The following is a 57,671-nucleotide window of genomic DNA, read 5'->3' as shown; positions in this document are numbered from 1 at the left end:
ACTGTGATACCCATTTGATTTAGTTTTTGCGAAGTGTCACTATCAAAAGTTGTTTCACCATTGGTAAGGATAGTGAGCTCAGGTGTCCAGTTTCTGATTAATGTGCCAAATTCAAGTGTTGCAGAGCCATTTATCCAGATTCCTGTTTTCTCATTTCTAACTTCGTAACCATGGCAATAGGGACAGTGGATCACGCTGATGCCCCAGCACTCACGTACTCCCAGAACTTCGGGAAGAAGATCCCTTACGCCGGTTGCAAACAATATCTTTCTGGTTTCAAATTGCTGCCCATCGTTGGTTTCAACGATGAACTCGCCATTACTTCCACTCACAGCTATTGCAGTTCCGTTGAATAGCTGCACTGTAGGGTAGGCCAAAACCTGTTCTCTCGCGATTGATGCCAATTCTGCCGGAGTATTTCCATCTCTTGTTAAGAAGTTATGTGAATGTGGCGTTTGCGCATTACAGGGTTTACCAGCATCTATGATCAATACATTTCTGATAGCGCGTCCCAGTGACATCCCTGCTGCCAGGCCTGCATAGCTTCCACCGACTATCACTACATCCCATTTTTTATTTTCTATCATTTTCATTTGGTTTACTATATGTCTCAAAAGTGAGACATGGGTGGTCAAAAAAATTTACAAGCCTATTCCCTTACTGAATGAATACCATGCCAACTGATGAAGCTTTTGTTTATCGTCACCGCCATTCATGTTTGTGGTGGCTTCCACAATGCTGTAGAAAAAAGAATCGATCCAGCACATGCTTAATTCTTTGTTAATCAAACCCTTTTCGCGCAATGATACCATGTGAATCCGCCAAAGCGATGTGGTCTGATCGTATTCCTTGCAAGTTTTCGAGTGAGTCTTGTGCTCATGCCCGTATTGATGATGGAGTTTTCTAAGAAATGCGCTTTTTACACCGCATTCCAATCCGGCATTGAACATGTTTTCTAATCTTTCTATCGGCTCCTCACTCAATTGGTAAGCCGATTCGTTTGCAATACGACAAGCTTTTTGCATTTCCGCTTCACATTCGATCATTAGCTCCTTTCTGTCCCGGAAATAACGATGCAGGGTTCGTCTGGTCGTGCCGGCCCGTTCTGCCACTTTTTCTAGCGCGGCAGAGAAATCTTCATTGAAGACAATAATCGCAGCTTCAACAAGAGCATGTCTGGTATCCTGTATCATTTGACAAATGTAGGAATGTCTCAAATCTGAGACAAGTATATTTAAAAATAAATCGCAGCGAGATAAGACTCACTGCGATTTTCAAATGTCAGTAAGCTAAATTTACTCAAATCCCGTTCAATTCTGCTTCAGTAAATGCCTTCTGACGTCCTGTTAGTTTTTTTCTCACCCTGGCAACCTCATCTGTCGAAACCTGATCTGAGTTATTTCTCCATGATTTGCGGATGTAACTCAACAACTGAGCGATATCTTCACTTTGCATATCGGGATCATATCCGATTCCCGGCATATCCCCACTAATCTCTGGCGCCTGGTACACATGACCGTTCACTTTAACAGGGCCGGTTAGGCCAAACAAAACAATTGAAATTAATTTTTCACGACTTCCTGTTACCCATTCTGATTGATTTAAAGGAGGACCAAGTGATTTTACTCCATTACCGTCTATACCATGGCAAGTCTGGCAAATGGAAGTGAAAAGTGCTTCACCTTTAGGAAATTGTTTTTTCAAAATCTCCGGATTGCGGTTAGCCGCGGCACTCTTGGCATTCGCAATCGCTTTTTGGAGTTGCTTTGCCACCATCGGATCTTTGGTTTTGAATGAGCTCGTCAGACTCGTTAGGAATGGCTCTTCTTCATCCTGAAGATTGCTCACAATAGCATCCGCTACATATCTGTTGTCAGGGTAAGCTAATGCTAATTTTTTTAAAAGATTTGTTGAAGCAGCGCTGTCGAATGGCTTGATGGACGGAGCAAGGAACGCGACATATGGCGCCGCCAAGGTATCACCCGATGCAATTAACAGATCAAGTGCATTGGAAAACCTCGCATAATTATCTTTGGAGATCACTGCTGGAACAGCTGTTAACCCCTGCATTTTATACACCCAGGCCGCATTATTGATAAAGGCCAATACCTCTTCCGTTTTTAAAGCCTCTAATCCTTCTAAAGTCCATAGCGCATGAAGTGCAAACAATGGATTTTCTTTTTGCTCAATCGCAGAGCGCAACAGTGGTATGGCTTGTGTCGACTTCGTGTCAATCAATTTTTGCTGTGCTTTGTCGCGTACCCATCCGTTGGCGTGGCCCAACAGTTTAACCAGTTGTTCAGGATTATTCTGCAAGATCACATTCTCGGTCTTCTTGTTTTTGGGCACCACCTTGTAAATTCTTCCGCTTGCCAGAGGCTGGGTTAGTTCCCGTTTGCCGATCTGGTCTTTCAGATACGGAGTCAGATACGTTTTATGCTGAATGATTCCCCTGTACATATCCAGAATATACATGGATCCGTCAGGAGCATTTGTTAAAGTAACAGGACGGAAACGTTCATCCGTGCTTGCCAGAAATTCCTTTCCCTTATAAGCTTGCTCGCCTTTGGTTACATAACCACTTTCTTTCAGAATGTTACGCTTAATCAAATTGGCCGATGGCTCCGGAACAAAGGCGTTCCACTCATACTCTTTTCCAAATAAATCACCTCTGTAAATGACCGGCGCTGCTGCGGCTGTAAACTCATTCAATCTCAGACTGTCGTCGAGTACATTTTTCATATACCCACGGTTCACACCTGGCGTCGGGCGAATAGGATATACCTTGTTATTGGCCACAGACTTTTCATTATATCCGGCAACGCCTCTCTGATTTTTGTTCGATGCCCCAAAACCAGGTGAAAAATAGTCACCCAGTAAATTCTGCGAATTATTGTTGTAATAAACCCGTCCGTAATTATCCTGCGTAATTCCCCACTGGCCTCTGAAGTGCGTGTGTTCTACAACCCATTTGTCCTTGATCTTGCGGTATCTTTTGTCAGACTTTGCATTGTAGATCCAGTTGTCCATGGCACGAAGCAAACCGTTAGGTTGGTGTTCTACATTTCCACCCACAGCATACTGATCATCAACCAATGTTTTTTTGACAGGCTTATCGCCCTGTATTTCGTAGAACCACAAATTGGTTGGCTCCGCTACAAGAATACCGTTGTCAATCAGGCAAATGGCTCTTGGAAGAACCAATGAGTCAAGGAAAACCTTGCGGTCATCGTAAACACCATCCTTGTTTTTGTCTTCAAGAATTACAATTTTTCCATTGGGAATATCTTCGCCCGTTCCGATGGTATCCGGCATATAGCCAATCATCTCCACGACCCACATTCTGGCTTTATCATCAAAAAGCATAGCAACAGGCGCACTTACCAAAGGTTCGGCAGCTACCAGCTTCACCTCGAAACCATCTTCAACAACCATTTTACTAATGGTTGCTTCAGGAGCTACAAAAGGTGATTTACTAAAGTCGATAGGTTTAACTTCTTCTGTTTTGACAACACTGGTATTTTGCCCGCTACCAGATTGCTTATTGGCAGTGCAGTAGATGAGTAATGTCGAAAATCCGACAATCAGAAAGGGATATTGGTACTTTTTCATCTGGTTAATTATGCTTCTGTTAGCGATCTGATGTTACAGACCCTCATGGTGAATGAGTTTAAATTTTATTCTCCGAGCGATTCCTCTATCGGTTTCATGCTGTTGGTCAGATAATTAATAATAAGCCATGCAAGAATATAGGCTAGTCCGCATATAACGAAAAGAATGTTATAACCTGCGCCAATATTGCCAAGACCTTTATAATAATCTAAAAGCGCCCCTACAAGAAGCGGGAAGAAAGTAGAACCAAGTGATCCCGCCATCCCCCCGATTCCTACTACAGAACTGACCGCCCTTTTAGGGAACATGTCAGAAACTATTGTAAAGATATTAGAGCTCCATGCCTGGTGAGCAGCAGCGGCAATACTTATAATCCCAACTGCCACCCACACGTTGGTAGCAAACTTGGCAAGTACGATCGGTAATACAACAAATGCTACGATCAATAAAGTGGTTTTTCTGGCTTTCAATGGAGCCCAACCTTTTTTGATCAGATAAGATGATAACCATCCGCCACCAATACTGCCAAAAGTCGTTGCGGTATAAACGATAACAAGGTGTATACTTGGCTTTTTCAGATCGAGTGAGAAAGTGGTAGCAAAGTAGGCAGGCAACCAGAAAAGGAAGAACCACCAGATAGGGTCTGTAAGTAATTTACCAATGATAAATACCCATGTTTGTTTCAGTCCTAAAAGCTCAGCCCATTTAATCGGCTTTTGAACTCCCTCTGTCACAGCTTCATTGTCACTGTGGATATATGCATACTCCTCTGCAGATACTCTCTTGCTTCTGGAAGGTATTTCATAAAAAAGAATCCAGAATACGAGCCAGATAAAACCGAGTGCACCAGTAATTATAAACGCTTCCTGCCATCCGTAAGTACCCAATAACCAGGGTACCAAAATAGGTGCAGCTACGGCTCCTATACTTGTACCGGAATTGAATATACCTGTTGCCAATGCGCGCTCTTTTTTAGGGAACCATTCTGCCGTAGCTTTTACTGCTGCCGGAAAGTTACCCGCCTCACCAAGACCAAGTATCGCTCTCACAGCACCAAAGCCGAATGTGCTTTTTACAAATGCGTGGGCTATGGCGGCAATGCTCCAGATGACAATGGATATGGTATAACCTAATTTTGAACCGATACGGTCAATAAAGTTTCCGAAGATCACATAACCGAAAGCATAACATGCAGCAAATACCATTACGATATTGGCATAGTCTGTTTCTGTCCAGTTGAACTCCACTTCAAGAGTAGGTTTCAGATAACCGAGGATTTGTCTGTCGACGTAATTAATAGTGGTTGCGAAGAAGAGCAGACCGCACACCACCCAACGATAATTGCCGGTATTATTTTCTTTCATAATGAAAACGAAGTATACTACTTCACGTAAAGGAATAGGATGTTAATATGATCTTTGGCAATAAGACTGCAATTTAATGGTTCTACCCCTTAATGATATCCGGCAAATCAGCCAAAAAGAAATCCGCCATGCTCAACTGACTGAGAGCATGGCGGATTTATATATATTATTTTTTTATTTCTATACAATCGGATAAGCCAACTGTGCCTTCAATAGCTCTGCCTCATTGGTGAGATCAAGCCGGAGTGGTGTAATGGATACGAAGTCGTTCTCAACTGCCCATCTGTCTGTGCCTTCATCTGCGGGCTCCAGCGGGTAGACGGTGAACCAGTAATGCTTACGGCCCATAGGATCAAGTCCCGGCTCAATCCGGTTGTCGTATAACCGCACCGACTGCCTGGTCCAGCGCACTCCTTTTGGATTTACCGGAAAATTCACATTAACCAGATTGAGGTGTGTATTCTCGAACAGCAGCGACAGGGCTTTTTCAACAAAAGGATCAAGTTTTTCGAAATCAGGTTCAATATCACCAGCCGGAGTACTCAACGCAATTCCCTTCAAACCAAATAAAACTGCCTGTTTGGCCGCTGCGAGTGTACCCGAATGCCACATCGCATTCCCCAGATTCGGCCCCATGTTAATTCCTGAAAGCACTACATCCGGTTTATCCCAAAGATGCTGTCCCAGCGCAACGCAATCGGCAGGCGTACCGTTTACGCGGTAAGCATCTATACCATCGAAATGAACGGGCGATTTTTTATAAGACAATGGTCTGGAAGCAGTGATAGCATGCCCCATGGAAGACTGTTCAACATCGGGAGCTACTATTTTTACTTCTCCGAATCTGGATGCTATTTTAGCCAGAGCTGCAATGCCTGGGCTATATATTCCGTCGTCATTCGTTACCAGAATTTTCATAAGCGTTTGAATTGTTTGAAGCCAACCGTAACAAAATTGTGCCTGGTATATTTTTTATAAAATCGTTGGTTATACACTTAACATGATTATGAAAAAAGCGACCCTTTTACACAATCCAACTGCAGGCGAGAAAGATTTTTCGAAAAGCGAGTTGATGGAATTGATTAAGAAACAAGGTTTTGAATGCACGTACGAGTCTGTGAAGCAGGAGGGATGGGACGATTTTTCAAACAAAAGTGACTTTTTGATCGTAGCAGGAGGGGATGGAACCGTTAGACGTGCAGCCAAGGCACTTGTGAAGCGCAGACTCATTGATAAGCAATTTCCTATTGCTTTGCTACCTCACGGAACTGCCAACAATATTGCGGGCACGCTGGGTATAACAGGTAAGGCAGAGGAAATCATCAAAAGCTGGCAACAGAATAACAGGAAAAGTTTTGACGTTGGAAAAGTTTCCGGTTTGGAAAAGGACATGTTTTTCCTGGAAGCTTTCGGATGCGGTATTTTTCCCAGGCTTATTAAAGTAATGGAAAAGATGGAAGACGAGTTGGGCAAGGATGTGGATGAAAAGCTGAAAGCAGCTCAGGCGGTATTATATGACGTTGTACTAAACTACAAGCCGAGACAATGCAGGATCATAGCAGATGGAAGTGAGCATTCCGGTAAGTATATTATGATAGAGGTGATAAACACACGCTCTATTGGTCCGAATCTTCAGTTGGCGAATGGGGATCCTGGTGACGGGGAATTTGAGATAGTACTGATACCTGCCGAGCATCAGCAAAAGTTTGAACAATTTCTCCTTAGCCAAATTAACGGTGGCGGCGAAGATGAATTTTCATTTACCACTTTGAAAGCTAAAAATATCCGGATTGAGTGGGAAGATGGCAAAGATATTCACGTTGACGATGAGCGTGTCAAGAGCGACAAGCCTGTGACAATTAACATTGAAGTGCTGCCTGGCTTGCTTGAATTTATGGTTCCTAATTCAGAATCCTGATACCAAAACTTACAGATAATTATCAGTAATGATCATAATTAATAACTTTTAGTTATTAATTATAACCAATTTTAATTGGACTCGGCGCTCCGTATCAGTTAATTTTGACCCATCAAATCAGTTGTTGAGCTACCCACTTGTATGGTAGCAGAGGTTTAAGATAACAGTTACGGTATGCACACATCAGTAAATAAGCACCCGCTTTTCGAAGTGAAGTGACAAATATTAAAGGCGCTTAAGGAAGCTAAAAGATTACAGAATTTTGGAATAATAGTGCATAAAGCCTCATTACCAATGTAGTGAGGCTTTTTCTATAGTTTTGTTTTAACTACAGATAAGCTCGCATTAACCCAAAGCTGATGCATTTTACCTGAATAGTGAAGCCCGTCTGTGGCCAGAAGGCTGTTGTCGTTTACTACGGTACGGGAAATAGGGGTTATATCAATAAAGGAAATTCCCAGTTTGCTACATTCATCTTTGGCTATCTTATTGAACTGATCAATTTCTGCTGCAATCTTATTTCTGTCGGCTCCGGAGGCATAGGAAGTCACTCCCCAGTCGGGAATGGAAAGAACGAAAACTTTACTTTTGCCACCATGCGCATACGAGGCTGCTTTATCCAGCAGATTCTTAAAGTCAGTTTCATATTCTTCGATACTTCTTCTCTGGTATTGGTTGTTTACGCCAATCAGCAGCGATACAATATCATACTTTTGACTGGGCGGATTACCTTCAAGTCTGTTGATCAGATCACGCGTGGTCCATCCTGTGCGGGCGATAATCTCTGCAGAGGCAACATTTTTTCCTGCACGTCTCAGGTCATCGACCATCAGAACCGGCCAACGTTCACTTTCACGAACACTTTGGCCGATTGTATAGGAGTCACCCAATGCTAAAAATCGGACACTTCCATTCTGACCGGATGAAGTATCCACTTCATTTCCCGGAGCGATTGCCAGCTGTTCAGAGCCAGTAGCACAGGCGGCAAGCAGGAAAAATATTCCGATTATTACATTTATCAGCTTTAGCATATTCTGTGTACCGGATTGTTCACAAAGAGATATACTGAATAATTATTTGTTTGGATTGATTTATGAAAAGAAATTACCGATCATGCCATCACAGCAATAAGCGTGAGCGCCTGAACAGCCATTCGCCTGTCTCCATCCAGAATTATGATAGATTCAAGCTCTTCGGGACGCACGGCTTTGGTAAACAATTGCCAGGCAATTTCAGCAGGAATGGCGATTGTAGCTGTTACAAGTGAGGAATATGACGCTTGTAAACTCCACGCACTTTCCTCACGCACCAAAAACCAGACACCTCCCGCTTCTCCCGATATGGTAATTTTTAAGGCAGTACCCGGCGGTGCGGTTACATCGCGATAAACGTGCGGTAAACCAAGCAACAGCGTATGAATAAAAGGCATATAAAAATCTTTCGTCATAATTCCGGGTTTACCGGTTCCAAGGCGAATCTGTTGCTGATGATGCCATTTCTCGGTATACTCACGTGCCACATGAAACCAATTTTTGGAAACATCCTCGCCTGCCCATGCCACCGGGAATACAGCATTTTCATCGGGATTATGTTGTTGAATTAATCTACTGTATTCCCTGCCGGTTGTCTCCAATAAGTCAGTCAGAAGTGAGGGGCTCAGCCTTTTGGTCGCACGTACCCAATCTGCATTCAGTTCGTTCAGAAACGCTACCAGATCCTGATACGAATGGATAGGTCTATCCGGAACAACCCCATGACCGTCCCGAAACAGGGAGATCATCCTCATATTTCCGTCCAGTAAATGTGACGCAACATCTCTCACCGTCCATAGTTTTGCAACGGTCGGTTTATTCCAGTCTTCTTCAGTCAATGACCTTAGCAGCTCAATCAGCTTCTCATCAAGAATCGGAAACAAATGTCTTGTTTCTATCATCAGTTCGTCCTCATAAATTTCGCCAGATTCTCTCTTGCTGTGGTTCTTACCTTGTTTTTAAAAAAACCTGTCCAACCAATCAATAAGCCGGTTGTACCAAAAGCCTGTTTAGCCCAGGTATAAAAATCAAAGTGATCTCTGTGACTTATAATTTTTCCATTCACGATCTTGAAATCTGCGTGAATCCGGTTGGTTACCTTGTTTCCTGTTTTAGAAAAGGTATAAGTAGCCACCCAATCAGCAGAGGCGCCATTTTCCTTATCTTTAACATTGGAATAGGACAACTGAAAATCCTTTCCATTTTTACAAAGCATTTCCCACATGGCTTTCACTTCCGCACTGTTTAAATCAACAAAAGCTGCATCGCTGAACGTGGCATTATCGGCGTAGCAGGATTGCATGGTCTTATAATCGCCCTTTGCAAACGCTGAATAAAACTGATCTATAAGTTTTTCATTTTCAGTCATTTTTATAAATATTTAGACGTGATTGTATATGTGACGAACGAAGTTTTCGGGAGTGAAATAACAGAGAGCCCGATTAAAAGTAGGAAAACTTTCTGTTGAACAAAGCCAATTTGGTATTTTTGATGCGCTGAAATGCTCAGCCTGAGATCAGTTGAACTCAGAATTACATTGGCAAACCAGGAAAAGATGACTTACTGTCTCGGAATAAAAGTTAAGGAGGGTCTAGTAGCAATTGCTGACACAAGGATTACAGCCGGCACCAACACCACTGTTAAAAAGAAGATGTACATCACACAAAAGGACAATTATTCGTTGTTCCTTATGACCAGCGGGCTTCGCTCTGTGCGGGACAAGGCGGTACATTATTTTGAAGAATTATTAAATGACGGCGTCGTATACAACAAGCTTTACAAGGCCGTGAATGCCTTTGGCGAGCAGATCAAACGGGTGGCCGAAGAAGACAGGCAATCACTCGAAAAAGCAGGATTTAAGTTCAACCTTAATACCATTGTAGGCGGCCAGCTTAAGGATGATGCGGAGCACAAACTCTTCCTTTTGTATTCGGAAGGAAACTGGGTTGAGCTCGATGAAGGTTCTCCGTACGTTATTATCGGGAATTCGGGCCAGGGAAAGGCCATCTTGAATCGCGTACTAAATGAAGACTCTACAATGAAGCAGGCGCTGAAGGCAGGGTTTCTGTCATTTGATTCCACAAGGGTTAGTAATAATGATGTTGAGTTTCCTATCGATGTTGTATTATATAAAAAGGACAGCTTTCAGATCGTAGAGCATCGTTACGAAAAGAAAGATATGGAAGTAGTATCCGAGATATGGGCAGATAAGCTGAAGCAGGCTCTGGATGATATTCCTGAAGAATGGATGGATACTTCCTTTGACAAGATCTCATAAGTTTATACATAAAAAATGCCCGGTTGCAAATTGTAGCGACCGGGCATTTTTACTTGTATTCAAAAATCTTATTCTACACCATACTTGTCGAGCAGATAAAGCATCGCTGCCATAGACGCGGCACCTAACTCCAGCTCCCTACGACTCACCTTATCGAACGTATCATTGGTCGCGTGGTGGTAATCAAAATAGCGTTGCGAATCAGGAATGAGCCCCATTAACACAGTTCCCTGTTGACCTAGAGGGCCTATATCAGCTCCACCGCCTCCAACACCCAACTCATGTACCCCGTAAGGAGAAAATAAAGGCTGCCAGCTTTTGATCTTTTGTTTCTGAGCGGGAGTTCCTACAATACCGAAACCAAGAGGAGTAAATCCGCCACGGTCAGATTCGATCGCTGCAATATGTTTCTCTTTTTTTGATTTAGCCGAATCAGCATAGGCAATTCCACCCTTCAGACCGTTTTCTTCATTCATGAACATAACTGCACGTAGCGTATTGTTTGGCTTGTAACCCAATACTTTCAGCAACCTGACAGCTTCTATAGACTGCACACATCCCGTCCCGTCGTCATGTGCCCCATCTGCTATGTCCCAAGAATCCAGATGTCCACCCACTACCATGTATTGCTCAGGGGATTTGGCTCCCTTTAACTCACCAATTACATTGTGAGACGGAGCATCGGGTAATATCTCACAGCTTTGTTTAAAGTAAAATTCTGTAGCCGGATTGGTCTTTAAAGTTTTACTTAGCAGTTCAGCGGCATTGGTCGAAATCCCTGCTGCCGGAATCATGGGAGCGCCGCTTGCATAGCGCATGCTGCCGGTGTGAGGAACATCGTCCAATCTGGTCGTCATTGATCTCACGATACAGCCGATAGCCCCCATTTTTGCTGCCTCACTTGGTCCTGAACCTCGTTGCTCTACCGCTCCTGCATAGGCGTCGAAGGTATTGAGCTTGGTGGGATCCATGGGTCTGTTGAAGAATACAATCTTACCTTTCACCACACTAGTACCCAAATCCCGCAGCTCCTGGAATGATTTCACTTCAATCACCTGCGCTTTTATACCTGTTTTTGGTGTAGCGACAGATCCGCCCAATGCAACCAGAGGAACAACCGTTTTTTGTTTACCATTAAATATAGCGCCTTCTTCTTTGGCACCTCTGACCCAGTGTGGTACCATGACGTTTTGCAGAAAAACCTGATCGAACTTCTCTGCTTTCATAATCTCACTGGTGAGCGTCACAGCTTTGACCGCACCTGCGGAACCGCTTAATCTCGGACCTACTTCCTGGGTAAGCCGGCGAAGCATTTCATAGCTTTTACCGTCTGAAAGAGCGGTGTGGAAAATTTTTCGGATAAAAACAGAATCCTCTTTGTAGCCCGACTGAGCCATTGAAGTGCCTGTTATTGCCAGAGACAATAACAGGACTGGAAGAAATTTTCTTTTCATTGATAAAGGCAAAGGTGATTTTAGAATAGAAACTCAATCCTACAATTTAGGAAGGTTTCACGTCTTTTCCCTGCCTTTTTGCTATCGAAAGGAGTAACGCAGGCAACAATATAAGATTGGTACACATTGCTACCAATAAAGTTACAGAAACCATAACACCCATTGCAGCAGTTCCGCCAAAACTCGAAGCCGCAAAGATGATAAAGCCACAGAAAAGTATCACTGCTGTGTAAATCATGCTCAGCCCAGTACCAAAAATAGAATTTGTAATGGCCTGAGAAGGGCTCATTCCCTTTTCATATATCTCCTGACGGTAACGTGTAAGGAAGTAGACGGTTCCATCTGATGCGATACCAAATGTGATACTGAAGATCAGAATCGTTGTCGGTTTGAAATAAATTCCGAAGTAACCCATGATACCTGCCGTAAGTGCAAGCGGTATAAGACAAGGCAATTTTGACAACAATATAATCGGGATAGAACGGAACAGAACCATTCCTACGATGGCAATCAGTACAATCGCAATTAACAGACTTTCATATAAATTGCTAAGCAGGTAGTCGTTGCTTTTGAGGAATACCAGACTATGCCCTGTGAGGCTCACCTTGTACTGTTCAGGACTAAAGATAGAATCTATCTTTGGGCGGATCTGATTCATAAGTTCTTTAATCTTCTCAGAACCTACATCAGCCATTTGGAAGCTTACACGTGTTACACTTTTATCCTCATTCAAAAATGAATTGATCTGACGTGAAGCGCCCTGTTTTCCTTCTACGTAACCGGTAAGTTTGGCCAGTTCCAATACGCCGGGCAATGCGAAATATTTAGCATCTCCACCACGATAGGCCTGATACAGAAAACGGGAACCTTGCACAACTGACACCGGTGCGGAAAACTCCGGAAACTTTGCCATCTCGCTTTGCAACGCTTTGATCTTGTACAGCGTTTTAGCCTGGTCACCAAAGACTCCATTCTTTGATTTGGTGTCAATCATTACCTCAAAAGGTAACACACCATGAAAGTTCTTTTCAAAGAAACGGAGGTCGGTATATACAATGTCCTTTTTAGGAAGGTCGTCCACCACGTAGCCAATCGTTTCAATTTTGGTCATACCATACGCTGAAACAATAATCATCACAACCATCGAGATATAAATCTCCTTTCTACGGTAATGTACCAGCTTATTCACCGTTCTCAGGAATCCAGCTGCCCACTTTCCATCCAAATGCTTCATGTGACGCGCCTTTGGTACACTCATGTAGTGTAGCGTGATTGGCAAAAGCATGAGACAAAGCACATAGGTAACCATGACGCTGATGGCCGCCACAACACCAAACTCAACCAACAGGCTGCTGTTGGTAAAATAGAATACTCCAAAACCGATGGCAGTTGTCGTATTAGCCAGGAATGTAGAAAGCCCGATCTGACGAATCATTTCTCTGATCGCATCATCCTTTGTCTTGTTATCACGGAGTTCGGACTGGTACTTATTAATCAGGAAAACGCAGTTGGGAACACCGATGACTATAAGCAGGGGAGGAATAAGGCCGGTAAGAGCTGTTATTTTGTATCCAAACAAATGCAGTGTTCCAACCGAGAAAACCACTCCGATAAGCACTACAACGATGGAGAGCAGCGTAAGTCTGAATGAACGGAAGAATGCCCAAAGGATAAGCAATGTGACGAATACAGCCAGTCCCATAAAAAGCTGCATTTCTCCCGAAATTTTCTTCATATTGACCGTTCTGATATATGGCATACCAGAATAGTGAAGGTCTGTGGAGTATTTTACGGCGAACTCTTCCGCAATAGCCTCAATATCGCTCACAATCGTAAGCCGGCGTTTGGAATTCAGTTCCTTATCATTGAATGTAATAACGATCAGCGTAGCATTTGATTCAGAATTCAAAACAAGGCCTTCATAAATAGGCAGATTCAGAATTTCCTTTTTAAGGCTATCTACCTCACTTTGGGTGGATGGAATTTGCCGGATAACAGGCTCAAAATCAAACTGACGAAGACTGTCGTTTCTTACCGCCTTCTGAAGATTGGCCAGCGACAGAACACTTTTAATACCGTCTGTCTCTCTGATACGCTGGGTCAGTTTACACCAGTCGCGGAATTTATTCACTTCGAACAATTGGGGATCCTGCCAACCGATCACCATCACACTGCCATCTTCTCCAAACAGTTTACGAAAATCCTGATATTCCTTTTCAACAGGGTCGGTCGAGGGAAGTATTCTCGCAAATTGATAGGACAACTCAATTTTGTTGGCTTCATAAGCCATGAACAGGGTAGATGCAAGCACCAGTACAACCCACATAATGCGATAGCGTATTATGCCGGTCGCTATTTTATTCCACATATACTGTTTTTATTGATTTCGAAAGGGAGGCAAAGATAGGAAGTGCCAATAGAAAATACCTCTATATTGATTTAAAATGCGTTTTCAGACCCAAATATTCCCGGCACTACCAGTTGTTACAAGCCAATAATCTTTTCCAGGTGATGTGTTCCTACACCAAAGAATGACTTAGCCTGTTGCAATTTGGCAAGTATCTTTTCCCGTTCGGCTTCTGAAACTTTACCTTTAACGGCGGCAATCATCACATTTTTAGGCGTGTGAGCATCAGATATAAATTGAAAGACCTTCGTCTTATACCCGAAGTATTCAAGAATTAAAGCTCTGATTCCATCTGTAACCATTTCAGCCTGACGTTCCATGAATATTCCATGTCTTGTAAGGAAGTCAACGTCATTCACTGTTTTATTCTTTTCAATTTCTCTGCGAATCTGTTTGTGACAACAGGGCGCCACTACGATCAGGTCGGCATTTGCGGTAATTCCTTTACTGATTGCATCGTCGGTCGCGGTGTCACAGGCGTGTAATGCAATCAGGACATTCATATCATCCTGGTTGTAATCTTCTATTGTGCCCTGAACGAAGTTTAAACCTCCGAAAGCGGATTTATCGGCAATCTGATTACACAAATTAACCAGATCGTCCCTGTACTCAACACCGGTTACTTCAGCAGGCCGGTTGGTGACATTGGTCAGATAATCGTACAAGGCGAAGGTAAGATAACCTTTGCCTGAACCCATATCTACAACTTTCAGAACATCCTTCCGAGGCAGCTCCTTCACCAACGGGCTCAGAATGTCTATATAATGATTGATTTGACGATACTTGTCCTGAGCATTTTTGAAAACTTTCCCTTCGTGATCTGTGATATTCAGCTCTGTCAGATAAGCCTTATTCTGGCTGGATATAGGACGGTTTTTAGTTTTGTCGTGCTGTGTATCCGGGGTTTTATTGGAAGTGGGCGAAGATTCCCGCAGAAAGAATTCTCCTTTTTTGTTGGTATCAAGCAGATAATCCGCAGATGTTGTAAACAAATTACCAAACCTGAAACCTTCCTGGAGCTTTTCCCTAATAAGTGTCAATGCTTCGTCAACACCGTAGTTCTTGACAATATCTTTCGTTTTATAGCGGTAGGTGAAACTGACTTTATCTTCTCTTTTAATTTGGATCTTTTTTGCATAGATATTCTTCAGTCCGTCTTCGGCTCCCTTATAATTCCCAAGGGTAAGGCTTATAAAAGACTTATCGTTCAGACTTGATCCGACACGCGCTATAAATTGATCGAGGTGTTGTTGACTCATTGTAATTTTATAATCTCATTCCTGTAATCACTGTTGATTACTAACGATTTGTGATTGGTATTTCTATTTCAATCCGTGTTCCGGAATCGAAATTTTCATTAATTTTTATTTTTCCGGAAAGACTCTCAACACGATTTTTGATATTGAAAAGTCCCATACCTGATTTTGCTGATTTATCAAATCCGGTTCCGTTATCAGTGACAATAAGATGAATTGTTTTTGACACCTCGTTCAGACTGATATTGGCGATGCTTGCCTTGGAATGCTTGATGATGTTATTGGCCAATTCCAATACAATGCTGTACAGCTCAAATTCAGTTTTCGTCCCGTATCGCTTCTGGTCTACGTTGTTATCAAAGGTAAACGCAATACTTTTATTATCGTTCAGTTTGCTGGTCAATCGGGCCAGTGCAACAGTGAGTCCCTGTTCTTCCAGCTCAGCGGGTAGCAAATTATGCGAAAGACTACGTACCTCCTTATAGGCTGCATTCACCATTTCGTGTACACGGTTATAAATTTTCTGATCGTTATCCGGCAGTGCCTTTTTATCAATACCGAACAAATACCAGTTGAGCGAAGCCAGTGTCCCGCCTAAGTGATCATGAAGTTCAGCCGCCACACGTTTACGTTCCAGAGCTTGTCCCTGTGCCATAGCCTCCTGAATTTCCGCATTTTTCCGTCTCAACTTTTTATTGTTATACCACAGGAATGCAGCAAAAGCAATAATCAGGCAGGTAAGGCCTATCAGAAAACGCTGTACCTGTTCCTGTTGTTCAATTGTACGCTTTTGAATCGCGGAATCCATCTGCTGATTTTCAAACATCAGCTGATACATTGTGTACTGTCGTTGAATATAATCGTCGTGGATTTTTCTTCTGGCGATATAGGCATTCTCATTATAGTACATCGCTTCTTCGAGCATATTTTTTTCCTTGTAAGCTCGCCCAAGTGTTTGGTGTGCCCAGTTTGTCTGCTGAGTGGTGTGGTACTGCCGGGAATATTTTAGCGCTTTCTGGCACGCATCTATAGCCTTATCGTATTTTTTTTCCCAGTAGTAGGAGTTCCCCAGATTGTTTAGCACACTGATTTCTCCAAACAGATTTTTCGACTTTTGAGAGAGGGTGAGAGCATCAAGCAAATACTTTTCTGCAATCTCATGTTGATTCAACCGCACATACATGTAGCCCCAACTTTCCAACACAGATCCCATATTGCTTTCCATATGCAGCCCCTTGAAAATGTTATACGCCTGCTCATAATGCGCTGTAGCAATATCGATTTTATCTCTTTCCCGCCACATATTCCCCATATTTTCCAAACACAAGGCGCGGGAGCTGTCGTCTTTCATCTCCACGAAAACCTTTAAAGCCCGCTCGTAATTCACCTGTGCAGAATCCCATTGACGATACTCCGAATAACTTTCAGCCATAAAACGCCTGGCGTGCGCGTTGTAGATTGGCATCTTTACTTTACGGGAAAGAAGTAATGTTTCATTTGAAAGCTCGCGCAAAACATCATAACTGCCATCCATAAGATAAAAGGTGCTCAATAAATTATAGGCAAGAATTTTTCCCTTGTTCCACTGATGCTTCTGAGATAGCTTTAATACCAGTTTGGCATTGACAATCGCCTTTTCTGCATCGAGGTATAACTGAGAGTGGGCTAATGAGAGATATCCGAGTACGTCCGCTGTGTCTTTGGCAAAATCAGATTGATGTTTTTCGTCAAATGCGGCTGATTCCTGAACCGGGGCCGATTCATTGTTAACTGGGGAGCATTTAACTGCAGCAAGAAATATAAAAATAGAAAAGAGAAGTCCTAACCTGTATAAAGTAATCATATCGTAGTATACCTAGTCGGATTGCATCATGCAGGACCGCAGAAAGATGTCAGGGTATAACGTTGAGTTGAAAATTCAAATATATGGATGAAATACGAAAGTGTAAAACAAATCCGACTTCCATATAGAAATTATAAAATTTTGTATTGCTATTAACTTACAAAGGAATTGCCTTTGATCGTGAATCGATAGGGGAGCTCCTTCCCGACATTGATACCAATCCTTTGGGAAACAGCTATATCAATATCTGACAAAATGCTGCTGTATATGCCCAGGCTGCCATTGGTAAAGCTTTTGTGATTTGATTCGAGCTGACTGATACCCATTGCTGTTACTAATCTGCCCGGGCCGCGGCAAAGATCCCGGTCAGAGATAGATTTGGACATCGATGATTTTCGAGCTTCTATTCTTCTGTCCCGCATTAAATCAATGCCCTCAACAGGTTGCAAGGCCCGTACTAAGACGGCTTCACCAATACCGTTTTGATTGCCCACCACATTAATGCACTGATACATACCGTAAATCGTGTAGATATATATCGTACCCGGATCGCCATACATGGGCTCGGTTCTTGGTGTTCGTCTGTTAAACGCGTGACAAGCGGGGTCATTGGCCAGATAAGCTTCTGTTTCAACAATCATCCCGCTGGTAATTCCGGCGGGATGATCATGTATAATTACGCATCCCAACAGCTTTCTTGCCAGAGAAATTGTATCAAAAGACTCGTAGAAGGACTGTGAGAGCCGTTGCAAATGCATGTTTATTAGATGATATTCATTGTCTGCTCCTTAATCTTTTCTAGCTCGTCCTTCATTCTAACTACCAAATGCTGAATGGTTGCGTCATTCGCCTTCGAACCGATCGTATTTATCTCACGCCCAATTTCCTGAGCAATGAAATTTAGTTTCTTACCATTGCTTTCATTGGAGTCAAGCGTTTCGCGGAAGTAGGTCAGGTGATTAGCCAGACGGATTTTTTCTTCGGATATGTCAAACTTCTCGATATAGTATATCAATTCCTGCTCGAAACGGTTTGGATCATAATTATCGTCCGACAACAGATCACGTACCTGTTTTTCCAGTCTTTCTCTTACTGCCGGGATGCGCAATTTGTCCTGTTCAATCACACTGGCCAATAGTTCCTCTATGGTCGTAATGTAATCATTGAACTTATCAGCTGTCATTTTACCCTCCTGCTCACGAAAGACATTACATTTTCGAATCGCTTCGAGCACAGCTACCTTGATCTGAGACCAGTCATTTTCCTTACTTGACTCATCTACTGATTCGGTATTGTAGGTATTCGGCATTTGTAAAGCCAGGCGATACAACTCCGTATTATCAGGCTCAAACCCAATTCCACTCGCAGTTTCGAATAAATCCTGATAGTAGGCAGCCACCAACGCACGGTTCACAGTAGTTGACGCAACCGCCTTCCCAACGGGTTGTACAGTAAGTGTAAACTCTACTTTTCCTCTCTCCAGAGATTGTGTAAGCAGATTTCTGATCTCAATTTCGCGCTCAGAGAAATGTCTTGGAATCCGGCAGTAAATGTCCAGAAACTTGGAATTAAGCGTTTTGATCTCAACAGTTACGTTTATTGATTCAGATTCGATGTTGGAAACACCGTATCCTGTCATAGATTTTAGCATGTAAAAAGTACAGTTATAATGATGAAATCAATCGTTTTTATTTTGATTATTGAATCGCTGCTTACCACCAGATTTGGCTGGATGCTGGCTTTCCGACTGCTGAGGCTTCGATACCAACGCATTTTTGTCGATTTCGTCACTTTCCACTCTGTATCGGGCAACATCTATAGCGAGGTAAATAGCCTGAAGCAATGACCCTTCTGAAGCCTGCTTCTTGCCTGCAATATTGTAAGCGGTGCCATGATCCGGAGAAGTACGCACTACGGGTAATCCGGCTGTGAAATTCACACCTTCGTTGAATGCAAGTGTTTTAAAAGGAATAAGACCCTGATCGTGGTACATGGCCAAAACAGCATCATACTTTTTATAGGTGCCTGCGGCGAAAAAGCCATCTGCCGGAAACGGTCCGATCACCAAATTACCTCTATCCTTAAATTCTTTAATCACCGGCTGGATGATTTCGATTTCCTCGGATCCAAGCAATCCATTTTCGCCGGCATGTGGATTGAGACCCAATACAGCAAGACGTGGCTTTTTTATCCCGAAGTCACCTTTCAGAGATTTAAGAATCTGATCGATTTTGGCTGTTAATTTTTCTTTCGTAATGTTTGCTTTTACATTTTCCAGTGGAATATGCCCCGTCAGAACACCAACACGCAGGTCTCCCGCAACCATAAACATTAGCGCATCGTCTACTTCAAATGATTTGGCAAAGTATTCTGTGTGCCCCGGAAACTTGAAATCATCATTCTGGATGTTGTCCTTATTGATCGGTCCCGTCACAATCGCATGGATTTTTCCGTTACGAAGATCTTCAACTGCCCGTTTTAGTGAAGAAAAAGATGCCTGACCTGCTTCAGCGGTAATTTGTCCGGGAGCAATTTCCGTCTGATGGTCGTGCCAGCAAGTAATGACATTGGAGAGTTTCGGATTGGCTTGCTCCGGTTTTTGAATGCCGTGTAAGGTCCAATCTTTCATATCCAAAAGATTTCTATATTGATTCAACACGCGCAGTGATCCGTAAACCACCGGTGTGCATAATTTCGCTAACTGATTTCCTTCTAGTGCTTTAAGTATTACTTCCGGTCCTACACCGTTGTAATCCCCCAATGTGATTCCGATAATGGGCTTAGTGCTCGTTTGCTCGCTCATGAACTTTAAATGATATTCTTACAATTCTAATGTGCATTTCTCTATTACTTTTGCGGAAGCAATAGAGCGGCAAGTTACAAAAAATCCCGTGCCTCATATGAAAATCCTGATAGCAGACTCCATGCACCCCTCTCTTTTTACCATGTTTGAAGAGCAGGGCTGGGCATATTCTTACCATCCTGAGTACAAAAGAGAAGATATACTTAATACATTGCCCGCATACGACGGGCTCATTATACGCAGTAAAACGACTGTAAACCGAGAAGTTTTAAACGCGGCAACCAATCTGAAATTTATCGGACGTGCGGGAGCCGGTCTCGACCTGATAGACCTCGAAGCAGCAGCCGAGTTCAATATTGAAGTATTTCATGCCGGCGAAGGCAACAGGGATGCGGTGGCTGAACATGCGTTGGGTATGTTACTTGCATTATTTAACAACATTCTCCGCGCCGATCGCCAAGTGCGTACGGCTGTGTGGGACAGAGAAGGAAATCGCGGTGTAGAGCTGATGAATAAAACCGTGGGATTGATCGGCTATGGCAACAACGGAGGTGCCACTGCACGCAGACTGAGTGGCTTTGGCTGTAAGGTGTTGGCGTATGATAAGTACCGTGACAATTACGGAGATCAGTTTGCCCAGGAAAGTTCAGTTGAGCAAATTATGCAGGAAGCCGACATCGTTAGTCTTCATATCCCATTGACAAATGAAACCAAATTCCTTGTGGATGATGATTTTGTAGAAGGTTTTAAAAAGCCGTTTTACCTGATGAATCTGTCTCGTGGAGAGACTGCCCATTTGTCATCTGTCGCTTCCGGACTGCAATCGGGAAAGATAAAAGGTGCATGCCTTGATGTTTTGGAGAATGAAAAGCTTGCAAAGCTTACAGGAGAACAACAAGTGGCATTTGATTATATCAAAGCGCAGGACAATGTAGTACTGACTCCTCACATTGGTGGCTGGACGCATGAGAGTTATAACCGGATCAACGAAGTATTAGTCCGCCAGATCAAAAGCTGGATAAGTGAAGGGAAATTCCCTACTCAAGCAGAACAACACTGATGTTGCCGGTAGATTCCAGATAACAGGTTTTTACTTTGCGATAATCGTCAACACCATTTTCCCTGAGTAAGCCCTGAAGTTCGGTCAGATCCATTAACTCTTTCTCCATATTGGCGTGATGCAGTCGGCCGTTCCTGATCAGAAGAATAGGAGCGGGGCGGCTGAGTTTGCCAAACAAAATCTTTTTGTACCCCATCCAATCAATCGCGTAATCCCAGAAAACAAGTGTTCCGATCAGGACTGCACCCTCGGTGATGGAATTATATGTACCTGCCATAGCGTTTTGTGCTGCATCTGAAATCATCGTTATCAACAGCAAGTCGCTGATGCTAAGCTGGCCGGTCCCCCTTCTGAAAACACGGAGAAACAAATAGATAATCCAATAGGTGATTGTTCCCCTTATAAATACTTCTAACAGGGATAGGCTGGGAACGAACATTTCCTGCAGATGTAAACTGTATATTTTATCCATAAGTAATAGCTATTATTCAGTTTTATAACGCACTACTGATCATTCACTTACGAACCTGGCAGCTTATAGATAATTGCCAACAGCTACCTGGCATCAGGCGGTGTATATAAACAAAAATGCCGACCAAAGGTCGGCACATTTGCATCTATTAGCCATGAAAAATAAAATACTTATTATTTGCCAAGTGTACCGCGAAGTGCACGTGGGATTTCAACTGAAGCGATTGGGTTGCTTGCGGCTGTCAAGATAACAAAATTTTCAGCTTTAACAGCACCAACCTTCACTGATTTTCCTAAATCAAGTTCAGTTACATCAACGTTAACGTAGTCAGGAATGTTCTCAGCTAAACCTTGAACACGCAATTTACGCAATTTTTGATTCATTTTACCACCTTTCATAACTCCCGCAGATGCTCCGGTAAGTTTTACAGGTACGTCAACCTTAATTTCTTTTCCGTCGATGATTTGTAAAAAGTCAGCGTGGATAAGAGAATCGTTTACAGGGTGAAACTGTTTTTCCTGAAGGATGGCATTGTATATTGTTCCCTCGATGTTCAAGGTAACATTATAAATATCCGGTGTGAAAAGCAATTCACGGAACAACATAGCTGGTGCATAAAAATGAACCTGCTCGCTTCCTCCATAAAGTACAGACGGAACATAACCTTGTGAGCGAAGTTCCTGGGATTGTACCTTACCGAGATTCGCTCTTTTAAACCCTACAATCTCAAGTGCTTTCATAGAATAAAAAAATTAGAAAATTAAAAAAAATTATTGATTGTGATTTATAAATAATGAACTAATAGACTCATGATCACGAATCCGACCTATGGCTTTTGCAAAAATCTCTGCAACCGTAAGTACGCGGATTTTATCGTTTTGCTGTTTCAACGGAATCGTATCTGTAATGATCAATTCCTCTAAAACTGAATTGGCAATATTTTCATGTGCTTTTCCTGACATAATTGCGTGTGTACTGATCGCACGCACAGAATTGGCACCTTTGTCGAGGATAATCTCTGCAGCTTTGCAAAGCGTACCTCCGGTATCAATCAGGTCATCCACAAGCACAACATCCATTCCTTCCACATCACCAATCACTTGCATACTTGCAATCTCATTGGCTCTTTTACGATGTTTATCGCAAAGTATCATATCAACGTTCAAAAACTTCGCAAAGTTTCTTGCACGTGCCGCACCACCCATATCTGGCGAAGCGATCAGCAGATTTTTAAGGCCTAATGATTTGATATAAGGAACGAAAATAGAAGTACCTTCCAGGTGATCTACAGGGAAATCGAAGAAGCCCTGGATTTGTCCTGCATGAAGATCTAACGTTACCAGGCGATCCACACCTACAGAAGTGAGCAGATTTGCAACCACCTTTGCAGCGATAGCCACGCGTGGTTTATCTTTTCTATCCTGACGGGCGTAACCAAAATAAGGAATTACCACAGTTACATAATGAGCAGATGCACGTCTTGCTGCATCTACCATCAGCAGTAACTCCATCAGATTGTCCGTTGGCGGGAATGTAGACTGAATTAAAAATACATCACAACCCCTCACTGACTCCTCAAAACTCGGAGACAATTCACCATCGCTAAACTTACGCAGATTGTACCCGCCAAGTTCTTTACCATAATATCTGGCTATGTCTTTCGCCAAATATTCTGATTGACTTCCTGAAAAAATTTTAACTGTGTTAAATGAGCCCATGGCTAACTAAAAATTTGCGCAAAATTAAATAAAAATCAATTAATTACGATAATATTTCTCTAAAAAAATGTAGTAGAGACGAATACTACCTAAACCGGTAACTACTCCGACAAGAGCACCTACGAAAATATCTCCCGGATAGTGTACCCCGACATACACACGACTGTAGGAATAAAAACACGCCCACAGCAACACCAGCCACATAAAATTAACCTTTCGGTAAAGTAAACTAAACCAGACAGTTGCCAGTGCAAAACTTGTGGAAGCATGCGAAGATGCGAACCCAAACTGTCCGCCGCATCCCGCCACTTCATGAACGAGCCCTGCAAGAAGCGGCTCATGACAAGGCCTGAACCGGGCAAAATAAGGCTTCATAATTCCCGAGGTAATCTTATCCGCAATCACTACAGCTACGATTACCGTTACTACAATGGCAATACTTTTTTTCCCTTCTGCCTTTATTGTCAACGAGATCAAAAGTATATAAAGCGGTATCCAGGTATACTTATAAGTCACCCAATACATCAGCTGGTCGGCCCAGGGCGAATGCATTCCATTCAGCCAGAGAAACAATTGCTGATCATGCTGAATGAGTGACGTTATACTTTCGCTCATGAGCTGAATCCTAACACGCTTCTGACCTTACCTATTGTATGGCGGGCTATCTGCCTCGCTTTTTCTTCACCTTCGGTAAGGATTTTCTCCAGCTCGTCATTGTTTTCCATGTAATAGTTAAAAATGCGGCGCGGCTCCTCAAACTTCTGCAGAATGCATTCGTAGAGCGCCTGCTTGGCATGTCCGTAGCCATATCCACCATTCACGTAATTGCTGCGCATTGCTGCTATTTCATCATCACTGGCTACCAGAGAATACAGTTTGAAGGTGATATCACCGTCAGGATCCTTAGGATCATCAAGCCCTTTTGAGTCCGACAATATCTTTTTAGTAATCTTTTTCAGTTCATTCTCCGGAAGGAAAATGTCAATGTAATTATGATAAGACTTGCTCATCTTCTGACCATCAATGCCCGGTATCGTCATGATCCGTTCATCAATCTTTGGCTCTGGTAACACCAGAATATCTTCTCCGGCTAGTTGGTTAAACCGGCTTGCAATGTCCTTCGTCATTTCCAGATGTTGCTTCTGATCCTTACCAACCGGAATTATGTTTGCATCGTAAAGCAAAATATCAGCAGCCTGCAATACGGGATAAGTAAACAAACCTGCATTTACATCAGCCAGTTTCTCCGATTTCTCTTTGAATGAAGTTGCATTGGCGAGCATCGGAAAAGGCGTGAAGCAACTCAGATACCATGCCAGCTCAGTATGTTCCTGAACCCTAGATTGTCTCCAGAACGTATTTTGTCTAAAATCAAATCCGAAAGCAAGCCAGGTTGAAGCGATGGCTCTCACGTATTCTGCACGTTGAACCCCGTCTTTCAACGACGTAAGTGAATGCAGATCAGCGATAAAGAAAAATGATTCGTTCTGCGGATTTTTGGAAAGCTCAATAGCAGGAAGTATTGCACCCAGGATATTACCCAAATGAGGACGTCCACTACTTTGAATTCCAGTTAGGATTCTGGCCATTAACTATAAATAATTATATAAAGAAACTTTGTAATACGCTACAGAAAGCTTTTTGATTGAAAAAGTTACAAAGATATTCAGATGATCCGATCGGTCAGATGTTTAGCTCAAAGATCTCACGATACGACCGGCGCTGATTATCAGTTAACAAGGAATTTATGTTTTTTCAATTGCCAAAATTCGTTAAATTGAATCAAAAAATGATAGTAAATTTGAAAATATATAGCACCTCGCCCTCAAATTTGAGCAAGTATCACCCGGATATTTAAAAATCTCCAGACAAATTCAAGTACCAGATAAAACTAGTTTTATATGCTTCAGGCAAAAACACTGCAATTTCTTAAAGACCTTGTTGCCAATAATAACAGAGAATGGTTTCAGGAAAACCGAAAACGATACGACGATGCCAAAGCCGATGTAGAAAAGCTGACTGCCCACCTGATCAGGGAGGTGCATACATTTCAGGATTTAGGCAATCTGCAGGTTAAAGATTGCATTTTTCGTATTAACAGAGACATCCGCTTTTCAAAGAATAAGGAGCCATATAAGAGCAATCTCGCCATAGCAATAGGGGCAGGAGGGCGCAGTTCAGGTAAGATTGACTATTATTTACATATTCAGCCCAACGGACATTCATTTCTGGGAGGTGGAATGTGGTCGCCAACTACGGAGCAACTGGCAAGGTACCGCCAGGAAATCGACTACAACGCACAGGAATTGAAAGACATTATCGAAGTGAAGGATTTCAAAGCGTATTTTCCGGAAATTCAGGGAGAATCGTTAAAGACTGCTCCGAAGGGATTTGCCAAGGACCATCCAGAGCTTGATCTGCTCAAAAGAAAGCAAATGTTCTTTATGCACGCTTATTCAGATAAAGAAGTCATATCGAAAGACTTTGCTGAAGAAGTCATGAAAGGAATCAGATTACTGAAACCTTATTGCGACTATATGAATTATATACTGGACCATACAGAGGAATAGTTGTAGCCAGCCTTCTGCGGGAAGCGGATAAGTATACTGATGAACCACATTACGCCACTTTTGTGGTAAATAAATAAAACAAGATATAATGCAATTCTCTCATTTACATTGCCATACGCAGTTTTCGCTGCTGGATGGTGCTGCCGATATCAAAAAACTTTTTAAGAAAGCAAAGGCTGATAACATGCCTGCGGTGGCGATCACCGATCATGGAAACATGTTCGGTGTGTTTGAATTTGTAGCTGAGGGAAATAAACAGGGAATTAAACCGATTGTGGGCTGCGAATTTTATGTCGTGGAAGACCGTCACATCAGGCAATTTACCAAGGATAAAAAAGACGTAAGACATCACCAGTTGTTGCTTGCCAAGGATGAGATTGGCTATAAGAATTTGGTAAAAATGTGTTCTCTGGGATTCATTGAAGGGATGTATGGTAAATACCCCAGAATTGACAAGGAGCTTATTGTAAAATACCATCAGGGATTAATCGCTACGACTTGTTGTATAGGAGCCATCATTCCTAAAACCATTATTCGCAAAGGGGAAGAAGAGGCGGAAAAAGAGTTTCGCTGGTGGCTGGATTTGTTCGGGGATGATTTTTATGTGGAGCTACAACGCCACGAAATCCGCGATCAGTATATTGTGAACGAGGTCCTTATCCGTTTTGCAAGAAAGTATAACGTAAAGATTATTGCTTCCAACGATTCCCATTATGTAGATCAGGAAGATTGGAACGCACACGATATTCTGCTCTGTATCAACACCGGCGACAAGCAGAGTACACCTTCCGCCAAAGATTTTGATGATGAAAAGGGGATTCCGAAAGGGTCACGTTTCGCCTTTTTTAACGATCAGTTCTACTTTAAGAACACCAGCGAAATGTTGCAGCTCTTCAATGACCTGCCGGAGTCGCTTGACAATACCAACGAGATCGTTGACAAGATTAAAACCCTGAATCTAAACAAGGATATTCTGCTTCCCAACTTCCCGATACCAGACGAGTTTAAGACGCATACGCTCTCGGAGATGGTAGGGAAGAAAGAATTAACCGCCGATGTACTTAATCAGTGGGAATATCTGAAACACCTGACATTTGTAGGAGCCAAGTTTAAATATGGTACGATTACCGCCGAGATTGAAGACCGCTTAAACTTTGAGCTTGATACGATACGGAACATGGGTTTTCCCGGTTACTTCCTTATCGTGGCTGACTTTATTGATGCAGGCCGGAAAATGGGTGTATTCATAGGTCCGGGTCGTGGATCGGCTGCAGGTTCTGTAGTTGCTTATTGCACGGGAATCACCAACATAGATCCTATTAAATACGATCTGCTTTTTGAGCGTTTCCTGAATCCTGACCGTATTTCACTTCCCGATATTGATACGGACTTTGATGATGAAGGCCGGCAAAAAGTAATTGACTATGTAGTTAAAAAATACGGCTATAACCAGGTTGCTCAAATTGTAACATACGGTACGATGGCGGCAAAATCAGCCATCAAAGATGTAGCCAGGGTAATGGATCTGCCTTTGCAGGATGCGAACATGCTGGCTAAGCTTGTTCCGGATAAGCCGGCTTATAATATGACGCTTAACCGCATATTTACAGCTCCTTTGGAAGGAGAGGGAAGCCTTCTCAAAAAAGAGGGCATCGCTCCCGAAGAATTGGATAATGTAAAGAAGATGCGCGCGATTATCTCAGGTACCGACTTGCAGGCAAGCGTTTTACAGGAAGCGCGTCGTCTGGAAGGAACAGTGAGGAATACAGGTATTCATGCTGCTGGTATTATCATCGCGCCGAGCGATCTTACAGAGATTATTCCGGTAAGTACATCCAAAGACTCCGACTTTCTGATTACCCAATATCAGGGTAAAATCATTGAAGATGCGGGCGTAATTAAAATGGACTTTTTGGGGCTGCGAAATCTCACGATTATCAAGGAAGCCTTGCGACTCATCAAGCAGAATCATAATGTAGACATTGTGATTGACGATATACCACTTGATGACACTAAGGTTTTTGAGCTGTTCCAGCGTGGAGAGACCAACGCGATTTTCCAGTTTGAATCTGACGGTATGAAGAAACACATGCGTGATCTGATACCGGATCGTTTCGAACACCTTATTGCCATGAATGCCTTGTATCGTCCCGGACCGATTGCGTACATTCCAAGCTTTATCCGACGAAAAAATGGATTGGAAGAAACGACATACGACTTACCCGAACTTGAAGAATATCTGGCTGATACTTATGGAATCACCGTATATCAGGAGCAGGTAATGCTTTTATCTCAGAAGTTAGCAGGCTTTACAAAAGGCCAGGCCGATACGCTGAGAAAGGCGATGGGGAAAAAGCAGATTGAAACGCTGAATAAAATGAAAGGCGATTTCATGAAAGGTGGGGGAGAAAAAGGACTTGACCTTAAGAAACTTGAAAAGATCTGGACTGACTGGGAAGCTTTTGCCTCCTATGCCTTTAACAAATCGCACTCTACCTGCTACGCTTTTGTAGCTTATCAGACAGCTTATCTGAAAGCGCATTATACTGCAGAATATATGTCTGCGGTATTGACCAGCTCCCTTGGTAACATTGAAAAGATCACCTTCTTCATGGAGGAGTGTAAAGCCCAGGGACTTAAAGTTTTGGGGCCGGACGTGAATGAATCAGACCGGCAGTTCAATGCCAACGGGAAAGGTGAGATACGTTTTGGGCTGGCTGGTGTGAAAGGCAGCGGTGATGCGGCTGTGGAAGCCATTATTGAAGAAAGGAACACTGGCGGCGCTTTTAAAGATATATTCGATTTTATAATCAGGGTAAATCTGCGCACAGTGAATAAGAAAACCATAGAAAGTCTCGCTTACGCGGGTGGATTTGACTGTTTTCCTGAGTACCACCGGGCTCAATATTTTGCCACGGAACAAGGTGAGAACGGCACATTTATAGAACGCCTTATCCGTTACGCCAATAATTACCACGCAGAGAAAGCGTCTGCTCAGGCTTCACTATTCGGAGCATTCGGAGGAAATGACATGCTGATGAGCAAGCCTAAGGCTGCGGATATTGAATCATGGGGAGATCTGGAAAGGCTTAGATATGAAAAGGACGTGGTAGGATTCTACATATCCGGACATCCCCTGGATACATTTCGTATTGAGCTTGACAATTTTTGTACCTGCACTGCCGACGAGGTTATGATTATTTCAGAAGGAGAAAGGAGGCCCAAACATTTTGACAAAGAAGTTACAATCGGTGGTATCGTTACCAGTGTAATAGAGCGAATGTCTAAAAACGGAAGCCCTTTTATGATTTTCAAAGTGGAGGATTACAAAGGTTCCATCGAAATGCTGCTTGGAGGTGAGGATTGTGTAAGGTACAGGAATTATCTCCAAATCGGTCAATTTCTTCATATCAAAGGAAAAATTCAGAACCGCTGGAAACAGGAAGATCAGTTTGAGTTTAAAATATCGAATATTCAGCTTTTAACAGAAATAAGAGAGAAAATGTGTAAGAAAATCAGGATCAATCTGCCTCTGGATTTCATTGATGAAAAATCCATCATGATTCTTAACGAGACTTTCGGGGCAAATCCGGGAGGTTGCTCTGTCAACATGACAGTAACCGATCCTGAAACAAGGCTGGAAGTGGAAATGTTGTCACGTGCTTATCGCGTTGCTCCCTCCAACGAGTTCTTTGCAGCTTTAAACAGGATGGAAGGAGTCAAATTCTTTCTGAATTAAATACTGTTTCATATCATTACTGAAAACAGGAGTGACATTTTAATCCAGCCACCTGAATTGGCACGGAACTTTTAATAACTCATATTGATTATCCAATCAGATTAATAAAAAACTAGACAAAATTTGAAATGGGAAAAGCACTCGAAATTACCGATAGCACCTTTGAAGAATTGATCCAAAGTGATAAACCAGTACTTGTTGATTTTTGGGCAGAATGGTGCGGGCCTTGTAAAATGATCGGACCAGTTGTTGAACAATTGGCTGGCGAATATGAAGGCAAAGCTGTAATTGGCAAAATGGATGTGGATATGAATTCTTCTGTACCAGCTAAGTTTGGTATCCGTAGTATCCCAACGTTGATGATCTTTAAAGGAGGTCAGTTAGTTGATAAAGTAGTTGGTGTAGTACCAAAAACTACTTTGGAAGATAAATTGAACGCACAAATAGAAGCTGCTGTATAATCAGCATTTTCTAGCAATATATAATAAAAGGAGCTCAGATGAGCTCCTTTTTGCATTTCAGCCTCCGTATTACTCCGATCTCAGCGATTTTACCGGATCAGTTAATGCCGCTTTTAATGACTCATAACCTGCTGTAACGGCGGCCACTATAAAAGTGATCAGAATGGCGATAGTCATGATATCAGCGCCAATTGGGATGCGGTACTCATAATCCTGTAACCATGCGTGCATCACGTACCAGCCCAATGGAGCGGCCAGCGCAAAGGCTATAACGATCAGTAAAGCAATTTCTTTTCCGAATATTCCAAGAATACTTCCCAGACTGGCTCCCAAAACTTTACGCACACCAATCTCTTTCGTTTTTTGAGAAGCCATGAACTTAACCAAACCATACAATCCCAGGCAACCTATAAAAATAGAAATCAGAGAGAAAACCCGTATCAGTTTGAGCATCAGGTTTTCAAGTTCATAACTTTTAGCAATCTGCTCATCCATGAATGTTTGCTCATACAGATAATCCGGAAAGTATTCACTCCAGAGCTGTTCAACACGCTTCATCGTTGCATGGAGATTTGTTGATTTCAGCTGAATGGCGCAGCGGTAATTACTATTGTTATTGGTAAATATCGCTATAGGATCGATTCCATTTTGAAATGATGTGTTGTTCCAGTTTTTGAGAACGCCTGTAATAGGTGCACTTACGTCCCATATTTTAAGGTTCTTACCAATCACTTCATTGGGATCCCGGTATCCTAGTTTTTCAACTACTTTTTCATTGACCATGTAACCGCGTACGGTATCGCTCAACGGAATGTTCTGACCAGCAAGCAAAGTAAGTCCGAATGTTTTCACGTAATTGTTATCCGCAGTTTTGGTATTGATAGACCAGATCTCATCCTTTTGCCGTGTGTCAAACTTGACGTTACTGGTATTGTTGGAGGTTGTAGTGGGCAAAAACATACAGAATGACACCTCGGAGATACCCGGAATCTCCAGAAGTCTCTGTCTGAAAGTGGATTGATTGATTTTGTCCGGTGTTGGAATCTGTATGCTGGCAATACCCTTGGTTTCATATCCTACTGAGCTCGACAACATGAAATCAACCTGGTTATTTACCACCAATGTACAAATTACCAGAAGTTGAATCAGCACGAACTGAAACACAATAAGCCCTCTTCGCAAAGATATGCCGCCAATGTTTCTTGTAGTAACATTCCCTTTCAAAGCCAGTACCGGCCGGAATCCTGCCAGAATTGTACCGGGATAAGTACCGGCCAGCAACACAACGATTACAAAAAGAGAAGCTAAAAATGTCCAAAGTAAAGGATCGCTCCAAATAACAGTCTTAGGCCAGGAGCCGGGGCGATCGAGCCATTCCGTAATATGAGGAAGAATGAATGAAGCCAGAATAAAACCAACCGTCATGGCCGTAAAAGTAATCAGCGCCGTTTCCAGAAGAAACTGTATAAATACCTGCCCCTTCGTACCTCCAACAGCCTTGCGAACTCCCACCTCCTTGGACCTGCGAAGTGCCTGGGCAGTTGCCATATTGATGAAGTTGAAGCAGGCAGTTACAATGAGGAAAATTCCTATTGCACTCATAATCCATATCCATTTCATTGGCATAGCGCCATAATATGGAATAGAATGGTGCATATCCTTGTACGGGATCAGGTTGTGAACATACGACTTATGATCACTGCCATGATACTTTTTATTTAATGCCGCCATCTGTTTGTTGGCAGTACTCAACTTTACTTTTTCAGGTAGTAATACGAAGCAATAGGTACTGGAGTTTACACCTCCCCAGTGTTCGAGTCCGCTACCGCCATACTGATACTTCGGATTTGCAGTCAGGGTCGAGAAAGATACAAACAGTTCATAGGGAAGATCGGTGTTATCCGCCGGATTATCCACAATTCCTGTCACTTCCAGATCCAGCTGGTTGGAGAGCTTAAGTACTTTACCAATCGGATTTTCATTACCAAAGTATTTCGCCGCCATTGCCTCACTAATCACAACAGTATTAGGTTTGCCAAGTGACTTTTCCGGATTGCCGACCCGCCAGTTCACGTCAAAAATCGAAAAGTATTCAGGATGAACATAAGCAAGAACGGGCCCTTCTTCCTTAAACTTCTTGACAGGCTTACCATTGTTATCAAATATGGATAGAAAAGGGTCATAACTTTCTATACACATGGTTGAAGTATAGGATGGCATTTCAGTACGTATGGCCTTCCACATCGGAGTAGGCACACCGCGTGAATAACCTACACCGTCAAAATGAAATTCTGTTGTGACCTGATATATCCGGTCTATGTTTTTATGAAAATGATCGTGAGTTGTCTGAAAGCGTATGAACCAGAAAACAATCAGTGCGCACGCCAGTCCGATAGATAAGCCGGCAATGTTAAGTAGTGCATAAAGGCGATTTCGCATGAGATTGCGCCATGCTATTTTGAAGTAATTTTTGATCATAACACTTCTACTTTATCCTAAATAATTACGAACATACTTGACCTGTAACAGATTTCCGTGTAAAAGGTATGCCACCTTTATTTCTTTCTCACTATCAGATATTTATGTAAAACAAATTGTCCGCTAACGAACACTTCTGTTCGCTGCTGACCACGACAGACCCGACACAAAACTCCCTTTCTATTTTGGACAAATCGCCTGTTTGAGATATACGGTAAGCAGCCGACACAATCGGAATCTGATTTTTATTACAAATGATCCTGCTCCACACGGCATCAGCGCATAGCATCAGATTGGGAAAAAGCTGATGAAGCATGAAAGCAGGCAGAAGTAATTCCGTTGTCAGACGGCTGCTTAATTCATTTATACTACAATCATCTAGGTTTGTAGTATCATCACATATCACAATATTAATCAGACCTTCAACAAAATATAGGTCGTTAATAGCTTCGCATAATCTTACAACGGCATCTATACTGTTATCCAACATCACAAGGCAATGCACGTAAATTGAATAACCAGATCTGATCTGGATTTTAAGCTCCTCCAACCGTGTTTTGTCGTTGCCTATGAGAATTAAGTTCTTCTTTTGCCGCGCCAGGTCGATGGCGACGGTATGTCCGATATCTATATCTGCATTCTGTACTACAAAATAATTCATGGATGTAGCTGTTTTATTTCTCCTAAGTTTTAAGGTAAACTTGGTTTAGGTTGTCATGCCATTACGCCACCTGATGCGAACGGTGGTCAATCAAAACTTTTGCAAAAAACAACTACAGGAGCATGGAAAGAAATACTGATTTATCATTACCTCATATGCACGTCCATTCTTACATGAGGGAAACCAATGTGGGTGCAAATCAACTGTTACTCGTGAACGCGCTGGCAGAACTCAGCAATAGTGGTATCACCATTTATGACATGAACAGAGGTGTCCATGTTTATACATCCTCGTCATTTTATAAGGTATTTGGTTTTGAAGGAATAAACGAGGGAGATGTATCTAATTCAGTTTTTGATTCACGCGTTCACCCGGCAGACTTGCGCATACTGGCAAAAAACGGAGCTCTGGCAATGAAATATGTGATGGAGCGTCCTGTTCCTTTCCGAAAGGACTATAAAATGATTACAGAGTACAGAATCAAAAATAATGGGGGAAATTATATTCAAGTCACTGAATCTCATCATGTACTGGAGCTGGATCAATGCGGAAATATAGCTTTATCTCTGGGAATTATAAATGTATCTCCAAATCAATCGCTCGGTCAGGGTGTGCGGTTTCAGTTGATTAATTGTCATACCGGGCAACTTATCGATCTGTTACCCAAAGCAGAGCCGGCAATAAAAGAACTGACGTTACGTGAGCATGAAATTCTGGAAATGATTCGAAAAGGTAAGTTGAGCAAGGAGATATCCGCCCTATTATCCATCAGTGTGCATACCGTAAATACGCATCGGCAACGCATACTTGAAAAACTCAATGCAGGCAACGCTATGGAGGCAATTATACGCGCCCTGGATAGGGGAATTATATCCTGATAATCAAGGAGAGTAGGATTGAGAACAGGCAGCCATGTGGCCGGCCTGCTCTCAAACGAAAACTATTCTGTAATCTCAATCGTGTATGATGCTTCAAAGGTACCACCTGCCTGAAGTGACAGGATGCCCTCTTTGTCTTCCAATTGCTGATTTGCATTTGCGCTATCCGCTATCCCAAGCCAGGGCTCGATACACACAAAGTCGCCATTAGGTTTAGCCCAAATTCCCAGATAGTTAAAATCCTGATAGGTAACAATCACTGATTCAGTAGTATTTTTACTTTTTAACGCTACTTTTCTGGATTTTAAATTTTTAAAAATCAGTGCGTCGTTATCAAAAAGACTGTGGGTTAGCGGCAGTATATTTGTTTGATCCAATATCTGTTTAGTATCTGTACCTACAAGACCGTCACTTGCCAGCAACCAGGTAGAAGCCGTTTCTGGATGCTCAAATTCCAGATAATAGTCTTCATAATCTTCCTGTTCATTAATCGGACATTTGAAGGCAGGGTGGGCTCCAAGGGAAAAAAGCATTACATCTGTACCGCGATTGGTGATTTTGTGGCTCACTTCAATCTTGTTCCCTTTCAGCTTATAAGTAATCTGAAATGAGAAAGGGAAGGGGTATATCTTAAGTAATTCTTCGTCATCAGTTAGTCCAAAACTCAGACTTTCCTCTGTCTGTCCAACCAGTTCAACGTTGGTATTATTCCTTACAAAACCGTGTCTTGGAATCTTGTATTCACTTCCCTTGTATTTGACAAAGCCATTTTTGACCGCACCGATAGCCGGAAAAAGGACAGGAGAGGTGCTTCCCCATATGGCAGGATCGCCACTCCACATAAACTCTTTTCCCGTTGCAGCGGATTTAATATTGCATAACTCAGCACCCGTTTCATTTACTGCAATGCTCAGTTTGCCGTTTTTAATTTCGTGTTTCACAACTATATCTATTTATCTGTAAATATGACTTCTGATCGAATCCAGTGATTCCAAAATTATTGCACATCCTTCTTTGATCTGTTCTTCTGTGATAATCAAAGGTGGAGAAATACGCATGGCATTGTCACAAAATAAAAACCAATCCGTTACGACTCCTTTCTCAATACACAGATCAATGGTTTGTTTCAATTTTTCAAATGACTCCATTTCAGCTGCAAGCATCAAACCTCTGCCCCGAACCTCTTTAATCTTTTCATGAACCAGCAAAGTTTTAAACAATTGTCCCTTTTTAATCGCCTGTGCCGACAAATTACTATCCACTGTGACGCGGAGAGCTGCCAGTGAAGCGGCGCAACTCACCGGATGTCCACCGAAAGTAGTGATGTGCCCCAATATTGGGTTAGTCTTAAAAACCTGCATAACTTGCTGTGAGGCCATAAAGGCTCCGATAGGCATTCCGCCGCCCATGCCTTTCGCACTAAGGAGAATATCCGGATAAATTCCAGACTGCTCAAATGCCCAGAATGTACCTGTTCTTCCAAATCCTGTCTGTACCTCATCCAGAATCAGTAAAGTGCCTGTTTCGTTGCAACGTGTACGCAGGGCACGGAAATAACTGTTACTTGCTTCTCTGACTCCTGATTCGCCGCTCACTATTTCAATAATAACTGCTGCGGTTTTATCGGTAATTTTTTCTAATTCAGATTCCAGACCATGCTGAATATTTTTAATGCCAGGAAGTAACGGCCGGAAACTGCGTTTAAAATCTTCAGATCCTGAAAGACTGAGAGCACCCTGAGAAGCACCGTGATAGGCATTGTAACAAGAGATAAACTCAGCTCTTCCTGTAAAGCGTTTGGCAAGCTTCATCGCCCCCTCAACTGCCTCTGTGCCGGAATTGGTAAAATATACATTGTCTATTTTACCATATGGAGAAGGATTTTCTGAGTTAATATCAAGTGTATCCGATAACGCTTTTGCCAACTGAACCTGAGCACTCTGCACATATTCCCCATATACCAAAAGGTGCATATGTTTATCCAACTGACCATGAATCGCATTTAATACCTGCGGGTGTCTGTGTCCGACATTGCTTACACCAATTCCCGAAATCAGGTCAAGATACCTGGTTCCATCAGAACCGTACATATAAACACCTTCAGCACGGTCAATTTCAAGGGCTAATGGATAATCAGAAGTTTGGGCAACGTGATCGAAAAATAGTTGTCGATGAGAAATATGCATTTTAAATGTATAATACTTTTTAAAAGTATTAATTTTATTGAATTAAAAAATGTGGGATCAGAGCTTATTCGTAAAAACAGGCACTACCGCCTACCCAGGTAAAATTCTTATTGTAGTCAACTCCGATCATTTCCCCACGGCTCAAACGACTCAAACTGATCAGTAACTCTGGCCGGTCAGCCTTGTCAGGCCAGCCAAACATTATTCGGATCTCGCATTTAACAAGGCCGTCGGGCGATTGAATAATAGGTTCATAAATGACCTTTTTTTGCAGAATAAAGTTCTCCGGATCCCGAATCGCTTCCAGCATTTCTTTACTAACATGAATTTTCACCCCGCTTCCTGCAAAGGAAAAAAGTGGCTTTAACACGTAATTTTCCAGGTCAGACGGGAACTCCCCATTGAATTCGCTGAGAAACCGTGCATCGGGTACATATTCACTTTGTAAGAATGGCATCGCAAACTTACTGATTCTATAAAACCAATTCGGATGCCCCACCCAGGTAACATCAACATCGTCCGTGAATCTGTAGTTGCCGGGAAGGTCACTGTATCGTGCCAGATCATCGAAAATCAGGCGGTTATATATTCGCTTTACCTGAATCCTTCTTCCATCAAGTTCATAATATAAACTTCTTCCTTCGCGTATCAACTTTGTATAACAAACTGCTTTCACACCGATCATTTTCTCAGTGATAGCGAAATCAATTCTTGTTTTTTGTTTCTCCGGAAAAATTTCAAGCAAAATAACCTGTTCCGGGTTTTCGTCTGCAACGATTAAATCTCTCAACGCAGCCACGTAATTTTCATACGAACTTTTGTTGAGGGTATAGGAGAAATTTTCAGGCACAGGAAAGCGACTGGAAAAACGTTCGGACAAATAAGCCTGATAACCGTAAAGTGAAGCGAATCCCTGTAACTCTATAAGTTGAGGAGTAAGTTCTCCCTGATCCGATTTGCAAATTGCAAAGTCTATAGCAAGGAATGATGTGTGTTCATTCTCATTAGGCACCACTTGCCCCGCCGGAACAGCCCGGTCCGTTCTGCTTTTAAACTCAGGCGTTATGATTGTATCTATAATCTGCTCACAAGCTTCAGTAAGCTTGCGTTTCAGTTCTAACGGAACGAATACTGGTGTCTCTGCGATCCGAAAATCGAGCTGATCAGGAAAATCCAGTTGAATAGATGCTATAAACTGGTTATATTCTTCATTTGAAAATGCATTATTGAATTCTTCGCGTGCTTTTTTGTGCATTCTTCCAATCAGATTGATGAATGATGTAATCAGGCAATAACGGTATCAGTACTCCTGTTTTTTAATAACGCATTTCTTAAAAATGTCGGAATCATTACCGACTCGGTCAATAGGATCTTATCCGGATCGTTGAGATGCTCAATCATATCATTGTACTTCTGTTCACCATGATTCGCGACTATGGCTGCTTTTTTCTCTTCCCGGAGGAAGTAACGCAGCATTCCTTCCGCATCTGCTTCAGGATGAAACTGGGTACCTACAATTTCATTTGAAAACCGTATTGCCATCACTGCACGTTCGAGTTGCACATGAGGGCGTATTTTTTCCAGACAAAGAATTTTAGATTTATTAAGATCCAGCGCCAGCTGGTTAGGCTGGGTTACCTGAAAATCTCTTGAATCTACAATCCAGAAAGGGTCCTGCAGATCGGAGAGGAGCGTGTCCTTTCTCCCGAAAGATGTTTTATGAACCGGAAAAGTGCCGAAAGAGGTCTTTCTTCTTTTACTTACTTTCGCTAGTTGCCAGTGGATACATGCCATCTGAAACGAGTGGCAAATCAGAAAAAGATGTTTCTTGTGTTTGTTGTGACGGTTACCATTGTATTGGAAAATCCCATCCAGAAATTTAAAATACTTTCTTTCCCAGGGCTCTCCGGCAGGAGCAGGATTACCGGGACCGCCGGTTGATATATACGCGTCAAATTCCATCGAAGGAATTTCCAATCTGAGACGTACATCAAATACTTCATAACTGATATTAACACCCTCATTTTCACTAAATGCGTTTATAATTTTCTTGATACAGCGCATCCCTTCATTCTCAAATCCATTATACATGTCCAGAATTGCAATTCTGTAATGTTTGTTCTCCCTGTTCATTGGTGATATTTCTTATTCTATTTTTTCCAAAAAAACGCCTGTATTCAACTGTATTTTCTACGCACACAGCTTCATATCACGTTTGTACAATTTGTAAAAGTACAAAAAGTATTACAAACCGTCCAGACCGGATTAACCCGCAAGGGACTGTTTGTAACTAGGAGATACCTATTTTCGTTTCAGAAACGATATAGTCAACAACAGCCTTCATATCACCGGTTTGTTCGAAAACAGCAAGCTGCCTGTCGGCGCCCGTACCCATATCCATAATCTGATGGATATATTCAATCTCTTTTCTGCTTCCGAGTTCATCTACAACATCATCTATGAATTCCAGTAGCTCACCAGCAAGGATGCGGTACTCAACTTCTTCCTGTTTTCCGAAATCAATTAACTTTCCATTGATACCATATCGGGCTGCCCGCCACTTATTTTCATTGATCAGCATGCGATGGTAGGGCCGAAAGCTGAGATTCATACGATGCAGCTTATGGATTTTCGCAACTAATGCCTGCATGATCGCAGCCAGACATATCGTTTCGTCGGTACGCATAGGGACATCACACATTCTGAATTCGATGGTATTGAAAAACGGATGCACTCTGATGTCCCACCAAATCTTTTTCCCATTGTCGATACATTTTGTTTTGATCAGGAGATTAACGTACTCATCGTACTCCGCCGCACTGGAAAAATAATCAGGAATACCAGTTCTTGGAAATTTGTCAAATACCTTGGAACGGTACGACTTAAAGCCTGTATTTCTTCCGCACCAAAAAGGAGAATTGGTAGACAATGCATAAATGTGCGGCAGGAAATAACGGACCGCATTCATGATTTCGATACCTTCATTCCTGTTTTCTATTCCCACGTGTACGTGTAACCCGAAAATGAGATTGCCCCGTGCTACATCACGCATCTCGTCAATGATTTCGTCATATCGGGGATCGGGCGTGATGAGTTGTTCTACCCAGTCTGCAAAAGGATGTGTACCGGCAGCTGCGACTTGCAGATTCTGCTTTTCAGCCAAATCGAGAATCATTTTGCGGAGGTAGGTTACCTCTTCACGGGCTTCCTGAATATTATGGCAAATGTTAGTACCCACTTCAACCACAGCCTGGTGCATTTCGGCTTTCACACGTTCTTTGAGCGTAATTTTCCCGTCCTCAACCAGTTTGGACATGTGGGATCTCAGATTTCGTGTAACCGGATCAATTGTTTGAAATTCCTCTTCAATACCGAGGGTGAACATAGCCATGTGTTTAGCTTACTTGCTGTTAGTTGATGAAACTCAGGATTTTTTACCAGCGCTTTTTTTAACAGGTGCCGCGGGTGCCACCTCAGGTAATTTCGCTTCTGTTGCTTTTTTAGGAGTTGCTTTTTTTATGGCGGGTTTTGCGGCTGCATCATCCTTCACCAACGGATTTTCAACTTTCTTTTTAGGTGCGGCCTTTGCAGGCGTTTTATTGAGTGCAGTTTTAGGTGAAGCAGTAGCGACTTCCTGGGCAACCGCCTCAGGCACATTTGGAATAATTCCTCCTACCGAGTTCTGTATAAATGTTCCCCAGGTAAGATTCGTCTGACCTTCCTTGTGATTTTTTGCTCTTTCAATAGCCATATTCGCCGCTGCCTCAACCACCCATTCGAAATTCTCATGTCCTACAGAATAAACATCAGCATCAGGAGCAGGATTGCAAAAATCTATAGCAATTGGTACACCATTTCTGACGGCAAATTCAACAGTATTAAAGTCATAACCCAAGGCTATATTAAGTTTCAATACATAATCTTTAATTGTGGCCAGCAACTTTTCTCTCTCTTCTCCCGTAGCTTTCAATTCCGCTGCATACCGAAGGTGATGCGGATTGCGCGGTTCGTAGGGCATGATTAACACGTCCTTTTGTCCTATACAATAACATCTTACATAATCATCAAACTCAATTTCCTCCTGAAGCATCATGATCAGGTGTCCTGTCTCTTCATGTTTATTCCAAAGATCCTGGATATTATGCACTTTATATACACTCTTCCAGCCTCCGCCATCATGCGGCTTCATATAGGCCGGAAAGCCTACATACTCAAACATTTCCTCCCAGGCCAATGGAAATGCGAGGTTACGGAATGATGTTTCGCTCGTGTTTTCCGGACGTTCCTTCGAAGGTAGCAGCACTGTCTTTGGCACTGGAACACCAATCTTTTCAGCGAGCGCATTATTGAAGAACTTCTCATCCGCGCTCCACCAGAATGGGTTATTAATCACAGCAGTACCACTCAACGCAGCATTCTTCAAAAACGCACGATAAAACGGAACATCCTGAGAAATACGGTCAATAATTACGGCATACTCCGAAAGATCCGCCTGAACAACCTTATCAATCCGCACAGCTTCTGCAATAATATCTTTTTCTCCCTTGCTGTTGACACGGTCAATGAAAGCCTGCGGAAACGTGTTTTCCATTCCAAAGAGAATTCCAATTTTCTTCATAATAAGGTTCAATTATTTGTGTTGAATGAATAGTAATATCTTGTTTTTACATAATTCTTGATAAATAATGCGGAAACATCGCATTCCATAATGGCCAGTCGTGCTTTTCCCAGCCACGTACGTCAAGCCAATGGTCGATGCCATTCCGGTTCAGAATATCCGATATTTTGAGATTGCTCTCCAGACATATATCCCATTCCGACGTGCCCAGTACAATTTTCATATGGCCATATTTCCAACCCTGCTCATTTGGCATATAGTCGATAGGGTTATTGAAATACACCTGATCGCTATAATAGCCGTCCATAAAACTTCGTATGTCGAAAGCCCCGCTCATACTAATCATATAAGCTACAAGAGAAGGGTGACGGAATGCAAGATTGGCCGCGTGATAGCCACCAAAACTGCAACCTGCTACGCCAATCTTATCTACATGGCATTCGTGTCTGATGTAAGGTATGAGTTCATTAACCAGAAAACGGTCGTATACCATATGATTGAGCACTCTGTATTCGGGATTGAGATGCTTGGCATACCAGGAGTCAGCATCTATAGAATCAATGCAATAGATCTTGTATTTTCCTGATTCCACCAATCCTTTTACGGACTCAATTAATCCCATATCCTTCGCTTGATAATACCTGCCCAGCGTTGTGGGGAACAGGAGAATGGGGTAGCCCCAATTACCATAAACAAGCATATCAATATCTCTTTCGAGATGATGTGAATAGTATCTTATATGTTTCTCTTCCACAATAGCAAGCAAGTTTATGGGTTAGCTTTTGAAATATACAAAAGAAAATATTAGATGCAAATGTGTTCAACAAAAGAATGGTTTGCCTTACTTTGTCGTCTTTTTGTATTTTATCCAGTCCAACGACACCGGCTTGAAAACACATCAACAATCGACATCTTCTATATACTCTCAGTACCTGGAGCGGGAAGTTACGCTAACAATCATATTGCCAGTTACCTATCAATCTTCAAAAACATACAAGCTTTTGTTGTTCAATGATGGTCAGGATATCGGGGCTTTGGGTTTGACGAATATTTTGGATGAGAGAGGTTTCGAGCACGACGCGTTCGTAACAGTCGGAATTCATGCAAATCATGACCGTGTTCAGGAATATGGTACCGCCGGACAAGCCGATTATGCAGACAGAGGAACCAGAGCATTTAATACTACAAGATTTGTATTGAATGAGCTGATTCCATTCCTTTCAGGCACCTACAGCGTTATGGCTACAGATATCGTCTACGCAGGATTTTCACTTGGTGGTTTAATGGCGCTGGATATAGTTTGGGCTCATCCGGATGTATTTTCCAAAGTCGGTATTTTTTCAGGCGCACTTTGGTGGAGGCAAAAAGCGCTCAATGAGGGCTATGAAGAAAATGACAGGATTATGCACGCCCGAATTCGAAACGGAAACTTTAGCCCTGGACTTCAATTCTGGTTTCAATGTGGAACAGACGACGAGACAGACGATCGCGATCAGGATGGTGTTATTGATTCAATTCAGGACACACTTGAATGTATAGCAGAGCTTGAACGCAAAGGATATGGCTGGAAAACGGATATTTGTTATGTAGAAGTCAAAGGAGGGGAACACAATGTGCCAACATGGGCTGCTGTTATGCCGGGGTTTCTGCAATGGGCCTTTCCTGAACAGAATGAGAAAGCGATATCTCCAATCTGGTAGCACAGGCGGGAGAATTATTTTCTCCCACCAAGCTTCTCCACTAAAATTATAAAGACGATAAAAATGCCATTGTATCAACAGCATCGGCATAGTCTTCCAAGCCGGGGCTTTGCACTTCTCCGAAACCGACAGCTCCATTTATCTGCACTTCTTTACCACTCACAATACATTGTATTTTTTCTGCAGCTTCTTCCAAAACTGCTTTCACTGAATCAGCGCCATCATAAAATTCAAAATGAACGACGCTGATAGGAGAGACCAGAGCAGGGCTTTCGTTGAATATTAAAAACCCGTTATCAAAATGCGCTATACGGTTTACCAGAAGTATTGACCGGTTATACTCGTAGTTATTGAAGTACTTATGGTGATTCACGCAAACAGGACGAAACACTTCCAGAGATTCGTACAACTTACTAAAGTCATATCCGGCTGGTACAAAGAGCTTTGAAACGTTACGGCATCCCAATCCGAAATACTGAAAGATATCCTTACCTAGAGCGGTAAGCTCCTCAGTGCTTTCCTGCCCGTCGAGAATCGCTACAGAAGTGCGGTTCTTTCTGATGACATGCGGTTTTTTGGAAAAATAATAATGGAAGTACCTGGCCGTATTATCACTGCCGGTAGCAATATAAGCATCCGCTTCATTGAGCCGTTCAACAAAACGTATATGATTCCCGAAAGCGGGTTCGAGTTGTACGAGTTTTTCAAGCAAATAATGGATCAAGGCCTGGTCGTCCGAAGCTGGTTTGGCCAATAGGGTATGTCCGCTGATCAAAACACAAAGTGCATCATGAAAACCCACCGCAGGGATATTGCCCGCCATCACCACACCCACCTTCACCTGCTGCACAGGTTCAGTATACTTCTCTACCCATGCTTCCAAAGCCGCGCGATCCAAATACTGGCTGGCAATAGCTTCAAGAGATGTACGCACATTAGCCGGGGTAAACCAGTTGTTTTTACTGTTAGATGCCGCAATCCACTTTTCTATTTCGTCGGTGTTTTCTTCACTATTTATATATGTACCCAATTTAACAAAGGCATCTACGCGGCTTTTTCTTGATATCATTCTAGCTGGACTATAAAAAGTATAATGGTAATTAAGGTTTTTAATTTTCTGATTGTTGTGAAACTTTAAATAATTATATTTGTTTCTTCAAGAGTGAGAAAATAAGAACAAATATAAACAATCCGGCGACTATGGCTATAATGATAACCGATGAATGCATAAATTGCGGGGCGTGCGAGCCAGAGTGCCCCAATACTGCTATTTATGAAGGAGGCGTTGAATGGACATGGGGGGAAGGCACCAGTTTAGATGAAGTAGATTTTGGTGATGGCACTGTGGTGAGTGGCAAAGAAAAGCAAGCACCCGTTTCAGATGAATTCTATTATATAGTAACAGATAAATGTACCGAGTGTGTAGGTTTCCATGAAGAACCACAGTGTGCAGCAGTTTGTCCTGTTGACTGTTGTGTGGATGATCCCGATAATGAGGAGGAAGAAGAAACACTTTTGGCGAAAAAGGCCTGGATGCACGGCGAATAGTCCGACACTCCCGAGCAGAAATCAGCAAGCCCCGCAATAGCGGGGCTTTTTTTGTGCCGTATGGAATTCATAATGGTAATTTAAGAATAAAACCACCGTATGCGTTATCGATAAAACGTTTAATAATATTCTGTATTTGCACAACATTGCAGAATATTAATATAATTTTAAAAATGTCATTTTAACCACTTTTTTGTATCAAAAACTATAAAAAAGAGTACAAAAACATGAATATTAGACTTTTTAAGATAAATTTTGATGATAATATTTGATAAATATAAAATAAGTACAATATTTGAATCACAATATCAGCCCGAATCAGGATTTAACTTAAACAGAATATAATTATGAAAAAAGTCTATTGCACAGTATTATCTTTAATGATACCATTTTTGGGTTTTACAAAGTCATTTGAAGATCACAAGACAAAGGCCGACACCTTGACAACTGTTGCAGAAGTGAAAGAGGACGAAGAATCCAAAGGCGCATTCGCTTTTTCAGGTTATTTGGATTCTTACTACTCCGCTAATTTCAACAAGCCCCTGTCTCGCAGCAATGGCGGCGCGGCCGGAACAGCAAGGGTTTTTGATACAAGAAGCGGTCAGTTTTCACTAGGACTTGTTCAGACCAGAGTTGCCTATACAAACAGCAAATCGGAAGCAGTTGTAGATCTTACATTTGGTCCGAATGCCAATATGGGTAACTATGGTAACGCAGTATTCAGTACGGCTCTTGCCATTAAGCAAGCGTACTTCACGTATAAGTTTACCGACAAATTTTCGATGACGGCGGGTCAGTTCGGAACACACATCGGATATGAGGTAATTGATGCTCCTGCGAACTTCAACTACTCACTATCTAATCAGTTCAACAACGGCCCATTTTATCACACAGGTCTTAAAGCAACCTACGCTTTTTCTGACCGAGCTTCTTTAATGGTGGGTGTGGTTAACAATGTAGATGGTATTGAAGACAACAACAGAAAGAAGGGGATCATCAGTCAGCTTTACCTTTCTCCTGTTGAGAACTGGAACGTCTACGTTAACTTCATCAACAGTAACGAAGCTAATCCAAGTGAAGAGAATGGAATAACGCCAAGCGCATCTTACACAATGTTCGACCTTGCAACGAGTTATCAGGTAACTGAGAAGTTCCTTTTGGGGTTGAATGCTTCTTACGGAGCACAAAAAGGTGACTTCCAGGGCGGCGGCGGACCGATAGACACTGAAGCATGGGGTGGGGTAGCGCTTTACGCAAACACAGCCATCAGCGATAACTTCGGAATTGGAGCTCGCTATGAATACTTTAACAATGATAAGGCGGTAAGAGGGCTGGTGGCAAAACCACAAGGTCCGGGTGCAGAAAATCCAAGCATCGGAACGAGCGTTAACTCCGTTACAATTACCGGTAATATCAATCTTGCTGACGGACATATCCTTGTTAAGCCTGAATTCAGAATGGATGTATACCCTAAACTAGGAGGCAACCAGTCACAACAATTCGAAGATTCAAAAGGCGACTGGACAAAAAATAGCCAAACTACTTTCGGAGTGGCACTTATTTACAAATTTTAATCAAATACCTTCTTAAAATCTATAAACATTATAACATCTACAACAATGGAAAAAAGGAGTTACATTCCACTGATCATTCTGCTGGTAATTGCTATTCTGGGAGCATTTACCCCCAACGTACCAACTCAGATTATCACTGAGGGGATCGATTCCGGTGACACCGCATGGTTACTGGTATCTGCAGCCCTGGTACTTCTGATGACACCTGGTCTTGCTTATTTCTATGGCGGAATGGTGAACAACAAAAATGTGATCTCAACCATGCTTCAGAGCTTCATCGCAATGGGTGTGATCAGCGTACTCTGGATCGTGTTTGGTTTCAGCCTTGCATTTGGGGATGACATCGGCGGGTTTATCGGTAACCCAATGACCTACTTCATGTTCAAAGGAGTATTTGATGCGCCAGCATGGGGAACAATTCCTTTCGCACTTTTCGCGATGTTCCAATTGAAATTTGCTGTAATCACACCTGCTTTGGTTACAGGCTCAATGGCAGAACGTGTAAATTTCCGCTCTTACGTTCTATTCATCATTTTGTTCTGCGTATTCGTTTACTCTCCTCTTGCTCACATGACCTGGCACTCAGATGGTATCCTTTTCAAAATGGGTGTACTTGACTTCGCAGGTGGTACTGTTGTTCACATGTCTGCTGGCTGGGCTGCTTTGGCTGGCGCTCTTTATCTGAAAAGACGTAAGTCTCTGCTTGAAGATCACGTTCTTCCTCCTGCTAACATTCCGTTTGTACTTTTGGGAACTGGTTTGCTTTGGTTCGGATGGTTCGGTTTCAACGCAGGTTCTGCTCTTTCCGCTGGTCCATTGGCTGTTTCAGCTTTCGCTACTACTAACACTGCTGCAGGTGCTGCTGGTCTTGCATGGGTTCTTTTTGATGCTGCAAAAGGTAAGAAGGTATCTGCTCTTGGATTCTGTATCGGTGCTGTTGTAGGTCTTGTGGCTATCACACCAGCGGCTGGTTTCGTAACTGTTCCTTCATCTATCTTCATCGGTGTGGTTGCTTCCATCATCAGTAACTACGTAGCGCATCTTCGCACACGTTCAACTCTGGATGATACTCTGGATGTGTTCCCTTGCCACGGTGTAGGCGGGATGGTTGGGATGCTTTTGACAGGTGTTTTCGCAACAAGCGGTGTTAACCCTGCTGTTGTAGACCAGGGATTGGCGTTTGGTGAAACCACGCTTTTCATCAACCACGTAATAGCCCTTATAGGTGCATCAGTCTTCGCTTTCGGTGGATCTTTTGCACTACTTAAAATCACTGATATGATCCTTCCACTTCGTGTATCTGAAACAGATGAAAAAGTAGGTTTGGATATCAGTCAGCACGACGAATTCCTTGTGGAAGCTTAACCTATAAATTGGATATTATTTCAATAAAAAACCCCGGCATCCGGGGTTTTTTATTTTTATGACAGGTTTGAAAAAGTGGGTAACGAATTAGTGTACCAATATCTCCTCCTCAGTTTCTGTTACTTCCATCAATCCTTCGCTATTCAAATGATCGTAATAAACCTTTTTAGTTTCGTTAATCAATAACGGATCGTACTTCACTGCAACACGCACATAGTTTTCTGTAAATCCTGACATTTGCCCGTTTTCTACTTCGTCTTCAAACAGAACAGTCCCCATTTTTCCCACCTGTTGTTCATAGAAAAAGCGTTTCTTCTTCTCAGACAGTATGTGCAACATTTTAGACCGATCCGCACGTTGCGATTTCGGAACTATGGGTTTGATAGCAATTGCCGTTGTATTCTCCCGTTCGGAGTAAGTAAATACATGTAGATATGAGATGTCCAGCTCGTTCAAAAATTGATAGCTTTCCAGGAACAGCTCCTCGGTTTCTCCGGGATGACCAACAATTACATCTACACCTATACAGCAGTCAGGCATAAGCGATTTGATCTTCGCAACACGTTCAGTATACAGTTCACGTTTGTAACGACGGCGCATCAGACTCAGCACTTTGTTGGATCCCGACTGAAGAGGAATATGGAAATGCGGAACAAATCTTTTGGAAGCTGCTACAAATTCTATGATTTCATCAGTCAAAAGATTAGGTTCGATTGATGAAATACGGAATCTGGAAATGCCTTCCACTTCATCCAATTCCTTAATGAGCTGCAGGAATGTTTCCTTTTTCTCACCCGACTGAATGCCGAAATCACCAATATTAACTCCTGTGAGTACAATCTCCTTCACACCCCGGGATGCTACATCCTTAGCAGCTGCAACGACATTAGCCACAGTATCAGAACGACTCTTACCTCGTGCAAGAGGTATCGTGCAATAAGCACATGGATAATCACAACCATCCTGAACCTTCAGAAAAGTCCTGGTTCTGTCGTTAAGTGAATAGGAGGTATGGTAATCTACAGCGTCGTCAATATGAGAAGCTAAAATCTGGGCAGGATGATTCCCTGGCTCCTTTTCGAATGTGTCAATGAGCTCGACAAGCCTGAATTTTTCCGCAGCCCCCAAAACCGCATCAACACCTGGAATTTCCGAAATTTCCTTTGGTTTAAGCTGAGCGTAGCAACCAATAATTGCTACATAGCCATCCGGATTAATCTTCTGCGCTTCGCGAACAATCTTCCGGCATTTCTTGTCTGCGTTGTCAGTGACAGAGCAGGTATTGATGATGAAAATATCTGGTGTCTGGTTAAACTCAACCTTCTCGTACCCTTTATCGACGAACATGCGGCCGATTGACGAGGTTTCAGAATAATTGAGCTTACATCCTAATGTATAAAAAGCAACTTTTTTCATATTCAAATCTTAATCCTGCAAAATTACACCTTTTATGCTCAATGAACTAAATAATAGCATGAAGATGCTCGCAACGAGGAAAACCTAATGCTATTGGCAGGATGCAGACAATCCATTTCACCCGCACTCATTCCGTAATTTTCGAAAATTCTAAAAAATCGCCTCCTATTCATAACAGAATTGGGGAAAGAGGCGATAAAAACATAAAATTTCAGAATAAATTGTAGATGGTATGGTTAAATAAATAATTTTGGGAAGAAATAATATTTAATCAATAGTAGAAATGACATTTCGTTCCAAAGCTTTTGAAATAGCTCAGGGTCGCGTAGCGCCCGTCCTAAGCCCTCCCACAGAAAAAGTAGCAGACCTGTACGCAAGTAATACCTTCAGTGATGATGTAATGCGGACGCTGCTTTCCCCGGAGGCATATACCAAAATATCAAATGCGATCAGATCAGGATCTACTATTGACAGAGAAGTAGCAGACGAAGTCGCTGCAGCAATGAAATCATGGGCAATTTCCAAAGGCGCAACCCACTACACGCACTGGTTTCAACCTTTAACAGGTACTACTGCAGAAAAACACGATTCATTCTTTGACCTCACTATTGACGGAAAAGCCGTTGAAAAATTCAAGGGCAGTGCCCTGGTACAACAAGAGCCAGATGCTTCTTCTTTCCCAAGCGGAGGTTTGCGAGCCACTTTTGAAGCGAGAGGTTATACTGGCTGGGATCCCAGCTCACCTGCATTTTTGATGGATAATGGCGCAGGCGGAAAAACACTTTGTATACCTTCTGTTTTCATTTCCTATACAGGCGAAGCGCTCGATTACAAAGCGCCGCTTCTTCGTTCACTGGTAATCCTGGACAAGGCTGCGACTTCTGTTTGTCAGTTATTTAACCGTGACGTAGATAAAGTAACACCAACACTAGGTATAGAACAGGAATACTTTCTGGTAGATAAAGCCTTGTACTATGCACGTCCTGATCTACTTATGGCTGGTCGTACCGTTTTCGGACATAGCCCTGCGCGCGGACAACAATTGGATGATCATTATTTCGGTTCTATATCTCCAAGAGTAAACGCTTTTATGGTGGACTTTGAGTTTGAAGCACTTAAGCTGGGAATTCCAGTAAGAACGCGCCATAACGAGGTTGCTCCGGGTCAGTTTGAATGTGCACCTACTTTTGAAGAAGTAAACCTTGCCATTGACCACAACGCGTTGCTCATGGATTTGATGCAGAAAATTGGTGACAAGCATAATTTCCAGGTTCTGTTCCATGAGAAGCCGTTTGCAGGTATCAATGGTAGCGGAAAGCATAACAACTGGTCGCTGTCTACCGATACGGGAATTAATCTTCTTGCACCAACTACGAAACCTAAAGAGAACCTTAGGTTCCTAACCTTCCTTCTGAATGTTGTGAAAGCCGTGCATGACCATGCGGATCTGTTGCGTGCTTCGATTTCTTCAGCCGGTAATGAACATAGATTAGGGGCTAACGAAGCACCTCCTTCCATCGTATCGGTGTTTCTTGGAGGTGAACTTACAAGTATGTTAGAAGAGCTGGTGAGCAAAGGAGAGATCACACTTGAAAAAGGGGAGAACTTCTATTATAAGTTGGGTATCACACGGATACCGAATTTGCAGAGAGATAATACCGACCGTAACCGTACTTCACCTTTCTGTTTCACCGGGAATAAATTTGAATACCGTGCTGTAGGAAGCGCACAAAACAGCGCTTCTCCAATGATTGTATTGAATACGATCGTAGCCAACCAGCTTCTGGAATTTAAAAAGGAAATGGACGAAAGGCTGGCATCCGGAGAGGAAAAGAAGGTAGCCACAGTAGAAATCTTGAAACGCTATTTCACCGAAACGAAGAAAATCCTTTTTGAAGGAAACGGATATTCTGAGGAGTGGGTGAAAGAGGCTGCTGAACGCGGACTGAGCAACATTCGTGAAACATATGATGCGTTGTTTGCCTATGTTACCGATGGAACAATCAAAGCTTTTGAAAAAACCGGGGTACTCACTAGCCGCGAGCTGCATGCCCGTTATGAAATTGAACTTGAAAATTATGTAAAGAAATTGCAGATTGAGTCGCGGGTTATTGGTGACCTTGCATTAAATCACATTGTCTCTACGGTAGTAAAATATCAGTTCAAACTAGCACAAACTGCCCGTTCGCTGACGGATCTGGATATGCTTGAAGAGGCAGAGCCTATCAAAGAAATCATCAAGGACATTTCATCACATGTGGTTGTGATTAAACGACTTGTTCACGAAATGACTGAAGCAAGAAAGAAAGCAAATAATGTGGATGACTTGTTTGAAAAAGCTAAATTGTATGGCTCAGAAGTAAAAGGGTATTTTGAAGAAATACGTTATCATGTAGATAAGCTGGAATTATTGATAGATGATGAAGACTGGCCTTTGGCAAAATACCGCGAAATGCTATTTTTGGAATAAATTTTAACAATGCTCAAAACTTATAATTTAAAATTATGAATCCGGGATTTGATCCAGAAGAAATTGCTCAGCTTAAGGCAGAATGTAAAGCTGAACGATTGAACTTTGTTTACGTAGCTGATGAATTTGAAGAGGAGGAAGAAGAGAACAACGAGCATGCACATGTGCAGTTTGTGGGTTATTACAAAGAGAAGGAAGTAGTTTACGACGCATTGATATACACTTTGAGACTACACCATTCGACACTTGTATACGATGCAGCTCTGGAGAGACTGCAGAAGGAAATGCCTGATTATATTTCTCCAGACGAAAGACCCGAGAATTATAAAGAAGATCCAGAACAGGATGAAGAAGCAGAAATTCTTCTGACCGAATTCATTGAAGAGATTGAGGAAAATGAAGAGATCAAAGTCAAGGAACATGTAATCACTGACGACAAGTTCGAGTACGGAATTGGCCTTGAAGTTGGCTTGAATAAATCGGAGATTAACGAGAAGACTATCAACGATTTTATCATACGCTTTAATGCAGGTCGTATTCAGCTGGATACTACATTATATTCCTTTACCGCTGAGGATGAGGAATAAACACCCTTTTGGTTAAACAAAAAAACCACCGTAAAGGTGGTTTTTTTGTGTCTTCGGCAGAAAACTTTAATTCTATATCTTGATTACAAAGCTGACTTAACAGTTTTGATAATACGTGCTGCCACTTTGTAAGGATCAGCAGCCGAGTTTGGACGACGATCTTCAAGGTATCCGCTCCATCCTTTTTGAGGAACAAGAACAGGAATACGAATTGAAGCACCGCGGTCAGAAACACCGTAGCTGAAATCGTGGATGCTTGCAGTTTCGTGCTTACCAGTCAAACGAAGGTGGTTATCAGCACCATAAACGTCGATGTGTTCTTTAACAACAGGACGGAAAGATTCGCAAACTTTATCGAATACTTCTTTGCTACCTGCAGTTCTCAAAGCTGTGTTTGAGAAGTTAGCGTGCATACCGCTACCATTCCAATCCAAATCGCCAAGAGGCTTGCAATGCCAGTTGATAGAAACACCATATTTCTCACCGATGCGCTCCAACAGGTAACGTCCCAGCCAGATTTGGTCACCAGCTTCCTGAGCACCTTTTGCAAAGATCTGGAATTCCCACTGACCAGCAGCAACCTCTGCATTGATACCTTCTACATTAAGACCAGCATCAAGGCAAGCATCAAGATGCTCTTCAATGATTTCACGTCCGAATGCATTTTTAGCACCTACTGAGCAATAGTATGGTCCTTGTGGTGCAGGATATCCGTTTGCAGGGAAACCAAGAGGCTTGTTCGTTTCGTCATCCCAAAGGAAATATTCCTGCTCAAAACCAAACCAGAAATCGTTATCGTCATCTTCAATCGTAGCACGACCGTTTGTTACGTGAGGAGTTCCGTCTGCGTTCAAAACTTCGCACATTACCAAATAGGCATCTCTGCGCTGTGGATCCGGAATAATGTAAACTGGTTTAAGAAGACAGTCAGACGAACCGCCAAGAGCTTGCTCTGTTGATGAACCATCAAATGACCAGTTGCTGCAATCTTCAAGTTTGCCGCTAAAATTGTCTTCAATTTTGGTTTTGCTACGTAAACCTTGGGTCGGCTTGTGGCCATCCAACCAAATATATTCCAGCTTGGATTTTGACATAATAATACTAGATAAGGTGGTGACGAATAATTATAACGACACAATATTAATGCAAAAATGTAATTGCAAGAAATAAAAACTAATAAAATTTAATCAAATACAGAATTTTATTGTGTTAGTTGTAGTATTGTCAGCAAAAACTGCACTATTTTAATAATTTTAATGAGGTTTGTTTATTTTATTAACAAATACTGTTTTTTGTAAAACTGATCAAAACAGGCTTAAAAAAAAGCTGTTTGCTTCTTTGATCGTCGTAAAATCCTATAAACAGGTTTAACTTTAAATTACAGCAATCTTGGAATTGTTACTTTTTGAGATCGTTATTACTTATAAATATTTATACTTTTGAAAAACAGGGAATTCCAATATTAACATTGAGAGGTAATATGCACTTATTTTATAAAACTGAACATAAATCCAACGAACTGGACGAAGAAGAAGCGAGACATTGCACAAAAGTATTGCGTCTTATGAGTGGTGATATCATATATATAACAGATGGTCAGGGACTTCTTCAAAAATGTCAGCTGGATGTGCAGGGAAAGAAGATCAAATACAATATATTAGAATCTGAATTGATTCCCCGCCGCGGTTATGCTGTAAATATGGCCATTGCTCCCACCAAAAAAGCAGAACGAAATGAATGGATGGTAGAGAAGATGACCGAAATGGGAGTAGACCGGATTGATTTCATTGTTACCACCAATACTATAAAGGAATCACTGAATCGGGTTGTAAATCTGGGAAGACTGCAAAAAATCGCTGTGGCGGCTATGAAACAGTCTCAGCAGTTCTATCTTCCGGAGATTACATTAAACCAAAACTTTAATACCTTTATTGAAAACAGGACAGAAAAAACCAGATTGATCGCTTATGTTCCCGACAATCAACTTTCTGAACATGTGATACAACTAGCCAATAAAGGAGGAGAAACCTTGTTGTTAATAGGACCAGAAGGGGATTTTACTCCTGAAGAAGTTAAAATAGTACTTAATAAGGGATTTATAACAACTTCTCTGGGCGCAACCAGACTAAGAACAGAAACCGCCGCCGTCGCTGGTTGTCATGCAATAAACCTGGCCAATTTATAGAAACAGTAATTTGACACAGACATGATGAGAATAAAAAATTACCTGCTGTCTCTTCTTCTCATATTGACAGTTTTGATGCCGCAGATGGGAGAAGCACAGTCTTCGCTAAAGCTGGCAAAGCTTAAATATGGCGGGGGAGGCGACTGGTACGCCAATAAAACCTCATTACCCAATCTGATTAAATTCTGTAATACGGAGCTAAGGATGAATCTCAATCCTAACGAGGACGTCGTAGAAGCGGGTAGTCCTGATATTTTCGGATATCCTTTTGTCCATATGACCGGCCATGGAAATGTAGTTTTCACTGATGCTGAAGCTAAAAATTTGCGCAGTTATCTGTTGTCCGGTGGTTTTCTGCATATTGATGACAATTACGGCCTGGATCCCTTCATCCGCAGGGAAATGAAAAAGGTATTCCCTGAGCTATCCTTTATCGAACTACCATATGACCATGAGGTTTATAAAGTGAAATATCAGTTCGCTGATGGTCTGCCGAAAGTTCATGAGCATGATGGCAAAAGCCCACAAGGATTCGGTTTGATCTGGGAAGGCCGGCTGATCTGTTATTATTCCTACGAAACGGATCTCGGTAATGGCTGGGAAGATCAAAGTGTGTATAACAACCCTGAAGAAACGCGAAGGAAAGCTTTGCAAATGGGAGCAAACCTGGTAAGTTATGCCTTTATGATTCTCTGAAATAGCTGATGAAAGTCATCCGTTTAACAAGCTAAAATAGAATCAATATAAATAATTTTTCAAATTTCGTTTTAACTTGTATGGGATTCTGCGTCGTTCGCGCTATTTTTGTAAATACTTATGTTATAATCAAACAGTTTCCATGTACATAGTCATTGCCGTATTTGTAATACACTGGTATTTATCACTTTTCTGCCAAACCTTTTTCCTTCACAGATATTCAGCTCATAAGATGTTTATTATGAGCAAACCATGGGAGCGATTCTTTTACCTGCTCACCTATATTTCTCAGGGATCTTCTTATCTGAGTCCAAGAGCATACGCAATTCTTCACCGTATGCACCACGCTTTCAGTGACACTGAGAAAGATCCTCATTCGCCTCACCACACAAAAAATGTGTTCACAATGATGTGGGAAACAAAAGATATTTATAATGCAGTATTGAATCGTAAGAGAGCGATCGAATCTCGTTTCGAACGTAATTATCCTGAATGGGGCCTTGTTGAGAAGCTGGGAGATTCATGGTTTTCGCGCGCTGGATGGGCAATTCTTTATACCGCTTTTTATATTCTGGCTTATGTATATCTTGATATGCACTGGGCATTTTTCTTCCTTTTGCCAATACATTTCCTGATGGGACCTATTCACGGTGCCATTGTCAACTGGAGCGGTCACAAATATGGTTATCAGAATTTCGATAACGAGGACAAATCGAAGAACTCATTGATTTTTGATTTCCTTATGATGGGAGAGTTGTTCCAGAACAACCACCACAAAAGACCAAACAGCATCAACTTCGGCTCGAAATGGTGGGAAGTAGACCCGACATATCCTGTGATCAAACTTCTGAACAAAATGAAGATTATAGAAATCAGAAAGAAGCACTAATCTAATAGCAGCAGATATTTTTGAAGGAGACGGCGAACAATTTGTTTGCCGTTTTTTTTGGCCCATATCGTAGTGCCTGGCAAAATACAAAACTATGTAACTGCCTCTCTCTCTCTACTTTGTCAGACCACCATATAAAAACTTTGGCAGGCGTGAGAAACACCTGCCAAGTTTGCTTATTAACACCACAAAAAATGAAATCTAGTTCAATTTCTTTTCTCTGTGAGACATTGTCTCTATGAGAACAATACAAATAAATATAACAATACTTAAAAGCGAGTTAATAAAAACTTAGAATTTGCTTAACGCATGAAAAAATATTTCAGCGGTTAAATAGTGAAGTTAATAAGGAAGGTGGTACCCTTCGGCAGATTAGATTGAATCACAATGGTACCGTTATGAAGGCGAACAATACGTTCTACGAGAGAGAGCCCGATTCCGTAGCCTTTGATGTTGGCAGTATTTTCGCTTCGGTAGAAAGGTTGGAAGACAAGTCCCTGATCTTTTTCCGGAATTCCTTTTCCCTGATCGGAAAACTTCAGATGAATATTTTCGGCATTACATTTAAGTGCTACAGAAACGCTCAGATCTTCCGAGAACTTGCATGCATTATCCATCAGATTAAGGAATGCCGTTTTGAGAAGTGTAGGATTGCCGGCTATTTCAAGCCATGTATCATCTTCCGGAAGGTCATCAAAGTCGATCAGGATGTTGTAAGAGGGATTGGATTGAATGAGCATCTGACGTGAATCCAGAAGTAAATCATCCACACGTACGGTTTCCGTCAGCAGGTCGTTCTGGTCTTCACTGACTTTCGCTAATTCAAGTAATGTATTGGAAAGTTGTGCTAGTTCCTGAATATCCTCCAATACAGACCGTATGGTAAGCTGGTATTCCAATTGACTTCTTTCTTTCAGCGTACTCACTTCCAATTGGGAGCGTATTTTGGTAAGCGGGTTCTTTAATTCATGCGAAACATTGGCCACAAAAATTTTCTGCATCTGAAATGCGGCTTCAATCCGATCCAGCAGATTGTTGAATGTAGTGATAAGCCTACCTATTTCATCTTTTTGGTTAGCGACATCCAGACGTGTATGCAGATTCTGCGGTAGAATTCCCTCCACTGCATTCATGACTCTTGATATAGGCCGGAGGGCTCTTTTGGCAAAAATCCACCCGGCAAACGTTACTATAATCGTTGCGATCAAGAATGATGCCACAAGAAGTTGAAGCAGGTTGATCAGGTTTACTTCTCCTACCTTATCCTGTGCACCCATCAATACGACGGCACGTGTGAACGGAAATTTGGTATAAAGACCGACTACTTTGGAATCTCCGTCGGTATAGCGAATTTCCCCAGCCTTGCGTACTTCATCCAACCAATACTTTGAAACATGGATATTCTTATGTCCTGGAGCCGAGTTGGTGTAGATGAGCCGGTTTTGTTCGTCGAAAATAAGTATGATCTGATTGTATATCCGGTCAGCGTTGGATCCTTCCAGCGCACGAATTATATCCGGACTTACCACGGGGCCATCCAGTAAGGCGGCCGTGGAATTAGCCTTTGATCTCAAACGATCATAGAAATCTTCCGTAAGGTTTTCATACGAGAAGTAATAAATAGCAAGGAAGCTCACCAGGAGAATACTACTCACCAGCAGTGAAAACTGAACAGTAAGCCTGGTCCTTATTTGCATTAATCTTCTACTTTAAGCACATACCCCATACCGAACTGAGTATGAATGAGTTTGACCGGATAATCTTTATCCAGTTTTTTGCGCAGATAGTTCACATACACCTCGATGATATTAGTACCAGTATCGAAACCAATATCCCAAACCTGTTCTGCGATTTCCACCTTAGAAACAACGCGTCCCTGATTCCGTATGAGGTAAACAAGCAGATTAAATTCACGCGCTGTGAGATTGATCTTATTTCCCGCGCGATGAACTGTTTTCGCATCCAGAGAAACTTCAACATCGGCAAATTTCAAAGTCTGCGCCGTATGCAAAATGCCGGCGCCACGTTTGGTAAGCGCACGCACGCGAGCAAGCAATTCCTTAAACTCAAATGGTTTTACAAGATAATCATCAGCTCCGGCATCCAGGCCTGTTACTTTATCATCCGTCGTCCCCAATGCCGTAAGCATCAGGATAGGGGTAGCGTCGCCCGAATTACGAATCTCACGACAAAGCTCTATTCCGTTGATTCCGGGGATAATTATATCACTGATAATTAATTGATAGGTGTTATTTTTTGCCAGCTGCTTACCAATCAATCCATCGTACGCAATGTCAACTTCGTAGCCGTCTTCCTCCAGTCCCTGTCTCAGCGACTGTACAGTTTTGGGTTCATCTTCAATTAATAATAGCTTCATACGATTGGTAAAAATAGCTCCGAAACTTCTTTCCAGTTATTCACTCTTCTGAATCCT

The 57,671-nt window shown here is 42.2% G+C and carries 51 protein-coding genes (2 of these 51 cut by a window edge); 16 read left to right on the top strand and 35 right to left on the bottom strand.

Annotated features, from left to right (window positions below):
* The 5 genes from DSL64_RS17250 to surE form a co-directional block, all read right to left on the bottom strand.
* Nucleotides 1–587, bottom strand: partial view of an NAD(P)/FAD-dependent oxidoreductase gene (locus DSL64_RS17250; protein ID WP_115832197.1) — the 5' portion only. 319 nt of this gene lie to the left of the window's left edge; only the first 587 of its 906 coding nucleotides appear in the window; it begins with the start codon at nucleotides 585–587; its stop codon lies off the left edge, out of view.
* A 54-nt stretch (nucleotides 588–641) separates the two neighbouring features.
* Entirely contained in the window at nucleotides 642–1,193 is a 552-nt protein-coding gene (locus DSL64_RS17245; protein ID WP_115832161.1) for a TetR/AcrR family transcriptional regulator, read from the bottom strand.
* A 106-nt stretch (nucleotides 1,194–1,299) separates the two neighbouring features.
* The gene (locus DSL64_RS17240) at nucleotides 1,300–3,612 is read right to left on the bottom strand and encodes a DUF7133 domain-containing protein (RefSeq protein ID WP_115832160.1); all 2,313 of its coding nucleotides are present in this window, start codon (nucleotides 3,610–3,612) and stop codon (nucleotides 1,300–1,302) included.
* Nucleotides 3,613–3,677: 65 nt separating this feature from the next.
* Nucleotides 3,678–4,976 (bottom strand): MFS transporter, encoded by a 1,299-nt coding sequence (locus DSL64_RS17235; RefSeq protein WP_115832159.1) that lies wholly within the window; start codon nucleotides 4,974–4,976, stop codon nucleotides 3,678–3,680.
* Nucleotides 4,977–5,156: 180 nt separating this feature from the next.
* Nucleotides 5,157–5,894 carry a 5'/3'-nucleotidase SurE gene (surE, locus tag DSL64_RS17230; protein ID WP_115832158.1) on the bottom strand — a complete coding sequence of 246 codons (738 nt, stop codon included), beginning with the start codon at nucleotides 5,892–5,894 and terminating at the stop codon, nucleotides 5,157–5,159.
* 88 nt (nucleotides 5,895–5,982) lie between these two features.
* On the opposite strand from surE, the gene DSL64_RS17225 reads away from it, so the two are divergent.
* The gene (locus DSL64_RS17225; protein ID WP_115832196.1) at nucleotides 5,983–6,894 is read left to right on the top strand and encodes a diacylglycerol/lipid kinase family protein; all 912 of its coding nucleotides are present in this window, start codon (nucleotides 5,983–5,985) and stop codon (nucleotides 6,892–6,894) included.
* Nucleotides 6,895–7,205: 311 nt separating this feature from the next.
* Here the strand turns inward: DSL64_RS17225 and DSL64_RS17220 are convergent, their stop codons facing one another.
* From DSL64_RS17220 to DSL64_RS17210, 3 genes are all read right to left on the bottom strand, one after another.
* Nucleotides 7,206–7,925 carry an SGNH/GDSL hydrolase family protein gene (locus DSL64_RS17220; protein WP_115832157.1) on the bottom strand — a complete coding sequence of 240 codons (720 nt, stop codon included), beginning with the start codon at nucleotides 7,923–7,925 and terminating at the stop codon, nucleotides 7,206–7,208.
* Between the two features lie 80 nt (nucleotides 7,926–8,005).
* Complete coding sequence (locus DSL64_RS17215; protein WP_115832156.1) at nucleotides 8,006–8,827, bottom strand: maleylpyruvate isomerase N-terminal domain-containing protein; 822 nt, start codon at nucleotides 8,825–8,827, stop codon at nucleotides 8,006–8,008.
* Nucleotides 8,827–9,294, bottom strand: coding sequence for a nuclear transport factor 2 family protein (locus DSL64_RS17210; protein ID WP_115832155.1), 468 nt, complete (start codon nucleotides 9,292–9,294; stop codon nucleotides 8,827–8,829). The genes DSL64_RS17215 and DSL64_RS17210 overlap by 1 nt, the downstream gene beginning before the upstream one ends.
* 186 nt (nucleotides 9,295–9,480) lie before the next feature.
* Here DSL64_RS17210 and DSL64_RS17205 point away from each other — a divergent pair, with 186 nt between their 5' ends.
* Nucleotides 9,481–10,203 (top strand): proteasome-type protease, encoded by a 723-nt coding sequence (locus DSL64_RS17205; RefSeq protein WP_115832195.1) that lies wholly within the window; start codon nucleotides 9,481–9,483, stop codon nucleotides 10,201–10,203.
* A gap of 68 nt (nucleotides 10,204–10,271) precedes the next feature.
* Here the strand turns inward: DSL64_RS17205 and DSL64_RS17200 are convergent, their stop codons facing one another.
* The 7 genes from DSL64_RS17200 to pdxA all read right to left on the bottom strand — a co-directional run bounded on the left by DSL64_RS17200 (nucleotide 10,272) and on the right by pdxA (nucleotide 19,966).
* Nucleotides 10,272–11,657, bottom strand: a complete 1,386-nt coding sequence (locus tag DSL64_RS17200) for a M28 family peptidase (RefSeq protein ID WP_115832154.1) — start codon at nucleotides 11,655–11,657, stop codon at nucleotides 10,272–10,274.
* Between the two features lie 46 nt (nucleotides 11,658–11,703).
* A complete protein-coding gene (locus DSL64_RS17195; protein ID WP_115832153.1) occupies nucleotides 11,704–14,025 on the bottom strand; it encodes an efflux RND transporter permease subunit in 2,322 nt (773 codons plus the stop codon).
* Between the two features lie 116 nt (nucleotides 14,026–14,141).
* The gene (locus DSL64_RS17190; RefSeq protein WP_115832152.1) at nucleotides 14,142–15,323 is read right to left on the bottom strand and encodes a class I SAM-dependent methyltransferase; all 1,182 of its coding nucleotides are present in this window, start codon (nucleotides 15,321–15,323) and stop codon (nucleotides 14,142–14,144) included.
* 40 nt (nucleotides 15,324–15,363) lie between these two features.
* Nucleotides 15,364–17,163 (bottom strand): tetratricopeptide repeat-containing sensor histidine kinase, encoded by a 1,800-nt coding sequence (locus DSL64_RS17185; protein WP_115832151.1) that lies wholly within the window; start codon nucleotides 17,161–17,163, stop codon nucleotides 15,364–15,366.
* Between the two features lie 152 nt (nucleotides 17,164–17,315).
* Nucleotides 17,316–17,921, bottom strand: coding sequence for a DNA-3-methyladenine glycosylase (locus DSL64_RS17180; protein WP_115832150.1), 606 nt, complete (start codon nucleotides 17,919–17,921; stop codon nucleotides 17,316–17,318).
* A gap of 5 nt (nucleotides 17,922–17,926) precedes the next feature.
* Nucleotides 17,927–18,814: a YicC/YloC family endoribonuclease gene (locus tag DSL64_RS17175; RefSeq protein ID WP_115832149.1), complete on the bottom strand. Its 888-nt coding sequence runs from the start codon at nucleotides 18,812–18,814 to the stop codon at nucleotides 17,927–17,929.
* A 27-nt stretch (nucleotides 18,815–18,841) separates the two neighbouring features.
* Nucleotides 18,842–19,966: a 4-hydroxythreonine-4-phosphate dehydrogenase PdxA gene (gene pdxA / locus DSL64_RS17170; protein WP_115832148.1), complete on the bottom strand. Its 1,125-nt coding sequence runs from the start codon at nucleotides 19,964–19,966 to the stop codon at nucleotides 18,842–18,844.
* Nucleotides 19,967–20,063: 97 nt separating this feature from the next.
* Here pdxA and DSL64_RS17165 point away from each other — a divergent pair, with 97 nt between their 5' ends.
* Entirely contained in the window at nucleotides 20,064–21,026 is a 963-nt protein-coding gene (locus DSL64_RS17165; protein WP_115832147.1) for a 2-hydroxyacid dehydrogenase, read from the top strand.
* Here DSL64_RS17165 and DSL64_RS17160 read toward each other — a convergent pair.
* The 5 genes from DSL64_RS17160 to trpS form a co-directional block, all read right to left on the bottom strand.
* A complete protein-coding gene (locus tag DSL64_RS17160; RefSeq protein ID WP_115832146.1) occupies nucleotides 21,004–21,498 on the bottom strand; it encodes a DUF421 domain-containing protein in 495 nt (164 codons plus the stop codon). The two genes, DSL64_RS17165 and DSL64_RS17160, sit on opposite strands and share 23 nt — an antisense overlap.
* Nucleotides 21,499–21,671: 173 nt before the next feature.
* The gene (locus DSL64_RS17155; protein WP_115832145.1) at nucleotides 21,672–22,238 is read right to left on the bottom strand and encodes a 50S ribosomal protein L25/general stress protein Ctc; all 567 of its coding nucleotides are present in this window, start codon (nucleotides 22,236–22,238) and stop codon (nucleotides 21,672–21,674) included.
* 30 nt (nucleotides 22,239–22,268) lie between these two features.
* Entirely contained in the window at nucleotides 22,269–23,216 is a 948-nt protein-coding gene (locus tag DSL64_RS17150; protein WP_115832144.1) for a ribose-phosphate pyrophosphokinase, read from the bottom strand.
* 39 nt (nucleotides 23,217–23,255) lie between these two features.
* On the bottom strand, nucleotides 23,256–23,831 hold the full coding sequence (locus tag DSL64_RS17145; RefSeq protein ID WP_115832143.1) for a phosphatase PAP2 family protein: 576 nt from the start codon (nucleotides 23,829–23,831) through the stop codon (nucleotides 23,256–23,258).
* The gene (gene trpS / locus DSL64_RS17140; protein ID WP_115832142.1) at nucleotides 23,828–24,805 is read right to left on the bottom strand and encodes a tryptophan--tRNA ligase; all 978 of its coding nucleotides are present in this window, start codon (nucleotides 24,803–24,805) and stop codon (nucleotides 23,828–23,830) included. Before trpS ends, DSL64_RS17145 begins: the two co-directional genes overlap by 4 nt.
* A 312-nt stretch (nucleotides 24,806–25,117) precedes the next feature.
* On the opposite strand from trpS, the gene DSL64_RS17135 reads away from it, so the two are divergent.
* From DSL64_RS17135 to trxA, 3 genes are all read left to right on the top strand, one after another.
* Nucleotides 25,118–25,786 (top strand): DUF2461 domain-containing protein, encoded by a 669-nt coding sequence (locus DSL64_RS17135; protein ID WP_115832141.1) that lies wholly within the window; start codon nucleotides 25,118–25,120, stop codon nucleotides 25,784–25,786.
* Nucleotides 25,787–25,874: 88 nt separating this feature from the next.
* On the top strand, nucleotides 25,875–29,525 hold the full coding sequence (dnaE, locus tag DSL64_RS17130) for a DNA polymerase III subunit alpha (RefSeq protein WP_115832140.1): 3,651 nt from the start codon (nucleotides 25,875–25,877) through the stop codon (nucleotides 29,523–29,525).
* Between the two features lie 128 nt (nucleotides 29,526–29,653).
* Complete coding sequence (gene trxA / locus DSL64_RS17125) at nucleotides 29,654–29,986, top strand: thioredoxin (RefSeq protein WP_115832139.1); 333 nt, start codon at nucleotides 29,654–29,656, stop codon at nucleotides 29,984–29,986.
* Nucleotides 29,987–30,055: 69 nt separating this feature from the next.
* Here the strand turns inward: trxA and DSL64_RS17120 are convergent, their stop codons facing one another.
* Nucleotides 30,056–32,464, bottom strand: coding sequence for an ABC transporter permease (locus tag DSL64_RS17120; protein WP_115832138.1), 2,409 nt, complete (start codon nucleotides 32,462–32,464; stop codon nucleotides 30,056–30,058).
* 94 nt (nucleotides 32,465–32,558) lie between these two features.
* Entirely contained in the window at nucleotides 32,559–33,125 is a 567-nt protein-coding gene (locus DSL64_RS17115; protein WP_115832137.1) for a hypothetical protein, read from the bottom strand.
* 122 nt (nucleotides 33,126–33,247) lie between these two features.
* Between DSL64_RS17115 and DSL64_RS17110 the strand changes: the two genes are divergently transcribed.
* Complete coding sequence (locus DSL64_RS17110) at nucleotides 33,248–34,003, top strand: response regulator transcription factor (protein WP_115832136.1); 756 nt, start codon at nucleotides 33,248–33,250, stop codon at nucleotides 34,001–34,003.
* Nucleotides 34,004–34,065: 62 nt separating this feature from the next.
* On the opposite strand, the gene DSL64_RS17105 is transcribed toward DSL64_RS17110, so the two are convergent.
* The 7 genes from DSL64_RS17105 to DSL64_RS17075 all read right to left on the bottom strand — a co-directional run bounded on the left by DSL64_RS17105 (nucleotide 34,066) and on the right by DSL64_RS17075 (nucleotide 41,561).
* Entirely contained in the window at nucleotides 34,066–34,944 is an 879-nt protein-coding gene (locus DSL64_RS17105; protein WP_115832135.1) for an aldose 1-epimerase family protein, read from the bottom strand.
* A gap of 12 nt (nucleotides 34,945–34,956) precedes the next feature.
* Entirely contained in the window at nucleotides 34,957–36,189 is a 1,233-nt protein-coding gene (locus DSL64_RS17100) for an aspartate aminotransferase family protein (protein WP_115832134.1), read from the bottom strand.
* A 64-nt stretch (nucleotides 36,190–36,253) separates the two neighbouring features.
* The gene (locus DSL64_RS17095; RefSeq protein WP_115832133.1) at nucleotides 36,254–37,444 is read right to left on the bottom strand and encodes a hypothetical protein; all 1,191 of its coding nucleotides are present in this window, start codon (nucleotides 37,442–37,444) and stop codon (nucleotides 36,254–36,256) included.
* A 29-nt stretch (nucleotides 37,445–37,473) separates the two neighbouring features.
* The gene (locus tag DSL64_RS17090; protein WP_115832132.1) at nucleotides 37,474–38,322 is read right to left on the bottom strand and encodes a type 1 glutamine amidotransferase; all 849 of its coding nucleotides are present in this window, start codon (nucleotides 38,320–38,322) and stop codon (nucleotides 37,474–37,476) included.
* A 157-nt stretch (nucleotides 38,323–38,479) separates the two neighbouring features.
* Nucleotides 38,480–39,580 (bottom strand): carboxylate-amine ligase, encoded by a 1,101-nt coding sequence (locus DSL64_RS17085; protein WP_115832131.1) that lies wholly within the window; start codon nucleotides 39,578–39,580, stop codon nucleotides 38,480–38,482.
* 33 nt (nucleotides 39,581–39,613) lie between these two features.
* Nucleotides 39,614–40,807: an ATP-grasp domain-containing protein gene (locus DSL64_RS17080; RefSeq protein ID WP_115832130.1), complete on the bottom strand. Its 1,194-nt coding sequence runs from the start codon at nucleotides 40,805–40,807 to the stop codon at nucleotides 39,614–39,616.
* A gap of 46 nt (nucleotides 40,808–40,853) precedes the next feature.
* Nucleotides 40,854–41,561 carry an esterase family protein gene (locus tag DSL64_RS17075; protein WP_115832194.1) on the bottom strand — a complete coding sequence of 236 codons (708 nt, stop codon included), beginning with the start codon at nucleotides 41,559–41,561 and terminating at the stop codon, nucleotides 40,854–40,856.
* A gap of 133 nt (nucleotides 41,562–41,694) precedes the next feature.
* Between DSL64_RS17075 and DSL64_RS17070 the strand changes: the two genes are divergently transcribed.
* The gene (locus DSL64_RS17070; protein ID WP_115832193.1) at nucleotides 41,695–42,507 is read left to right on the top strand and encodes an alpha/beta hydrolase; all 813 of its coding nucleotides are present in this window, start codon (nucleotides 41,695–41,697) and stop codon (nucleotides 42,505–42,507) included.
* 46 nt (nucleotides 42,508–42,553) lie between these two features.
* Here the strand turns inward: DSL64_RS17070 and DSL64_RS17065 are convergent, their stop codons facing one another.
* Entirely contained in the window at nucleotides 42,554–43,576 is a 1,023-nt protein-coding gene (locus tag DSL64_RS17065; RefSeq protein ID WP_115832129.1) for an acyl-CoA reductase, read from the bottom strand.
* A gap of 131 nt (nucleotides 43,577–43,707) precedes the next feature.
* Here DSL64_RS17065 and DSL64_RS17060 point away from each other — a divergent pair, with 131 nt between their 5' ends.
* From DSL64_RS17060 to DSL64_RS17050, 3 genes are all read left to right on the top strand, one after another.
* Nucleotides 43,708–44,055, top strand: coding sequence for a 4Fe-4S binding protein (locus DSL64_RS17060; RefSeq protein ID WP_115832128.1), 348 nt, complete (start codon nucleotides 43,708–43,710; stop codon nucleotides 44,053–44,055).
* A 347-nt stretch (nucleotides 44,056–44,402) separates the two neighbouring features.
* Nucleotides 44,403–45,629, top strand: a complete 1,227-nt coding sequence (locus DSL64_RS17055; RefSeq protein ID WP_229217120.1) for a porin — start codon at nucleotides 44,403–44,405, stop codon at nucleotides 45,627–45,629.
* A 45-nt stretch (nucleotides 45,630–45,674) separates the two neighbouring features.
* Nucleotides 45,675–46,994, top strand: a complete 1,320-nt coding sequence (locus tag DSL64_RS17050) for an ammonium transporter (RefSeq protein ID WP_115832126.1) — start codon at nucleotides 45,675–45,677, stop codon at nucleotides 46,992–46,994.
* An 87-nt stretch (nucleotides 46,995–47,081) separates the two neighbouring features.
* Here DSL64_RS17050 and mtaB read toward each other — a convergent pair whose 3' ends face one another.
* Nucleotides 47,082–48,410, bottom strand: a complete 1,329-nt coding sequence (mtaB, locus tag DSL64_RS17045) for a tRNA (N(6)-L-threonylcarbamoyladenosine(37)-C(2))-methylthiotransferase MtaB (RefSeq protein ID WP_115832125.1) — start codon at nucleotides 48,408–48,410, stop codon at nucleotides 47,082–47,084.
* A 283-nt stretch (nucleotides 48,411–48,693) separates the two neighbouring features.
* Between mtaB and DSL64_RS17040 the strand changes: the two genes are divergently transcribed.
* Together DSL64_RS17040 and DSL64_RS17035 are read left to right on the top strand one after the other, a co-directional pair.
* Nucleotides 48,694–50,880 carry a glutamine synthetase III family protein gene (locus DSL64_RS17040; RefSeq protein ID WP_115832124.1) on the top strand — a complete coding sequence of 729 codons (2,187 nt, stop codon included), beginning with the start codon at nucleotides 48,694–48,696 and terminating at the stop codon, nucleotides 50,878–50,880.
* Between the two features lie 35 nt (nucleotides 50,881–50,915).
* Complete coding sequence (locus tag DSL64_RS17035; RefSeq protein ID WP_115832123.1) at nucleotides 50,916–51,467, top strand: hypothetical protein; 552 nt, start codon at nucleotides 50,916–50,918, stop codon at nucleotides 51,465–51,467.
* An 83-nt stretch (nucleotides 51,468–51,550) separates the two neighbouring features.
* Here DSL64_RS17035 and DSL64_RS17030 read toward each other — a convergent pair whose 3' ends face one another.
* Nucleotides 51,551–52,561: a glutamine synthetase beta-grasp domain-containing protein gene (locus tag DSL64_RS17030; protein ID WP_115832122.1), complete on the bottom strand. Its 1,011-nt coding sequence runs from the start codon at nucleotides 52,559–52,561 to the stop codon at nucleotides 51,551–51,553.
* A 386-nt stretch (nucleotides 52,562–52,947) separates the two neighbouring features.
* Here DSL64_RS17030 and DSL64_RS17025 point away from each other — a divergent pair, with 386 nt between their 5' ends.
* The 3 genes from DSL64_RS17025 to DSL64_RS17015 all read left to right on the top strand — a co-directional run bounded on the left by DSL64_RS17025 (nucleotide 52,948) and on the right by DSL64_RS17015 (nucleotide 55,237).
* A complete protein-coding gene (locus DSL64_RS17025; protein ID WP_115832121.1) occupies nucleotides 52,948–53,652 on the top strand; it encodes an RsmE family RNA methyltransferase in 705 nt (234 codons plus the stop codon).
* Between the two features lie 21 nt (nucleotides 53,653–53,673).
* A complete protein-coding gene (locus DSL64_RS17020) occupies nucleotides 53,674–54,348 on the top strand; it encodes a DUF4159 domain-containing protein (RefSeq protein ID WP_199539416.1) in 675 nt (224 codons plus the stop codon).
* A 142-nt stretch (nucleotides 54,349–54,490) separates the two neighbouring features.
* Nucleotides 54,491–55,237, top strand: a complete 747-nt coding sequence (locus DSL64_RS17015; RefSeq protein ID WP_115832120.1) for an acyl-CoA desaturase — start codon at nucleotides 54,491–54,493, stop codon at nucleotides 55,235–55,237.
* 329 nt (nucleotides 55,238–55,566) lie between these two features.
* On the opposite strand, the gene DSL64_RS17010 is transcribed toward DSL64_RS17015, so the two are convergent.
* The 3 genes in view from DSL64_RS17010 to DSL64_RS17000 are tightly spaced (each overlapping or abutting the next) and all read right to left on the bottom strand, a layout consistent with a single transcriptional unit that may run on beyond the window.
* On the bottom strand, nucleotides 55,567–56,934 hold the full coding sequence (locus tag DSL64_RS17010; RefSeq protein WP_115832119.1) for a sensor histidine kinase: 1,368 nt from the start codon (nucleotides 56,932–56,934) through the stop codon (nucleotides 55,567–55,569).
* Nucleotides 56,934–57,614 carry a response regulator transcription factor gene (locus DSL64_RS17005; RefSeq protein ID WP_115832118.1) on the bottom strand — a complete coding sequence of 227 codons (681 nt, stop codon included), beginning with the start codon at nucleotides 57,612–57,614 and terminating at the stop codon, nucleotides 56,934–56,936. Before DSL64_RS17005 ends, DSL64_RS17010 begins: the two co-directional genes overlap by 1 nt.
* Nucleotides 57,611–57,671 carry the end of a 5' nucleotidase, NT5C type gene (locus DSL64_RS17000; RefSeq protein WP_229217119.1) on the bottom strand. 473 nt of this gene lie beyond the right edge of the window, so 61 of the gene's 534 nt are visible here — the last part of the coding sequence; its start codon lies beyond the right edge, outside the window; it ends in the stop codon at nucleotides 57,611–57,613. Before DSL64_RS17000 ends, DSL64_RS17005 begins: the two co-directional genes overlap by 4 nt.

Origin of the sequence: Dyadobacter luteus (assembly GCF_003383615.1) — a bacterium.
GTDB lineage: Bacteria > Bacteroidota > Bacteroidia > Cytophagales > Spirosomataceae > Dyadobacter > Dyadobacter luteus.
Note: the sequence above shows the minus strand (reverse complement) of the source record. Positions and strands in the feature narration are given on the sequence as shown.

Coding starts and splice junctions, on each gene's coding strand:
- DSL64_RS17245 (WP_115832161.1), bottom strand. CDS start 1,193: ATGATACAGGATACCAGACATGCTCTTGTTGAAGCTGCGATTATTGTC.
- DSL64_RS17240 (WP_115832160.1), bottom strand. CDS start 3,612: ATGAAAAAGTACCAATATCCCTTTCTGATTGTCGGATTTTCGACATTA.
- DSL64_RS17235 (WP_115832159.1), bottom strand. CDS start 4,976: ATGAAAGAAAATAATACCGGCAATTATCGTTGGGTGGTGTGCGGTCTG.
- surE (WP_115832158.1), bottom strand. CDS start 5,894: ATGAAAATTCTGGTAACGAATGACGACGGAATATATAGCCCAGGCATT.
- DSL64_RS17225 (WP_115832196.1), top strand. CDS start 5,983: ATGAAAAAAGCGACCCTTTTACACAATCCAACTGCAGGCGAGAAAGAT.
- DSL64_RS17220 (WP_115832157.1), bottom strand. CDS start 7,925: ATGCTAAAGCTGATAAATGTAATAATCGGAATATTTTTCCTGCTTGCC.
- DSL64_RS17215 (WP_115832156.1), bottom strand. CDS start 8,827: ATGATAGAAACAAGACATTTGTTTCCGATTCTTGATGAGAAGCTGATT.
- DSL64_RS17210 (WP_115832155.1), bottom strand. CDS start 9,294: ATGACTGAAAATGAAAAACTTATAGATCAGTTTTATTCAGCGTTTGCA.
- DSL64_RS17205 (WP_115832195.1), top strand. CDS start 9,481: ATGACTTACTGTCTCGGAATAAAAGTTAAGGAGGGTCTAGTAGCAATT.
- DSL64_RS17200 (WP_115832154.1), bottom strand. CDS start 11,657: ATGAAAAGAAAATTTCTTCCAGTCCTGTTATTGTCTCTGGCAATAACA.
- DSL64_RS17195 (WP_115832153.1), bottom strand. CDS start 14,025: ATGTGGAATAAAATAGCGACCGGCATAATACGCTATCGCATTATGTGG.
- DSL64_RS17190 (WP_115832152.1), bottom strand. CDS start 15,323: ATGAGTCAACAACACCTCGATCAATTTATAGCGCGTGTCGGATCAAGT.
- DSL64_RS17185 (WP_115832151.1), bottom strand. CDS start 17,163: ATGATTACTTTATACAGGTTAGGACTTCTCTTTTCTATTTTTATATTT.
- DSL64_RS17180 (WP_115832150.1), bottom strand. CDS start 17,921: ATGCATTTGCAACGGCTCTCACAGTCCTTCTACGAGTCTTTTGATACA.
- DSL64_RS17175 (WP_115832149.1), bottom strand. CDS start 18,814: ATGCTAAAATCTATGACAGGATACGGTGTTTCCAACATCGAATCTGAA.
- pdxA (WP_115832148.1), bottom strand. CDS start 19,966: ATGAGCGAGCAAACGAGCACTAAGCCCATTATCGGAATCACATTGGGG.
- DSL64_RS17165 (WP_115832147.1), top strand. CDS start 20,064: ATGAAAATCCTGATAGCAGACTCCATGCACCCCTCTCTTTTTACCATG.
- DSL64_RS17160 (WP_115832146.1), bottom strand. CDS start 21,498: ATGGATAAAATATACAGTTTACATCTGCAGGAAATGTTCGTTCCCAGC.
- DSL64_RS17155 (WP_115832145.1), bottom strand. CDS start 22,238: ATGAAAGCACTTGAGATTGTAGGGTTTAAAAGAGCGAATCTCGGTAAG.
- DSL64_RS17150 (WP_115832144.1), bottom strand. CDS start 23,216: ATGGGCTCATTTAACACAGTTAAAATTTTTTCAGGAAGTCAATCAGAA.
- DSL64_RS17145 (WP_115832143.1), bottom strand. CDS start 23,831: ATGAGCGAAAGTATAACGTCACTCATTCAGCATGATCAGCAATTGTTT.
- trpS (WP_115832142.1), bottom strand. CDS start 24,805: ATGGCCAGAATCCTAACTGGAATTCAAAGTAGTGGACGTCCTCATTTG.
- DSL64_RS17135 (WP_115832141.1), top strand. CDS start 25,118: ATGCTTCAGGCAAAAACACTGCAATTTCTTAAAGACCTTGTTGCCAAT.
- dnaE (WP_115832140.1), top strand. CDS start 25,875: ATGCAATTCTCTCATTTACATTGCCATACGCAGTTTTCGCTGCTGGAT.
- trxA (WP_115832139.1), top strand. CDS start 29,654: ATGGGAAAAGCACTCGAAATTACCGATAGCACCTTTGAAGAATTGATC.
- DSL64_RS17120 (WP_115832138.1), bottom strand. CDS start 32,464: ATGATCAAAAATTACTTCAAAATAGCATGGCGCAATCTCATGCGAAAT.
- DSL64_RS17115 (WP_115832137.1), bottom strand. CDS start 33,125: ATGAATTATTTTGTAGTACAGAATGCAGATATAGATATCGGACATACC.
- DSL64_RS17110 (WP_115832136.1), top strand. CDS start 33,248: ATGGAAAGAAATACTGATTTATCATTACCTCATATGCACGTCCATTCT.
- DSL64_RS17100 (WP_115832134.1), bottom strand. CDS start 36,189: ATGCATATTTCTCATCGACAACTATTTTTCGATCACGTTGCCCAAACT.
- DSL64_RS17095 (WP_115832133.1), bottom strand. CDS start 37,444: ATGCACAAAAAAGCACGCGAAGAATTCAATAATGCATTTTCAAATGAA.
- DSL64_RS17090 (WP_115832132.1), bottom strand. CDS start 38,322: ATGAACAGGGAGAACAAACATTACAGAATTGCAATTCTGGACATGTAT.
- DSL64_RS17085 (WP_115832131.1), bottom strand. CDS start 39,580: ATGGCTATGTTCACCCTCGGTATTGAAGAGGAATTTCAAACAATTGAT.
- DSL64_RS17080 (WP_115832130.1), bottom strand. CDS start 40,807: ATGAAGAAAATTGGAATTCTCTTTGGAATGGAAAACACGTTTCCGCAG.
- DSL64_RS17065 (WP_115832129.1), bottom strand. CDS start 43,576: ATGATATCAAGAAAAAGCCGCGTAGATGCCTTTGTTAAATTGGGTACA.
- DSL64_RS17060 (WP_115832128.1), top strand. CDS start 43,708: ATGGCTATAATGATAACCGATGAATGCATAAATTGCGGGGCGTGCGAG.
- DSL64_RS17055 (WP_229217120.1), top strand. CDS start 44,403: ATGAAAAAAGTCTATTGCACAGTATTATCTTTAATGATACCATTTTTG.
- DSL64_RS17050 (WP_115832126.1), top strand. CDS start 45,675: ATGGAAAAAAGGAGTTACATTCCACTGATCATTCTGCTGGTAATTGCT.
- mtaB (WP_115832125.1), bottom strand. CDS start 48,410: ATGAAAAAAGTTGCTTTTTATACATTAGGATGTAAGCTCAATTATTCT.
- DSL64_RS17040 (WP_115832124.1), top strand. CDS start 48,694: ATGACATTTCGTTCCAAAGCTTTTGAAATAGCTCAGGGTCGCGTAGCG.
- DSL64_RS17035 (WP_115832123.1), top strand. CDS start 50,916: ATGAATCCGGGATTTGATCCAGAAGAAATTGCTCAGCTTAAGGCAGAA.
- DSL64_RS17030 (WP_115832122.1), bottom strand. CDS start 52,561: ATGTCAAAATCCAAGCTGGAATATATTTGGTTGGATGGCCACAAGCCG.
- DSL64_RS17025 (WP_115832121.1), top strand. CDS start 52,948: ATGCACTTATTTTATAAAACTGAACATAAATCCAACGAACTGGACGAA.
- DSL64_RS17020 (WP_199539416.1), top strand. CDS start 53,674: ATGATGAGAATAAAAAATTACCTGCTGTCTCTTCTTCTCATATTGACA.
- DSL64_RS17015 (WP_115832120.1), top strand. CDS start 54,491: ATGTACATAGTCATTGCCGTATTTGTAATACACTGGTATTTATCACTT.
- DSL64_RS17010 (WP_115832119.1), bottom strand. CDS start 56,934: ATGCAAATAAGGACCAGGCTTACTGTTCAGTTTTCACTGCTGGTGAGT.
- DSL64_RS17005 (WP_115832118.1), bottom strand. CDS start 57,614: ATGAAGCTATTATTAATTGAAGATGAACCCAAAACTGTACAGTCGCTG.